Source organism: Terribacillus sp. JSM ZJ617, from assembly GCF_044383785.1.
Classification (GTDB): Bacteria; Bacillota; Bacilli; order Bacillales; family Amphibacillaceae; genus Terribacillus.
In genome coordinates this window covers 1-56,746 of sequence record NZ_JBISEQ010000005.1, presented here as the reverse complement: position 1 = coordinate 56,746, position 56,746 = coordinate 1, and the positions used below count along the sequence as shown (strand labels likewise).

63 protein-coding genes and 3 riboswitches (1 of these 66 cut by a window edge) are annotated in these 56,746 nt (G+C 42.3%); of the genes, 15 read left to right on the top strand and 48 right to left on the bottom strand.

All coding sequences use genetic code 11. The features are described from left to right. The 4 genes from ACH6C1_RS15725 to ACH6C1_RS15710 form a co-directional block, all read right to left on the bottom strand. A protein-coding gene (locus ACH6C1_RS15725) for a methyl-accepting chemotaxis protein (RefSeq protein ID WP_374078730.1) crosses the window boundary here: on the bottom strand, window positions 1–135 show its beginning. The gene continues 990 nt to the left of window position 1, outside the view; the window shows 135 of its 1,125 coding nt (coding positions 1–135); it begins with the start codon at window positions 133–135; its stop codon lies off the left edge, out of view. Window positions 136–179: 44 nt separating this feature from the next. Further along, on the bottom strand, window positions 180–890 hold the full coding sequence (locus tag ACH6C1_RS15720) for a hypothetical protein (protein WP_374078728.1): 711 nt from the start codon (window positions 888–890) through the stop codon (window positions 180–182). Window positions 891–932: 42 nt separating this feature from the next. Then, window positions 933–1,301 (bottom strand): hypothetical protein, encoded by a 369-nt coding sequence (locus ACH6C1_RS15715; protein ID WP_374078726.1) that lies wholly within the window; start codon window positions 1,299–1,301, stop codon window positions 933–935. A gap of 107 nt (window positions 1,302–1,408) precedes the next feature. Beyond that, window positions 1,409–1,495: riboswitch (cyclic di-GMP riboswitch) on the bottom strand. Window positions 1,496–2,083: 588 nt separating this feature from the next. Further along, window positions 2,084–2,260 (bottom strand): hypothetical protein, encoded by a 177-nt coding sequence (locus ACH6C1_RS15710; RefSeq protein WP_374078724.1) that lies wholly within the window; start codon window positions 2,258–2,260, stop codon window positions 2,084–2,086. Window positions 2,261–2,624: 364 nt separating this feature from the next. Here ACH6C1_RS15710 and ACH6C1_RS15705 point away from each other — a divergent pair, with 364 nt between their 5' ends. Further along, window positions 2,625–4,310: a methyl-accepting chemotaxis protein gene (locus tag ACH6C1_RS15705; RefSeq protein WP_374078722.1), complete on the top strand. Its 1,686-nt coding sequence runs from the start codon at window positions 2,625–2,627 to the stop codon at window positions 4,308–4,310. 198 nt (window positions 4,311–4,508) lie between these two features. On the opposite strand, the gene ACH6C1_RS15700 is transcribed toward ACH6C1_RS15705, so the two are convergent. From ACH6C1_RS15700 to groES, 9 genes are all read right to left on the bottom strand, one after another. Then, window positions 4,509–5,045 carry a DUF4352 domain-containing protein gene (locus tag ACH6C1_RS15700; RefSeq protein WP_374078720.1) on the bottom strand — a complete coding sequence of 179 codons (537 nt, stop codon included), beginning with the start codon at window positions 5,043–5,045 and terminating at the stop codon, window positions 4,509–4,511. A gap of 412 nt (window positions 5,046–5,457) precedes the next feature. Beyond that, window positions 5,458–6,237, bottom strand: a complete 780-nt coding sequence (locus ACH6C1_RS15695; RefSeq protein WP_374078718.1) for a putative hydro-lyase — start codon at window positions 6,235–6,237, stop codon at window positions 5,458–5,460. Window positions 6,238–6,526: 289 nt separating this feature from the next. Continuing rightward, window positions 6,527–9,049, bottom strand: coding sequence for a phosphatase PAP2 family protein (locus ACH6C1_RS15690; protein ID WP_374078716.1), 2,523 nt, complete (start codon window positions 9,047–9,049; stop codon window positions 6,527–6,529). 256 nt (window positions 9,050–9,305) lie between these two features. Next, a complete protein-coding gene (locus tag ACH6C1_RS15685; protein ID WP_374078714.1) occupies window positions 9,306–9,494 on the bottom strand; it encodes a hypothetical protein in 189 nt (62 codons plus the stop codon). Between the two features lie 12 nt (window positions 9,495–9,506). Next, window positions 9,507–10,703, bottom strand: a complete 1,197-nt coding sequence (locus ACH6C1_RS15680; protein ID WP_374078712.1) for a class I SAM-dependent rRNA methyltransferase — start codon at window positions 10,701–10,703, stop codon at window positions 9,507–9,509. Window positions 10,704–10,818: 115 nt separating this feature from the next. After that, the gene (locus tag ACH6C1_RS15675) at window positions 10,819–11,715 is read right to left on the bottom strand and encodes an Ltp family lipoprotein (protein WP_374078710.1); all 897 of its coding nucleotides are present in this window, start codon (window positions 11,713–11,715) and stop codon (window positions 10,819–10,821) included. Window positions 11,716–11,927: 212 nt separating this feature from the next. Then, entirely contained in the window at window positions 11,928–12,905 is a 978-nt protein-coding gene (locus tag ACH6C1_RS15670; protein WP_374078708.1) for a Gfo/Idh/MocA family protein, read from the bottom strand. Window positions 12,906–13,116: 211 nt separating this feature from the next. Beyond that, window positions 13,117–14,748 carry a chaperonin GroEL gene (gene groL / locus ACH6C1_RS15665; protein ID WP_095223300.1) on the bottom strand — a complete coding sequence of 544 codons (1,632 nt, stop codon included), beginning with the start codon at window positions 14,746–14,748 and terminating at the stop codon, window positions 13,117–13,119. 52 nt (window positions 14,749–14,800) lie between these two features. Further along, window positions 14,801–15,085 (bottom strand): co-chaperone GroES, encoded by a 285-nt coding sequence (gene groES / locus ACH6C1_RS15660; protein WP_095223299.1) that lies wholly within the window; start codon window positions 15,083–15,085, stop codon window positions 14,801–14,803. A gap of 267 nt (window positions 15,086–15,352) precedes the next feature. Here groES and ACH6C1_RS15655 point away from each other — a divergent pair, with 267 nt between their 5' ends. Continuing rightward, a complete protein-coding gene (locus ACH6C1_RS15655) occupies window positions 15,353–16,081 on the top strand; it encodes a CPBP family intramembrane glutamic endopeptidase (RefSeq protein WP_374078705.1) in 729 nt (242 codons plus the stop codon). Window positions 16,082–16,087: 6 nt separating this feature from the next. Next, the gene (locus tag ACH6C1_RS15650) at window positions 16,088–16,294 is read left to right on the top strand and encodes a DUF4305 domain-containing protein (RefSeq protein WP_038558255.1); all 207 of its coding nucleotides are present in this window, start codon (window positions 16,088–16,090) and stop codon (window positions 16,292–16,294) included. Window positions 16,295–16,380: 86 nt separating this feature from the next. On the opposite strand, the gene ACH6C1_RS15645 is transcribed toward ACH6C1_RS15650, so the two are convergent. Continuing rightward, window positions 16,381–16,890 (bottom strand): GNAT family N-acetyltransferase, encoded by a 510-nt coding sequence (locus tag ACH6C1_RS15645; RefSeq protein ID WP_374078702.1) that lies wholly within the window; start codon window positions 16,888–16,890, stop codon window positions 16,381–16,383. A gap of 121 nt (window positions 16,891–17,011) precedes the next feature. After that, on the bottom strand, window positions 17,012–17,428 hold the full coding sequence (locus tag ACH6C1_RS15640) for a carboxymuconolactone decarboxylase family protein (RefSeq protein WP_374078699.1): 417 nt from the start codon (window positions 17,426–17,428) through the stop codon (window positions 17,012–17,014). Window positions 17,429–17,551: 123 nt separating this feature from the next. Between ACH6C1_RS15640 and ACH6C1_RS15635 the strand changes: the two genes are divergently transcribed. Then, complete coding sequence (locus ACH6C1_RS15635) at window positions 17,552–17,992, top strand: Lrp/AsnC family transcriptional regulator (protein ID WP_374078697.1); 441 nt, start codon at window positions 17,552–17,554, stop codon at window positions 17,990–17,992. Window positions 17,993–18,007: 15 nt separating this feature from the next. Here ACH6C1_RS15635 and ACH6C1_RS15630 read toward each other — a convergent pair whose 3' ends face one another. Continuing rightward, a complete protein-coding gene (locus tag ACH6C1_RS15630; protein ID WP_374078695.1) occupies window positions 18,008–18,664 on the bottom strand; it encodes a FusB/FusC family EF-G-binding protein in 657 nt (218 codons plus the stop codon). A 348-nt stretch (window positions 18,665–19,012) separates the two neighbouring features. Between ACH6C1_RS15630 and ACH6C1_RS15625 the strand changes: the two genes are divergently transcribed. Continuing rightward, on the top strand, window positions 19,013–19,285 hold the full coding sequence (locus ACH6C1_RS15625; protein ID WP_374078692.1) for a hypothetical protein: 273 nt from the start codon (window positions 19,013–19,015) through the stop codon (window positions 19,283–19,285). Window positions 19,286–19,455: 170 nt separating this feature from the next. Here the strand turns inward: ACH6C1_RS15625 and ACH6C1_RS15620 are convergent, their stop codons facing one another. Then, the gene (locus tag ACH6C1_RS15620; RefSeq protein WP_374078690.1) at window positions 19,456–19,971 is read right to left on the bottom strand and encodes a DoxX family protein; all 516 of its coding nucleotides are present in this window, start codon (window positions 19,969–19,971) and stop codon (window positions 19,456–19,458) included. A 342-nt stretch (window positions 19,972–20,313) separates the two neighbouring features. Continuing rightward, window positions 20,314–20,871: a cysteine hydrolase family protein gene (locus ACH6C1_RS15615; RefSeq protein ID WP_374078687.1), complete on the bottom strand. Its 558-nt coding sequence runs from the start codon at window positions 20,869–20,871 to the stop codon at window positions 20,314–20,316. A 216-nt stretch (window positions 20,872–21,087) separates the two neighbouring features. On the opposite strand from ACH6C1_RS15615, the gene ACH6C1_RS15610 reads away from it, so the two are divergent. Both ACH6C1_RS15610 and ACH6C1_RS15605 read left to right on the top strand, forming a co-directional pair. Further along, on the top strand, window positions 21,088–21,279 hold the full coding sequence (locus ACH6C1_RS15610) for a spore coat protein (RefSeq protein WP_095223290.1): 192 nt from the start codon (window positions 21,088–21,090) through the stop codon (window positions 21,277–21,279). 18 nt (window positions 21,280–21,297) lie between these two features. Next, window positions 21,298–21,591, top strand: coding sequence for a spore coat protein (locus ACH6C1_RS15605; RefSeq protein WP_095223289.1), 294 nt, complete (start codon window positions 21,298–21,300; stop codon window positions 21,589–21,591). 44 nt (window positions 21,592–21,635) lie between these two features. Here the strand turns inward: ACH6C1_RS15605 and ACH6C1_RS15600 are convergent, their stop codons facing one another. Further along, the gene (locus ACH6C1_RS15600) at window positions 21,636–22,601 is read right to left on the bottom strand and encodes a hypothetical protein (protein WP_374078684.1); all 966 of its coding nucleotides are present in this window, start codon (window positions 22,599–22,601) and stop codon (window positions 21,636–21,638) included. Between the two features lie 80 nt (window positions 22,602–22,681). Beyond that, a riboswitch (SAM riboswitch) is annotated at window positions 22,682–22,786 on the bottom strand. A 203-nt stretch (window positions 22,787–22,989) separates the two neighbouring features. Here ACH6C1_RS15600 and ACH6C1_RS15595 point away from each other — a divergent pair. Beyond that, a complete protein-coding gene (locus tag ACH6C1_RS15595; RefSeq protein WP_374078681.1) occupies window positions 22,990–23,598 on the top strand; it encodes a transglutaminase-like domain-containing protein in 609 nt (202 codons plus the stop codon). Window positions 23,599–23,616: 18 nt separating this feature from the next. Beyond that, window positions 23,617–23,853, top strand: a complete 237-nt coding sequence (locus ACH6C1_RS15590) for a hypothetical protein (RefSeq protein WP_374078679.1) — start codon at window positions 23,617–23,619, stop codon at window positions 23,851–23,853. Window positions 23,854–23,947: 94 nt separating this feature from the next. Here ACH6C1_RS15590 and ACH6C1_RS15585 read toward each other — a convergent pair whose 3' ends face one another. The 13 genes from ACH6C1_RS15585 to hpaB form a co-directional block, all read right to left on the bottom strand. After that, entirely contained in the window at window positions 23,948–24,811 is an 864-nt protein-coding gene (locus ACH6C1_RS15585; protein WP_374078677.1) for a DegV family protein, read from the bottom strand. A 281-nt stretch (window positions 24,812–25,092) separates the two neighbouring features. After that, window positions 25,093–26,658 carry an amino acid permease gene (locus tag ACH6C1_RS15580; RefSeq protein WP_374078983.1) on the bottom strand — a complete coding sequence of 522 codons (1,566 nt, stop codon included), beginning with the start codon at window positions 26,656–26,658 and terminating at the stop codon, window positions 25,093–25,095. Window positions 26,659–26,664: 6 nt separating this feature from the next. Beyond that, a riboswitch (Lysine riboswitch) is annotated at window positions 26,665–26,851 on the bottom strand. 119 nt (window positions 26,852–26,970) lie between these two features. After that, on the bottom strand, window positions 26,971–27,474 hold the full coding sequence (locus tag ACH6C1_RS15575; RefSeq protein ID WP_374078675.1) for a DoxX family membrane protein: 504 nt from the start codon (window positions 27,472–27,474) through the stop codon (window positions 26,971–26,973). Window positions 27,475–27,708: 234 nt separating this feature from the next. Then, the gene (locus tag ACH6C1_RS15570; RefSeq protein ID WP_374078673.1) at window positions 27,709–28,761 is read right to left on the bottom strand and encodes a tetratricopeptide repeat protein; all 1,053 of its coding nucleotides are present in this window, start codon (window positions 28,759–28,761) and stop codon (window positions 27,709–27,711) included. Window positions 28,762–28,911: 150 nt separating this feature from the next. Beyond that, the gene (locus ACH6C1_RS15565; RefSeq protein WP_374078670.1) at window positions 28,912–29,481 is read right to left on the bottom strand and encodes a 5' nucleotidase, NT5C type; all 570 of its coding nucleotides are present in this window, start codon (window positions 29,479–29,481) and stop codon (window positions 28,912–28,914) included. Beyond that, entirely contained in the window at window positions 29,481–30,587 is a 1,107-nt protein-coding gene (ribD, locus tag ACH6C1_RS15560) for a bifunctional diaminohydroxyphosphoribosylaminopyrimidine deaminase/5-amino-6-(5-phosphoribosylamino)uracil reductase RibD (protein ID WP_374078668.1), read from the bottom strand. The genes ACH6C1_RS15565 and ribD overlap by 1 nt, the downstream gene beginning before the upstream one ends. Next, window positions 30,580–31,335: a GTP cyclohydrolase II gene (locus ACH6C1_RS15555; RefSeq protein ID WP_374078666.1), complete on the bottom strand. Its 756-nt coding sequence runs from the start codon at window positions 31,333–31,335 to the stop codon at window positions 30,580–30,582. The genes ribD and ACH6C1_RS15555 overlap by 8 nt, the downstream gene beginning before the upstream one ends. A gap of 235 nt (window positions 31,336–31,570) precedes the next feature. Beyond that, a complete protein-coding gene (gene ybaK / locus ACH6C1_RS15550) occupies window positions 31,571–32,041 on the bottom strand; it encodes a Cys-tRNA(Pro) deacylase (RefSeq protein WP_374078663.1) in 471 nt (156 codons plus the stop codon). Between the two features lie 29 nt (window positions 32,042–32,070). After that, window positions 32,071–32,478, bottom strand: coding sequence for a hypothetical protein (locus tag ACH6C1_RS15545; protein WP_374078661.1), 408 nt, complete (start codon window positions 32,476–32,478; stop codon window positions 32,071–32,073). 4 nt (window positions 32,479–32,482) lie between these two features. Next, a complete protein-coding gene (locus ACH6C1_RS15540; protein WP_374078659.1) occupies window positions 32,483–32,686 on the bottom strand; it encodes a helix-turn-helix transcriptional regulator in 204 nt (67 codons plus the stop codon). A gap of 75 nt (window positions 32,687–32,761) precedes the next feature. Then, entirely contained in the window at window positions 32,762–33,283 is a 522-nt protein-coding gene (locus ACH6C1_RS15535; RefSeq protein ID WP_374078981.1) for a DNA topology modulation protein, read from the bottom strand. 14 nt (window positions 33,284–33,297) lie between these two features. Next, entirely contained in the window at window positions 33,298–33,762 is a 465-nt protein-coding gene (locus tag ACH6C1_RS15530; RefSeq protein ID WP_374078657.1) for a 2-thiouracil desulfurase family protein, read from the bottom strand. 164 nt (window positions 33,763–33,926) lie between these two features. Then, the gene (gene hpaB / locus ACH6C1_RS15525) at window positions 33,927–35,357 is read right to left on the bottom strand and encodes a 4-hydroxyphenylacetate 3-monooxygenase, oxygenase component (RefSeq protein WP_374078655.1); all 1,431 of its coding nucleotides are present in this window, start codon (window positions 35,355–35,357) and stop codon (window positions 33,927–33,929) included. Between the two features lie 315 nt (window positions 35,358–35,672). On the opposite strand from hpaB, the gene ACH6C1_RS15520 reads away from it, so the two are divergent. Then, window positions 35,673–36,626, top strand: coding sequence for an L-lactate dehydrogenase (locus ACH6C1_RS15520; RefSeq protein ID WP_374078653.1), 954 nt, complete (start codon window positions 35,673–35,675; stop codon window positions 36,624–36,626). Between the two features lie 33 nt (window positions 36,627–36,659). Continuing rightward, window positions 36,660–38,282: an L-lactate permease gene (locus ACH6C1_RS15515; protein ID WP_374078651.1), complete on the top strand. Its 1,623-nt coding sequence runs from the start codon at window positions 36,660–36,662 to the stop codon at window positions 38,280–38,282. Between the two features lie 74 nt (window positions 38,283–38,356). Here the strand turns inward: ACH6C1_RS15515 and ACH6C1_RS15510 are convergent, their stop codons facing one another. From ACH6C1_RS15510 to ACH6C1_RS15495, 4 genes are all read right to left on the bottom strand, one after another. Beyond that, on the bottom strand, window positions 38,357–38,902 hold the full coding sequence (locus ACH6C1_RS15510; protein ID WP_374078649.1) for a hypothetical protein: 546 nt from the start codon (window positions 38,900–38,902) through the stop codon (window positions 38,357–38,359). Window positions 38,903–38,923: 21 nt separating this feature from the next. After that, a complete protein-coding gene (locus ACH6C1_RS15505; protein ID WP_374078647.1) occupies window positions 38,924–39,601 on the bottom strand; it encodes a DUF554 domain-containing protein in 678 nt (225 codons plus the stop codon). A gap of 27 nt (window positions 39,602–39,628) precedes the next feature. After that, window positions 39,629–40,585: a LacI family DNA-binding transcriptional regulator gene (locus ACH6C1_RS15500; protein WP_374078644.1), complete on the bottom strand. Its 957-nt coding sequence runs from the start codon at window positions 40,583–40,585 to the stop codon at window positions 39,629–39,631. Between the two features lie 213 nt (window positions 40,586–40,798). Continuing rightward, window positions 40,799–41,569, bottom strand: coding sequence for a TSUP family transporter (locus ACH6C1_RS15495; RefSeq protein ID WP_374078641.1), 771 nt, complete (start codon window positions 41,567–41,569; stop codon window positions 40,799–40,801). Between the two features lie 247 nt (window positions 41,570–41,816). Here ACH6C1_RS15495 and ACH6C1_RS15490 point away from each other — a divergent pair, with 247 nt between their 5' ends. Then, the gene (locus ACH6C1_RS15490; protein ID WP_374078639.1) at window positions 41,817–42,731 is read left to right on the top strand and encodes an iron-hydroxamate ABC transporter substrate-binding protein; all 915 of its coding nucleotides are present in this window, start codon (window positions 41,817–41,819) and stop codon (window positions 42,729–42,731) included. Between the two features lie 189 nt (window positions 42,732–42,920). Here the strand turns inward: ACH6C1_RS15490 and ACH6C1_RS15485 are convergent, their stop codons facing one another. The 5 genes from ACH6C1_RS15485 to ACH6C1_RS15465 all read right to left on the bottom strand — a co-directional run bounded on the left by ACH6C1_RS15485 (window position 42,921) and on the right by ACH6C1_RS15465 (window position 47,651). Beyond that, entirely contained in the window at window positions 42,921–43,667 is a 747-nt protein-coding gene (locus ACH6C1_RS15485; protein ID WP_374078637.1) for an SDR family NAD(P)-dependent oxidoreductase, read from the bottom strand. 66 nt (window positions 43,668–43,733) lie between these two features. Next, window positions 43,734–44,063 carry a putative quinol monooxygenase gene (locus tag ACH6C1_RS15480; RefSeq protein WP_374078635.1) on the bottom strand — a complete coding sequence of 110 codons (330 nt, stop codon included), beginning with the start codon at window positions 44,061–44,063 and terminating at the stop codon, window positions 43,734–43,736. A gap of 123 nt (window positions 44,064–44,186) precedes the next feature. After that, on the bottom strand, window positions 44,187–44,894 hold the full coding sequence (locus tag ACH6C1_RS15475; RefSeq protein ID WP_095223267.1) for a Crp/Fnr family transcriptional regulator: 708 nt from the start codon (window positions 44,892–44,894) through the stop codon (window positions 44,187–44,189). A gap of 857 nt (window positions 44,895–45,751) precedes the next feature. Further along, window positions 45,752–47,185: an MDR family MFS transporter gene (locus ACH6C1_RS15470; protein WP_374078632.1), complete on the bottom strand. Its 1,434-nt coding sequence runs from the start codon at window positions 47,183–47,185 to the stop codon at window positions 45,752–45,754. Between the two features lie 43 nt (window positions 47,186–47,228). Continuing rightward, on the bottom strand, window positions 47,229–47,651 hold the full coding sequence (locus tag ACH6C1_RS15465) for a universal stress protein (protein ID WP_374078631.1): 423 nt from the start codon (window positions 47,649–47,651) through the stop codon (window positions 47,229–47,231). Between the two features lie 174 nt (window positions 47,652–47,825). On the opposite strand from ACH6C1_RS15465, the gene ACH6C1_RS15460 reads away from it, so the two are divergent. Then, entirely contained in the window at window positions 47,826–48,017 is a 192-nt protein-coding gene (locus ACH6C1_RS15460) for a hypothetical protein (protein ID WP_374078630.1), read from the top strand. Between the two features lie 259 nt (window positions 48,018–48,276). Here the strand turns inward: ACH6C1_RS15460 and ACH6C1_RS15455 are convergent, their stop codons facing one another. The 3 genes from ACH6C1_RS15455 to ACH6C1_RS15445 form a co-directional block, all read right to left on the bottom strand. Next, window positions 48,277–49,023: an ABC transporter permease gene (locus ACH6C1_RS15455; protein ID WP_095223263.1), complete on the bottom strand. Its 747-nt coding sequence runs from the start codon at window positions 49,021–49,023 to the stop codon at window positions 48,277–48,279. Continuing rightward, the gene (locus tag ACH6C1_RS15450; RefSeq protein WP_374078628.1) at window positions 49,020–49,745 is read right to left on the bottom strand and encodes an ABC transporter ATP-binding protein; all 726 of its coding nucleotides are present in this window, start codon (window positions 49,743–49,745) and stop codon (window positions 49,020–49,022) included. The genes ACH6C1_RS15455 and ACH6C1_RS15450 overlap by 4 nt, the downstream gene beginning before the upstream one ends. Before the next feature lie 138 nt (window positions 49,746–49,883). Next, window positions 49,884–50,510 (bottom strand): redox-sensing transcriptional repressor Rex, encoded by a 627-nt coding sequence (locus ACH6C1_RS15445; protein WP_095223261.1) that lies wholly within the window; start codon window positions 50,508–50,510, stop codon window positions 49,884–49,886. A 439-nt stretch (window positions 50,511–50,949) separates the two neighbouring features. Here ACH6C1_RS15445 and ACH6C1_RS15440 point away from each other — a divergent pair, with 439 nt between their 5' ends. Beyond that, window positions 50,950–52,905, top strand: coding sequence for an ABC-F family ATP-binding cassette domain-containing protein (locus ACH6C1_RS15440; RefSeq protein WP_374078626.1), 1,956 nt, complete (start codon window positions 50,950–50,952; stop codon window positions 52,903–52,905). Between the two features lie 196 nt (window positions 52,906–53,101). Here ACH6C1_RS15440 and tsaD read toward each other — a convergent pair whose 3' ends face one another. The 4 genes from tsaD to tsaE are packed head-to-tail and all read right to left on the bottom strand — an operon-like array spanning window position 53,102 to window position 55,699. Next, window positions 53,102–54,109 carry a tRNA (adenosine(37)-N6)-threonylcarbamoyltransferase complex transferase subunit TsaD gene (gene tsaD, locus ACH6C1_RS15435; protein WP_374078624.1) on the bottom strand — a complete coding sequence of 336 codons (1,008 nt, stop codon included), beginning with the start codon at window positions 54,107–54,109 and terminating at the stop codon, window positions 53,102–53,104. Then, window positions 54,106–54,555, bottom strand: a complete 450-nt coding sequence (gene rimI / locus ACH6C1_RS15430) for a ribosomal protein S18-alanine N-acetyltransferase (protein WP_374078979.1) — start codon at window positions 54,553–54,555, stop codon at window positions 54,106–54,108. The genes tsaD and rimI overlap by 4 nt, the downstream gene beginning before the upstream one ends. Then, window positions 54,552–55,250 (bottom strand): tRNA (adenosine(37)-N6)-threonylcarbamoyltransferase complex dimerization subunit type 1 TsaB, encoded by a 699-nt coding sequence (gene tsaB / locus ACH6C1_RS15425; RefSeq protein WP_374078622.1) that lies wholly within the window; start codon window positions 55,248–55,250, stop codon window positions 54,552–54,554. Before tsaB ends, rimI begins: the two co-directional genes overlap by 4 nt. Then, window positions 55,247–55,699 carry a tRNA (adenosine(37)-N6)-threonylcarbamoyltransferase complex ATPase subunit type 1 TsaE gene (tsaE, locus tag ACH6C1_RS15420; RefSeq protein WP_366248771.1) on the bottom strand — a complete coding sequence of 151 codons (453 nt, stop codon included), beginning with the start codon at window positions 55,697–55,699 and terminating at the stop codon, window positions 55,247–55,249. Before tsaE ends, tsaB begins: the two co-directional genes overlap by 4 nt. Before the next feature lie 143 nt (window positions 55,700–55,842). Between tsaE and ACH6C1_RS15415 the strand changes: the two genes are divergently transcribed. Further along, entirely contained in the window at window positions 55,843–56,625 is a 783-nt protein-coding gene (locus ACH6C1_RS15415; protein WP_374078619.1) for a hypothetical protein, read from the top strand. Window positions 56,626–56,746: the final 121 nt, after the last annotated feature.

Sequence of the window (56,746 nt, the reverse complement as noted above, 5' to 3'; positions counted from 1 at the left end):
GCGATTCAAAATAATTTCATCGCCACTGCCTAAAGTGTTTAATTGTGCACGACGTTTCAGTGCAACATATTGGTAAGCAAAATAACCTAAAGCTATCAATAGAATGACTATTATTCCTATCAAGTAAAATTCCATGATAAATTAAACTCCTACTTTCTGTTTCAATCAGAATTATATTTTTATAGTTCTCTTATAATAATGTATGTTCCATCAGCTACATTCGAAGGAATGGCTTGCAGTTTGCTATTGTCTTTATACATATGAACAATATGATTACCTTCGATATCTTGGTATTTTTTCATGTCGTGATATTTTTCCATCACACGAATCGATTTAGGGTTTGTCGCTTCGCCCACTACTGCCTTCAGCCCCTGCTTCGCTGCTTTTGTAATCAACCTATTTCCTAATTGCTTAATTACTTCATGACGCTCTTGTTCGGCTATCACGCCCAACATAAATAGGTGCAACATATCCCCATTGGAAATATCTTTTCCGCTACGTCTTTTATAATCTTCGATAAAGCGTTTATCTACGTCTTCCAGTACGTGAAGAATAACATTCATATCATAGAAAGAACCTTCGAATACATCCTCTCCAATAATTTCGGGTGCATTGGTATCTCCGGCAAGGACACCTACAACATGATTATCACTGTCTAGAGCGACTGCACAATATCCTTGGTCTACAGTTGAATCCAAATAATCCTTGGTAAAAGCATAGAAATCTTCATACGCTATACTTAATTGTCCAACCATCGGTTCCTGAACCCATTTCCCTGCAACATCTACACCAATAAATGTACGGGCGAGACATTCGGCAGCTTTTTGAATCATTTCTGTTTGATTCTTTGTTAAAATTTCATATGTATACAATTCCTGTGTTGCTTGCATGTTTTAATCTCCCTTTTAACTGCAAATTTGGCGAACCGGATGTTACATAGAATGATTTACTTTATCCATAAACCTTCCCGTGAATTCAATTCTTTCAAGGGCATTCCTAATTTGCACTTGAGCAATTTTAGAAGAAGGTTTTATTACAATTGTATCTTTAAAACCTAAAGTAGAATAGAATTGCATTGTTTGTTCCAACTGCGGTACAACCTTCGAAGGTACAGGCGTTTGATGAGTTCCATCGACAACAAAAGTATAATCTTTTCTAGATACTTTATTGATTGTATCCTGCAAATCGACCATATATCCTTCTGCATCTTCCTCCCTCATTAATCCATGTACCTGGACATGTACTTCTTTGGCATTTTCATCAATCGCCATCTTATACTTCTTTTTATCTACTACTATCATTTCGTTCGCTCCTTTTTCTATATGCCTGATAAAACTATAATTACCGCTTAAGTGTGAAAAAAAGCTATCCTAATATAGACAAGGATAGCCAATGATATAATTTCATACTTGGCAACCCGACTATCATCATCCATACGGATATTAGACTCGTAGCTTTGCGTCCCTATCTTTCGATAAGTTTGCCTAATAATTTTGATTTATAGTTCTAAATACACCCCGCCATAACTTCACGTTCCCTTTCGCATTATAAATTACTCATATTTTCTTGTCTAATTATAACTGCTTCTTCTATTTATAGGTGTATTAATTCATCAACCACCATTTCACGGATGCTGTCACAGGTCTAATTTACTATACATTAAAACCACCTGCCTCCCTTATATCGGTCAACTACAGACAATTTAAATAGAAATTGTTAAATGTTTAAAGATGTTCACGATATAGCATCGTTCCAGCTAGTTCAAAAGAATAAGAGAGTCCTCATACAAACATTTAATCAACATTCCAAATATAATTGTTAACCAAAAAATCTCACCTCTGTTTCTCAATCTCAATTGGCTGGGTACTACTCGATTAGCTTTTATCAAAACAGAAAAAATTGAGCTTTGCCTCTTGTAAAGCTGTACACTTAGTAACTGCCTATATGTCTTATTCCTACCACTCATACTTTCACTAATAAAAGAATGTTTTTATAGTGCACCACTTTAATTCTAAATGGGTGTCATGTAGTACTGAATTTAAAAAAGGCGAACCACAAAGGAACGCCTTTCAGCCACTATATATTATTCAGATTGATCTGTATCTTCTTCTCTATCATCAGTATCTTGCTCTTGATCTTGGTCCTGCTCTTGTTCCTCCATTTGCTCATCATCAGCTGGATCTTCATCGTCACCATCATTACATGCCGCCAACATAAGAACTGAAACCATTCCCAATGCTACCATCCATTTTTTAAGCATTGAAACCTCTCCCTTTAAAAAATTAAGGTACATAAGTAAGATACCAGAGGACTGTTAAGAAGAGGTCAATTCATTGTAAACAGGCTGTTAATGAGAACGATCATTATTGACGCTAATCGACATGAAAGAGGCAGTTATTTAACAACTTTAGTGAGCTACAGATTAATCTGTAGCTTTTTAATTGAACTGAAACACCTAGCTCTCTTGTTATATCTCGTAAAAGCCTTTAAGATTCCCTAGGCTGGTCGATATATATACCGTGCATATTAATTAATCAGAAAGGAATATCTTGGTTTGGGAGCCTTAATAGTTTTGAGCAGCTAATTAATATGTAGAGCTTTTTTTATTAGAAAGGAATTTAATCGTGAAAATCAAAACAAAACTTCTTGGTATAATTTCAATTTTAATATTTTCCTTATTACTAATTGGAGTTTCATCCATTTTCATCAATTCTTCCATTACAAAGAAGAATGATATCCTAAAGGATAAAATGGAGTTTCAAAACAAAATCAAGCATGTCCAATATAGGTTAGCTGGCCTATCGAATGATGAAAGAGGTTTTCTCATCACTGGCGAACAGGATTTCGCTGATGGAATGGAAGAGAAATCCGAGGATATCTTCTCAACTTTAGATCAATTGGAATCACTCATCCACAATAAGGATTATTTGACGAACGTAAATGATATTCGGGATAACTTCTCAGAGTTTTGGAGTATGAATCAGGAAGTAGTAATACAATTTGCCTCCAATCCCGAACAAGCAGAATCACTTCACTTAGGAGAGGAAAGAACCTTACGGAAGGAATTACTAGATCCATCCGTAAATGAGTTAGTCGATCAATTGAATAAGGATGTGAATGATTTAGAAGCAGATATTCATAGATATGGAACTGTAAGTGGATGGTTCATTAGTACAGTGTCAATAATCTCAATTATTATAGGGATCCTTTTAAGTATGCTTCTTTTAAGATCCATCTTGGTACCTCTAAGAAGTCTCAATAGACAGCTTGAGGATATTGCGCAGGGAGATGCGGACCTGACTCAAAAAGTAGAAGTCAAGAGTAAGGATGAATTTGGTCAGCTTGCTGCATCCTTTAATGCTTTTGTTCACTCACTGGCAGGTATCGTAAAGCAGATCAGCAGTTCATCCCAACAGGTCGCGGCCGCTTCAGAAGAATTATCGGCAAGCTCTGAACAGTCTAGAGCTACTTCGGACCAAATCTCACAATCCATGAAGGAAATTGCTTTAACTAGTACAAATCAAAGTAACATGACAGAACAGAGCTCTGGATCCATAACAGAGATTTTAGAGAGCCTCTCCAATGTAGCTGACAACACAAACCGCATTGCTGAAAACTCCTCCTTTATGAAGGATAAAGCAGAGTTAGGCGTCTCTTCTGTAAATATGATGTCAGAACAAATGACCGCCATCAATCATTCTGTTCAAGAAGCTGGGAGCGGATTAAAGTCATTAGTGAGAAGTACAACAGAAATAAGTCATATGTCCTCACTCATCACAGACATCTCGGAACAAACCAATCTCCTTGCATTAAATGCAGCCATTGAAGCTGCACGAGCCGGAGAACAAGGAAAAGGTTTTGCAGTTGTAGCCGAAGAAGTCCGAAAGCTGGCTGATGAAACAAACCAATCTGCCAGCCATATTAAGCACTTAGTTTCCACAATAGATACGGACTCAAAAGATACCGTAGTCAATATCCATAATGTGCAGAAAAATGTGGATTCAGGCATGAATTACGCCAGTGAGAGCCAGCAACAGTTTAGCGAGATATTAAATCTCGTTGGACAGGTAACAGCTCAAATTCAAGAAGTAGCAGCTGCCACCCAGCAATTAACTGCAGGTGTAGAGGTAGTGCAGCATAACCTCTCAACTCTTGAAACCGGATCAAAAGAAACAGCATCCAGTTCCAAGGCAGTTGCCTCAGCAACAGAGGAACAATTAAGTTCTATGGAAGACATCTCGAATGCGGCTGTTTCTCTGTCCGATTTAGCGGAAGAGTTGCAGGAAGTTGTTAATCGGTTTAAGTATTAAAAAAAGATCCCTCATGTTATCTCTGAGGGATCTTTTTTAATGCGAACCAACGGCTTTTTTTTATAATGCCCATGAACATTATAATCCATTCTCCATTAACCATTTCATAAAACAACCATCTTATAAATATATGATGATATCTCTTTTTAAGGCATAAAAAAAGCTAGTTCAAACCATAGGTAAGAACTAGCTTTTTTATTATTCAGGTTTAATATCCCATGTAATCTGTTCATCTGTCCAAGAGAAGGTAGGTTCAAAGATCATTTCATAAGAGTCTGATTCTGGTACATCAAAAGTAAGTGTACCACTTAATTTTTTACCTGCGTTTACGTCACCAGAAAGATCTAGTGAATCACCGCCGTAATAATAATCAAGGCTATTACCATCGGTATCGTAAAGATTGAAGTCAGTACTGTCGATGAAGGCTGTATCTTCTTTGTTGTTTGTAACATTAACGTTCATTTGAAGTACTTTACCCTTCTCTGCTGGGCTGTACTCACTTGCATCAATATATTTAGCATCAGCAATTGTGATTTCAAGTCCATTTAGGTCAATAGTATCACCAACAGCGAAAGTTTTCGTTTCTTCTTGCTTCGTTTCTTCAGCTTTGCTTTCTCCTACTTTTTTACCAGATTCAGAGGATTCATCTCCGCCACCAGAAGCAACCGCAATAATGATGATGATAACGATAATCGCAATAATTCCTAGACATCCAAATTTAAAAAACTTACCCATTACTCTTCCCCCTAAGTTGCTATATAATACTTAAAACCTATTAACGAATATTATATCAAACTATTATACTAGTGATTTCAACCATAACATTACATATTTACTAGTTTTTATCTAATAAGTTAATATTATGGACCGAGAATTTTTTGATACTCATTCATTTATAAGACTAAGAATTGTGAAGCTATTCTAAGCTCAAACCATTATAGTTTGATAAAAAGGATTATATAGTATCTTTTTATCGTGCTCATTAACATAATAGTTAACGATCTCGATAAAACTATTTCTTTCTACAGTTAATAAAAAAAGACTACATCCTTATATATCGGATGTAGTCTTCATTTTATTAATTGTTGTTAGAAAGATATATCCTAGATTATTAGTTAATGCTGCCGGTATGGTTAGCGTCTGTGAGCTAAGCTTTAAAATCACGCAAAAACTCATCATTAGTGACATCAGTAATAAACATATGGCCCGGTGCATGTGTAATAACAAGTGGAATTTGAGAATGAATCGCTGCAGATTGAGGCGTAACGCCACATTCCCAAAAAACAGGTGTTTCTCCTTCTCCGAACTCTGTAAATTCACCGAAATCCGGCTTGCTAATATCGTCTATACCAATTTCTTTTGGATCTCCTACATGAATTGGAGATCCATGCATTTTCGGAAACTGTGCAGTGACATCAATTGCTTTTTGAACTAGCTCATTTTTAATCGGTCTCATGGAGACTACGACAGGCCCACTAAATTCACCTGCTTGCTTTGTTTGACGATTTGTTATGTACATCGCCACATTTTTATTCTGCTCAATATGTTTTAAAGGAACGCCTCCCTTTAGCAATGCACTTTCAAAGGTAAAGCTGCAGCCAATTAAGAACGATACAAAGTCATCCCGCCAGATTTCTTTAAGATCCTGACGCTTCTCCGTTAGTTTGCCGTTCTCATAAACAAAGTAAAGCGGAATATCACTTCGAATATCCGAGCCAGCAGCAAGAGCAGACTCAACCACACCTGGTTCTAATACATCAATAATCGGACAAGACTTCGGGTTTCGATTAGCAAACAATAGAAAATCAAAAGCATATTCCTTTGGTACAATTGCTAAATTGGCTTGAACAAAATCACTACCTAAGCCAGAAGTATGGGTATTGTGTTCACCGCTTCTGATTTTTTCTCTTATGGTGCTTGGATTCATTTGTAATTCCCCCTATTCTTGTATATAGCTCCTGGTCTAGTTTTTCGTTTCTATCAACACCTTTGAGATTAGAGCGCTGAATAAAGAAACACTCATCTCCAACTTTATACGAATATCCTGATTATTAAAAGAGCTCATAATCTTTAATCGCTTATTAAATCGCAGGGAGCTATCCAAAAAACGCCCCTGGATTATTTAATAAAATAAGTCCCACTCTAACTATCCAGAAAGGAAAAAGGCTTCTCAAAAGTCTAATTGACTGATGAGTAGCCTTTTGATTACTTAACAATTATGCTTTTCTTCTTATAAAGAAGAATAAAGATCCACTTACCAGAAGTATAAATCCAGCTAACAAGTACTTAAAGTTATCAGTGGCAGTGTCTGGTAGTTTCTTCCCCTCTTCCGCTACAGGCTGTTGCTGGTTCTCTCCATCTTCTGATACAAGCTGCGGCTGGTTCTCTCCGTCTTCCACTACAGGCTGCGGCTGATTCTCTTCGTCTTCTGCTACAGGTTGTTCCTGGTTCTCTTCATCTTCTGCTACAGGTTGTTCCTGATTCTCTTCGTCTTCTGTTACAGGTTGTTCCTGGTTCTCTTCGTCTTCTGTTACAGGTTGCTGGTTTTCGCCTTGTCCAGGATTGTCATTTGCTCCAATATGGGCAACGATACTGTTCTCGTTATATGTGACTGTTACCTCATGACCATCCGCAGTTATGTTATCGAATTCACCATTCACTTTGTCAGCAGTCATCAAGGTAATGTCCTCGGCCTTATTCAATTCATAATCAGACAGATCTAGATTCAGATCTCCACCATCTAGGTATAACTGTCCGTCTGCATGCAGTTGCGTGTCGCTATTATCCATCGCAAGATTCAGGCTTCCATCTTCCATTGTGACGTTTCCTTTTACATGCAGAGGCTCTTCACTAGTAACGGATACTGTACCATCTTCTACGTAAAGATCTCCTTCACCAAAAGCAGTGGCCGCGGCGGCTTCTAACGTTCCTTCCTCCAGCAATGTACCTCCTGTGTAGCTGTTACTTCCTGTCAGCGTAAGTGTACCTGTCCCTTGCTTGGTCAGCATACCACTGCCAGTTATATCATTTCTCCACCAATCATGGGCGTTGAATCTTCCTTTAGAAGCATCCATATTGACTGTTACATTGTCTAAAAACGCACCATATCCATCAGAAGCTGTTACCAAATCCAGTCTGCCCCACCCTTTTGATTCATCCAATACAGGGTAGCCTGATTCAATTTCTGTGGTATACAATACTTCTCGACGTTGTTCATCCGACAAATAAGGCTGACGGGTTTCCAATAAAACTTCCGCCCCTTTAGGTACGACAGGGTCCAAGCCTTTTTCGCCATTTTGAGGCAATCCGTAAGTGAGTTTCTCACGATAGAATGCTTTATTCGCATCATGGTCTTCCCATTTTTGTTCATCGTATGCACTTTCAAACGTATAATCCTCTGTTACCGTATGAGCATATTCGTACAAGCTCATTCCTTTTGCATCAGCTAGTTCTCCGAATACTTCCCCAGCATTTTTATACGCTTTATCCATAACATCTTGGTTTTGATCAAGGTTGTATGCGTAAGCAGTCATTGCCGTAGATTGAATTCTTCCGCCGATAACATCAAGCGGTGAGTGCATGCCAGTCACTATTCTATTCTCACCCAACTGAGCTGCTCTTGTTAAAAACTCAGCATATCTTTCAGGCGTCGCGTATGCAAAACCGAATGATGATAAATAAGCTGCACTTGTGTGTCCGCTTGGAAAAGCACCGTCTTTCCCTCTTCCATCTTCCGCTTTTCTTTTTACATATTCTAATGCAGGAATTACTTTCACATTAGATTCATATTGCTGGTAATGTCTTTCTCCCGTTGCTTTCTTGCCGCCAGAAGCCAGTGCTTCTTCTGCTGCTTCACCACTGCCGATCGTGGTCCATACAGGTAACCCATTCTCATCCACCACTTCTTTCACTTCTCCATTTGAATTCATTCTCCAAGGTCTTGGCGATGAGAAAAAGTACTTAGAAGGATTGGAGGAAGAAGGACTTCTAAATCTAACCAGATGTACTAAATCCATCGCATCTGTTAGTTTCGTACCTTCCCATTGTCCCATTCCTTGCGACTGGTCCTCGACAGTTTCTTCTTCCAATACTACATTCATATCGGCTTTTGATCGGATAACGCTTGTAGTCGGATTAACAATATCTGCATATGTATTGGCCAAAGGTCCATAAGCATCCATTACACTGTATATCTTATCTCGTTGATCATCATAGTAAGCCGCCAACGCTTCTTCGTCTGTCCGGTTATTCGTAACGTCTTCCACATATTTAATATTAGCTTCCCAAGTAGCAGGATCCCTGATTTCTTCATTAGCGTATGTTTGCTTGTCTGCTACTACCTTTGTCGGATCATTTTTATAGCCATCAAAATAAACGGTAGGCCCGTCGCCATAATTAGCAACCTCACCGTTTGCACCCGGTATAGTCAACACTGTTCCGTCTCTCCAATCAGGCTGATTCATCGACCAAACCTGATCAAATCCGTCCAGGATACCGATAAAAGGATTAGTCCCAGCTATATTCTTTAGTGTAGGATCATTTGCATTCCCGCCATTATCCACTGCTGGGAAAGGCTGCTCAACATCAGGAGGATTTGTATTTAATTCTTCAGAAGTTCCTTGAGGTTTTGAAGGCTTTGTAAATTCCTGCTGACTAGCTGCCAAAACAGGAAGCTCAACAGAATTCACAGTCAGCACAGCAAGTAATAGTAGTACAGTTAGTTTTTTAAAGGATTTCATATTCTTTATCTCCTCTTCTGCTGCGTAAAATAATCACAAGTTCAACTTTAGGGGAATCTTGTTAAATGAATGTAGGGAGATTGTTGAAATTTGGTGTTTTTTTTGTGAAGATGTAGAACAGTGTAGTTAAATACTGAAAAAGTGTGGGGGCTATTACTGAAAGTACATGACTAGGAAATCTAAAAATAAAAAAAAGCCTCTCAAAAGTGCATCCACTATTGAGAAGCTTCTATTTAGATGTTGTGACAACTCACTATTATCTCGGACGTTCTATTTTTTTATATTCATCCATATATTTACCGCTATTAGCTACAAATGAATGGTAAAGTGCTTTAATTGCTAAATTTTTCTCTAAGCCCATTTCAGCTTTCAGCCTTTTTAACTCCTCATGTAACTCACTCTGTTGATTAATTAATTTTGTCATAGTCGTTTTACTGTATTTCATTTGAACACATCCTTAATTCAGTACCTTTATAATTACAACTTTTAAATAGTTAAATTCGGGATAATTGTGCGGTACCGTAAAATCTTCTGGCAATTGGTGTTCTTCTAGGATTTTGTATCGTGTGTTAGTTTCCGTAAATGCTTTATCGATAAATGATTTGAACTTTTTCATATTGAAGCTTGCGTTATTTGTGGACGCAATAATTATTCCACCCTGGTTTGTAATTTTCAATGTATCTTTCAGCAGCTTAGGATAATCCTTTGCACTACTGAATGTTATTTTCTTTGTCCGCGCAAAGCTTGGCGGATCTAAAACGACAACATCAAATTTCAAATCATGCCGGTCCGCATATCGGAAGTAATCAAAGACATCCATCACCTTGATATCCTGTGCTTCATAATCAATTTCGTTGACCGCAAATTGCTCAATCGTCTTTGGCAGGCTCCGTTTTGCTACATCCACACTAGTTGTCTTAGTAGCACCGCCAAGAACTGCTGCTACAGAGAATGCCCCTGTATAAGAGAATGTGTTTAGGACCGTTTTTCCATTTGAATAATGATCACGTAATACTTTTCGGACGTTACGTTGATCTAGAAATATCCCTGTCATTGCGCCATCATTTAAATCAACCGCATATTTCATCCCGTTTTCCAAAACGATTAAAGGAAACTCTCCCTTTTCACCTGACACATAATCATCTTGTTCCACGTATTGGCCATTGGTGTTAAAGCGTAATTTTTCATATAGACCACGAACTTCTGCCACTTCACTCAATGCTTGATATATATCTTCCCGGAAAGAATAAATTCCTTCACTGTACCAACTCACCATATAAAAGCCATCATAGAAATCAATGATCAATCCGCCGATACCATCTCCTTCCCCGTTAAATACACGGAAAGCAGTTGTATCTTCGGTTTCATATAAATTCTTCCGCATTGCAATAGCTTCAATTATTTTCTTAACAAAGAACTTTGTATCGATTTTCTCTTGTTCCTTACTAGTTAAAACCCAACCTATCCCTTTATTTTGCAGACCATAGTAGGCTGTAGCAATGTATTTGCGGTTGGAGTCAACTAAGCGCAAAATGCTACCCTCATCTACTGTCACTCCCGAAGTTTCAATCGCTTCTTTTGTGAGCAGCGGATAGCCATTTGTTATATCTTTAACCGATTTCGGTTTTACTTTTACTTCTACTAACTGTCTCATCTAGTCATCCTTAATTTTTTTTATGATTTCTTTTATTATGCCATTTTTTCATAGGATAAGCGAAGTAGTAAAAATTAAAGGGAGTAGCAATTAGCTACCCCCAATAATACATCTACTACAAACCAACCTGATTGGCGCCGTATGTCGCATGCTCTGTGCTGAATCCTTCAAAAATCAATTGATCAATTAAACCCTGTCTGGAAAAAGAAGTATAATCAAGGTAGTTTTGAGCAGCCTTAGCTGCTTGTTCTTGCCAATCAACTGTGATGTTTTCTGCACCGTATGTTGCATCTTCTGTGCTGAATCCCTCAAACTCTAATTGTTCAATCAATCCTGTTTTAGAGAATGCAGTATAACTAATATAGTCTTGAGCTGACTTAACCGCTTGCTCTTGCCAATCAACCGTGATATTTTCTGCACCGTATGTTGCATCTTCTGTGCTGAAACCCTCAAACTCTAATTGTTCAATCAATCCCGACTTAGAGAATGCAGTATAATTCACATAGCTTTCAGCGCTATTTACCGCCTGCTCTTGAGAAACAGTCACGCTGGCTTCTTTAGCTTCCTGTTCTTCTTTCTCTTTCTGTGCTTGTTCCTCAGCTTCCTTTGCTTCTTGTTCTTCTTTCTCTCTCTGCGCTTGTTCCTCTGCTTCCTTGGCTTCTTGTTCTTTCTGCGCTTGTTCTTCTGCTTTCTTAGCTTCTTGTTCTTTCTGTGCTTGTTCTTCTGCTTCCTTAGCTTCTTGTTCTTTCTGTGCTTCTTCCTCTGCTTCTTCTTTCTTTACAGCCGTGTCTTCAGCCGCTGAGGAAGCTTTTGCTTTAACATCTTCAGAAGCAGGCGCCTCTTCAATTATTGATCCCCCAATAATCGATACCACTATAAGTGCAATCAGACAGCCACCTGATTTCGCAAAGTTCTTACGCCTGTTCCCTTTTCCTTTTACTAAGGCTAAGACAAAAAAGAATACCATACCGGCTAAAGCTAGTAACGTTAAAATGACTAAGAATGATTCCAATGTTAGTTCTCCCCTTATCCCCTATAAAAAACAGCTTTCAAGTACATGTTTATCAACCTTCGTTCCCCTACTATCATACCATGACTAAAGGCGTGTTTTTACCAAATAATGTGTGTTATTTAAATATGTAGTGAGAATTCTTGGTTAACGGATGCCGAGCATACTTAAGAAAGGAGCGCTGATTCAAATCAGCGCTCCTTCTTTTATTACCTTTATTTTTTAAGCTTAACAGGTTCACCACTTCTCGCAGACTTCAAAGCAGCATACGTCACCTCATGCGTTAGATATGCATCACGATAATCAGAGCGGATTTGCGAAGTGTCACCAGTACGAACGGCATGAATAAATGCCTCATTTTCCCGAATATATGGATTGTCCGTATCCTTATACATTGTCTTTATGCCTTCTTGATCTATTTCTAGTTTATCTCCCTGCCAATCTAGCATACCTTTATCTGTATAAAGCTTGAGCCCAACATCTCCCATGCCACCGGGAAGGATACACGTATTCGACAGGTTAGCTACCACGCCATTTTGCAGCCGTAAACATACGGTACCAATGTCCGGCACCGTAACATTATCGTGCTTGTTATGCTGTACTTGATTGCCATACATCGCGTAAACTTCTTCAACCTCACCGCAGACGTATCTTAGCAAATCTACAATATGCGTTGTTTGTTCGATAAATTGACCGCCAGACTTCTCTTGATCTCTCCACCAGCCCACCATGGGCATCTCGCCCATCCATTTACCTAATACCATACCAAGCGCTTGGCCATTTACGTTTTCTTTTAGATACTGAACCGAATCACTGTATCGAAAATGATACCCAACAGACGTTATCAAAGAACTTTCATTCATACGCTCTAACACCTTGGCTGGGATCTTGTCCTCTGTCCCCAGCGGCTTTTCGATGAGGAAAGGAATACCACGCTCAAGAAGCTCTAATTCGATCTCTCCCCGAACCATTGGTGGCGCAACAATATAAACCGCATCAAGCTCCTCTGCGTCCAGCATATCCACATACTGATTATACCCATTTGCACCCTCATAATCGGACGCCATATCTGCTGCTTTCTCTTTGCTTGTTCCGCAAATAGCCTGGATCTGAACTCCATCCATCTTAGATAGAATGTCCGCATGCTTGCGGCTAAACCAACCTGTTCCAACCATTCCAATTTTGAGTGTCATGTTTTTCTCTCCCTTGTTTGTTGGAAGTGAGCTTTAAAAAGAATGATAATGCTTATGTTTCAGCAGCAATGGAGATAAAAAAGAAAAAGCCTCCCAAAAGTCAATTGACAATTGAGAGGCTTCTTAGATTTAAATGGGATTATTTAAATAATCCATTTAAAATTTATTTTAGGCTTCAAATCCTTGTGTAGCAAAGGGGGTAAGGACGGCCTTACATCATACCGCCCATTCCACCCATGCCGCCCATGTCAGGCATGCCGCCGCCAGCGTTTTCTTCTGGCTTGTCAGCTACTACTGCTTCAGTAGTTAGGAACATAGCTGCTACGGATGCTGCGTTTTGAAGTGCGGAGCGTGTTACTTTCGTTGGGTCAACGATGCCTGTTTCAAGCATGTTTACCCATTCGCCTGTTGCTGCGTTGAAGCCGATGCCGACGTCTTCTTTTTTAAGACGTTCGATGATGACGGATCCTTCAAGGCCTGCGTTGTGCGCGATTTGGCGAACTGGTTCTTCGATTGCACGAAGAACGATTTTCGCACCAGTTGCTTCGTCGCCAGTTAGTTCAAGACCTGCAACGTTGTTGTAGATGTTGACTAGAGCTGTACCACCACCGGCTACGATACCTTCTTCTACTGCTGCGCGAGTAGAGTTAAGGGCGTCTTCGATGCGTAGTTTGCGTTCTTTCAATTCTGTTTCAGTAGCAGCACCGACTTTGATTACTGCAACACCGCCAGAAAGCTTCGCTAGGCGCTCTTGTAGTTTTTCTTTGTCGAATTCAGAAGTAGTTTCTTCTACTTGTGCACGGATTTGTGCTACGCGGGAAGAAATGTTTTCTGGGTTGCCGTTACCTTCAACGATAGTTGTGTTTTCTTTTGTGACAACAACTTTTGAAGCGCGGCCAAGCTGCGTGATTTGCGTGTTTTTCAGATCAAGACCTAGGTCTTCTGTGATCACTTCACCACCAGTTAGTGTCGCGATATCTTCCAGCATTGCTTTACGACGGTCACCGAAGCCAGGAGCTTTAACAGCTACAGCGTTGAATGTTCCGCGTAGTTTGTTTACAACAAGTGTTGCAAGTGCTTCGCCTTCTACGTCTTCAGCGATCATCAATAGAGGCTTGCCTTGCTGTACAACTTGCTCAAGCACAGGAAGTACTTCCTGGATGCTGGAGATTTTCTTATCTGTGATCAAGATGTATGGATCTTCAAGAACTGCTTCCATTTTATCTTGGTCAGAAACCATGTACGGGGAAGCATAGCCGCGATCGAATTGCATACCTTCTACAACTTCAAGCTCTGTGTTGAAGCCGCGGGATTCTTCGATTGTGATAACGCCGTCGTTACCAACGCGCTCCATTGCTTCTGCGATTAGTTTACCAACTTCTTCGTCAGCTGCAGAGATTGCCGCTACTTGTGCGATGGACTCTTTGCCTTCGATTGGTTTGGAGATTTCTTTAAGCTGCTTGATAGCTACATCAACAGCTTTTTCGATACCGCGGCGTACGCCTACTGGGTTCGCACCAGAAGCAACGTTTTTAAGTCCTTCGCGGATCATTGCTTGTGCAAGGACAGTCGCTGTAGTTGTACCGTCACCAGCGATTTCGTTTGTTTTGGAAGCAACTTCAGATACAAGCTGTGCACCCATGTTTTCAAATGCATCTTCCAGCTCGATTTCTTTCGCGATTGTCACACCATCATTCGTGATTAGCGGAGAACCGAATTTCTTATCCAATACGACGTTGCGGCCTTTTGGTCCGAGTGTTACTTTAACTGCATCTGCAAGTGTGTCCACACCGCGAAGCATGGAACGACGAGCGTCTTCAGAGAACTTAATGTCTTTAGCCATTAATAAAAACCTCCTAATATATCTTCTATGTTATATAAATCTGTTCTTCGGATTATCCTAGTACTGCAAGGATGTCGCTTTCGCGAAGAATTAAGTAGTCTTTGCCTTCGTATTTCAATTCTGTACCAGAGTATTTAGAGAAGATAATCAAATCGCCTTCTGCAACTTCCAGCGCAACTCTTTCTCCATTATCGGTTACACGACCGCTACCGACGGCAACAACTTTACCTTCTTGCGGTTTTTCCTTTGCAGATTCAGGAAGCACGATACCAAATGCTGTTTTCTCCTCCTGCTCTACAAGTTCAATTACGACACGATCGCCTAGTGGCTTCAACATGTGAGAAACCCTCCTTATATAATCGATAATTTGATTTTTAGCACTCGGGTTAGTGGAGTGCTAACACAGTTATTATAATAATCAAAACGAAAACGGATTGCAAGCATGACACTCTGATAGTTGTTCGACTAATTCCTCGTTTCTCCTGCCAGGGTTTGGACGAATTAACAGGGCGATTACAATGCGCACCGCTACATACTTCCCTGCTTCTTATGTTAAAATACGTAAGATGCCAACTACATAAGTAAGGCGGAAGGAGTCGTTATATTGCCAGCACGTTATTGGTTCGTCATATTGACATATATTGTGATGCAGCTCTCCTCCATACTGCTTTTGCCTTTCGTTCCTTGGATGGATGATCGAGGACTGGATCTGGCAACTGTTTCGTATTGGTGGAGTGTGATCAGCTTCCTTCTCGCTGTCGTTATCGTCTGCATTTTGCTGCGTAAAGACATGCGCACACCAGCAGTAAGGAGCGCTACTGGTCCTGGAATGACGATTGTCTGGATCATTATCGGTTTCTTTGGCGCTTATGCCGGACAGGTGATTGCAGGCTTGATCGAGACGTATGCTTTTGGAATCACGCAAGGATCTGAAAACACGTCCAACATCTTGGATGCTGTCAGAGAGGTTCCAGCGTTCGTACTGATTGTCGTTGTCTTCGCACCTGTATTGGAGGAAATCATTTTCCGTAAGATACTATTCGGCGAAATTTATAAGCGAACAAACTTCTTCGTAGCAGTACTTATCTCCGCACTCGTATTCGGTGCCGTACACGGAGATTTCTTGCACCTATTGCAATACTTTGTCATGGGTGTCGTTTTTGCAGCTCTATATGTACAGACAAAAAGAATCATCGTACCCATCATCACACACAGCTTAATGAATCTGATGGTTGTCATCATCCAGCTCTATCTCACCCCTGAAAGAATGGAAGAAATGGAAAGAATGCAAAAGCAGCTAGAAAATACGCAAATGATCATCTTTGGAGGATAAGAATTTATGATACGCTCGCCATTGCCCGCCGCGATACTCTACCTTGTAATAGGTGTCTTCTTCGTCTATTGGGCCATTCATGACGTACAGGCAGCGAAAGACTGGACGATTTTCAGCATCTTACTTGCAGTGTTCGCTGCATTTGATTTTTACACGTCGTTCCGTTATTTCAGCCTTTACTTCAAAATCAAGAAAATGAATAACAAGAAATGAGGAAAACCAGCCAATAGAGGCTGGTTTTTTCGTTCCCTCATTCCTGTATCGTATGTAAGCTTGCCACTCCACAGATTCAGGATATGCTATATCTTTCGATAATATCTCAAGGCAGGATATCTTTCTCCATCTATATCATGATAACCAGGTCGCTCATGCTGGACGACAAACCCTCTTGCTTCATAAAAAGGTATGCCCTTCTGATTGCCCTTTGCAACAGATACCCACTGCTCCGTGGCGTTAAACTGCTCCTTTTGCTGTTTAGTGAGGGCTTCCAGCAATTTCGTTCCTATTCCCTCATTGCGTCGATCAGGATCAAGGTAAAGCACGAACACCTCTCCAACACCTTCCCCGATCATTCCACCGCCGATAGCTCCCAGCACTTCGCCGTTTTCGATCGCAACGATGTATCCGCCCCAATCCCTGTTCGATTCTGATACTTCTTTTAAGATTCTGTCGTGATTATAAAACTCATCGATAATGCCTTGGATGTATTTCTCTGAGCGCGTTTCACTGTGTGTGGCCCAGTAGCCATCACTGCACACTTTGGATATACCCGCTACGTGGTCTGGATTTGCTAGTGTTATATGTATCATAATTGCCTCCTTAGAAGATCGTGAGCAATTGATGACTACTAAATTCGATACTTCCAGAATATACAAAAGGATTCCAGTTGGCAATAAAAGGATATGACAGACCTTCGATATAGTCGTCGTTTTACTCCTCTGCTTCGAGCTTCATCATCGCCCCAAAATACTGCTGCGCAGTGGTAAAGCAGATAAAAGCACAAAGTTCACTGATCTCAGCTTCTGTGAAATATTCCTTCAATATTGCAAACGATGAATCCGGTACTTCCCCTTTATGATGGTTTTGAAAGACTGTCGCAAATCCTACGGCCACAGACGTTTTCTCGTCCTGCAAGACCAAATCTGGTTTTCCTTTTGCTTTGCAATAAGCACATCCGTTGTTTTGAGCTAATGTACGCCTTACTTGTTCTTTCAAATTTTTGGATAGCTTACTATCATTCTCTAAAATATCGGCTAGCTCCGACCAGGCGGTCATGATTTCTAGGTTATGTCCTAATAATTTTGTGAAGCTCGTTCTACCGAATTTCGACTTTGTAATTCTTGCCATGACTTCTCCTCCTTCGATATATTTAATATAAGTATTCAATAACCCCAATTACATATAGATTTTAAGGTGTTATTCGACTACAACTTATTCTTATTAACGAATTTTGTGAGGATGTTTTAAAAAATGAAAATAGATAATACAGATAGAAGAATTCTAGCAGAATTGATGGCAAATAGCCGCCTTTCCATGAGCGAACTTGGTCGCCGGGTTAATTTATCCTCACCTTCTGTAAAGGAACGTGTGCAACAGATGGAGTCCTTCGGGGTAATAAAGAAGTACACACTGGAAGTTGATTATGAAAAGCTGGGCCAACCTGTCCAGTGCATCATTGAAGCAACGATGAAGAATGGTAATTATAAAGGTTTCAAAGCCCTTATCGAGACAATGGATAATGTGGATTTCTGTTACCGGATTGCCGGCAATGCCTGCTTTATCCTGAAGATGCGTTTTGAGAATTTTGCTCAGGTGGAGGAATTCATTGATTCAATCGCTTCCTATGCTATGACTGTTACACACTTCATCTTTTCACAGATAGATGTCAACGCAAAAAGAGCAGACCGATAAGTCTGCTCTTTTCTATTACTGAAACAGATTGTCTAGAAAAGCATCTACTTTCCTTAAATCTGTCAGCTTTTCATTACATGCTTGACTGTCCTTGCATATATAGTTTCCTCTATTCACATAGGTCTCTTTCCCGCTCTTGACCCTTGTGACGAACAAGGCAACATCATCGAGGCTGTTACATAATGCACAGATGCCCTGTGTGCTGCTATCATTAAAGACACCGGAAATGCCTTTGAGCTTGCCTTGATATTCTACGATCAAGTGCTGCTTATGTGCTCGCGTGTCGAACCATCCGATATACGACACTCTTTGATAATCCAGCGCATCCAGATCAGGCATCTGGAGCTTTTTCGCTTTCGGAAACAGCTTCTCCACCGTTTTCTTCGATACCTTCCGAAATGGAATGACATATTGCTTCAGCTCGGATAGAAATGCTTCTGCTGCTTGATCATCTTCCAATTCGAGGAGACGGTTAAGAAGTACTTGCTGCGCTTTTGTCATATCCGGCAGCATCTCTTCTACTTTTGAGAAGGCGTGGAGTTTCACCCCGTCCAGTGTATCCCTATGGTTTACCGTAGCATATGCATTGATAATATGAGACACCTGCCGCGCGATGAAGTTATATTGGTCATTCCGGATGAATGCTTGTTCTGTAGTTTTTCGTTTATCCATTTTCTGTTCGCTCCCTTATCTTTTTCATTGCTTAGATAAGTGCAAAGCCCGGACAGAAAAGGATACAATGGCGATTAGTAAACAGACTCCTCACACAAAGTATCGCCTTTCCTATTAGGCTTTGCATGAGCTGTTACAAATTCTGACGCATGAGCATTCCTCTCAGTTGCCATCAGGTATCACCTCCACTTCCAGAATATACAAGAATGGGAGTCTTGGCAATACATCACAACGGCAAGATAAGTCGTTTATGACTCTGACAGATAATGATCAGGATTTCTTTATCTTCGGATAACCCTTGCATTTATGCGCAGAATAACCTCGATTAATCATAAAGGAGTGTCCAGAATGAAAGAAATACTGCAGCAAGTAAAAGACAACTTAGAAAGAACGTTTGACCATCCTGATTCAAATGATTTAACTAGCAGTATTGCATTGCTGGAAACAGCTATAGAACAATATGGTGATAAAGGGACTATGCTGCAAGATGCGATTCGTTCTTTAACACACGCACAAAATGCCAAAAACCAGCTTGAGTACGCGGGTGACATCTCTTCATCGGCATCTTTCGGACAAGCGTACACAGCTGTTAATCAAGCTCTATCTTCGTATGACAAATAACAGTTATATCTCAAGCAGTTTCAAGATTGTTTATTTAGATCCTGAACAGCTTAACAGCCATCCCTTTAATGCAAGACTGTCATGTCTTAATGAATGGTGTACTGGATTCTCTGACAGCTTAGATGCCATAGAAAAAACCTACTGCCTATCGCAGTAGGTTCTATATTTATTTATGAAGCAATTGGCTTCGTCGGCGTTTTCGGTGCTTGTTTTGGGTAGTGATTTCTTAGGTATGGCATTACCCAGCGATCTAGCCCGTACCGTCCAGCATTAGCTCCTGCGACTAGCAGGAAGACAGTAAGCAAGACCATTTGTGCGTTTGTGCTGACGGTGCCGCTGAACAGGAAGGCGAAGTTCATTGTTATTCCCATTAGAGCTGCGAAGTTGGTAAAGACTCCGAGAATAAGTGCGATTCCGACAAGTATTTCTCCCCACATGACGAGGAAGCTGAACAACCCTGCGTTTGGCAATGCGACCTGTTCCAGGAAGACCGCCCACCAGCCTTGCACCGCTGGATGATCTCCGCCGGCTTGCGCGACAGCGCCTTGCAGGAAGCCACTTGCATCAAAACCACCGCCGGTCAGTTTGCCAAGTCCGCCTGTTAACCAGCTATAGCCTAGATAAATCCTAATTACTGCCCAAAGTGCCGCTGCTGCTTTACTATTTCGAATCCATTGTATGATCATTTTCTTCCACACTCCATCCATGAAAATAGTTTGTTAAACATTTCACATATAAGATTGAGATGGATTAGCGCTTTTCCTTCTACACTTGTAGTATAAGCGAAAGGATCAGATTGCGCTCAGATTTGTGAACGTTTTCACAAATTTGCAATATTCCTTTTACAGTTTTGTGAACGTAGACAAAATGCTGTTTCAAATGGTTTTCTTTTTCCGTCCACTTGCCATATCATTCTCTGACTTGGAGTTAATCTAATTTAGCAATGGGCAGAACTCATTCTTCCGACAAACCTATAGCTATAATAAAAGAAACGAGGCATAGCCTCGTTCTTTTATTCGTAGATGGCCTTACCGATACGTATCATGTGTCGGCACGAACAGATCTTCCTCAGCCTGCCGGACGACTGAGAAATGGTCGACATTATAGTGACCGTGCAGAATCTGATTGTGATGCTGGATGATTTGCTCCGCTGTCAGAACATCAGAACCGGCTGTTGAGTGACCATCTGCTACGAGTGTTACATCCATGCCTTGTACAGTTGCAGTACGAACTGCCGTGTCAATACAATGCTGGGTTTCACAGCCCATGATAACAAGATGGGTAAATCCTTCATCTTTTACAAACTCCAATAATCCTGTTCCGTAGAATGCATTTGTTGCCTGCTTGTCAAAGATGGGCGCTTCCGGCGGTGCTTGAATATCCGGATGAATCTGGAATCCAGCTCCTTTTCCTTCGGCAACATCTGTATCGCGGACGAAAAGGATAGCGGCATCTGCCGTTTGTGCTTTAGTGATGACCAAATTAATTTGCTCTATTAGATTTTCTTTTCGGTAAACAGGTCTCTCTCCTGCTCCTCCTTCAATTAGTGCTTGCTGTGCATCGATAATCAATAATGCTTGCTTCAATAAAAGCTCCCCTTTAGCTGATTGCTAGGACTCTCCTGCTTTGCGACTTGTATGCTGTCTTAGTCTGTTTCATACTGAACCGCCTCCTACTTGAAAATTAACTGTAGTATACACTACTTCCTAGTAAAATGGTGTCTTTTTCCAATCGAAAGATGTTTATTGTCTGCTCAATCCGGTTATCTATACCGTGTAATAGAACACGTGAGGAGGATTAACATGGCAAAGAATAAATTAGCACTTCATGAAACGTTGGAAGTACACGAAGTACTTACTCTGAAGCAAAGCTGCCTCGTGAAATCCTATGCATTACAATCCCTGGCCGAAGATGACACTTTGAGAATGATTCTGGATAATGATGTAACTAGTTCAGAGAAAGCAATCAAGGAATTGCAGGAAGTCCTATCTTAATAAAGGAAGGTGATTGGAATGAGTATCACGGAAAAATTGAAGACAGCAGGAAAAATGCGTGATGAGTTAATTGCGACGGAATTACTGGTTTCAGCTAAAGCCACTGTCAGAACCTATGCGGTTGCACTGACAGAAACTGCATCTCCTGATGTACGAAAGGTTTTGAAGAAACAATTGGATCAAGCAATTGATAATCACGCCAAAATCGCAGATTACATGATCAAAAATGACATGTACTATGCGCATGATGTGGACAAACAATTGAAACATGATAAAGAAAAAATCGAGAAGTCACTCGAATTAGTGAAATAAAATAAACCTCGTACAGCCAGGGCGCTGTACGAGGTTTTTCTTTATTAAAATTGCAGTTCTTTACTTCTCCATAGATAGGTTTGAATCAGCTGATTCGTATCCTCAAGATCCTTTACCGATACGACCTGTGTTGTCTGGTCAAGATTCTCGATCGGGATATTCAAGACGCCTACCGGAATTTTAGTGGATATCTTTTTGTAACGATGTCTGAATAGGAATTCCAACTGAAATGGAATGTCATGAGCAATGGCTAAATCGACGAGCTGATTTTTCAAAGTCTGATTGATTGGAATTGTTTTGTCTGCCACTTTGATCGCAACGCCGCTTCCTAATTCGATGGCTCCTCGGCTTTTATGCGCAATTCTTTGGCGAGGGACGGATCCGATAAAAAAGGCTGCTTCTCCTTCGAGCTGATAGGTAAGCTGCTTTTTGTTATGAATCGGAAAGAAGATGATAGTGATTTCTCCTTCAGATGTATTCCATTGCTGCAGAAGATTGATTGCAATTGCCGGCGCCACTTTATTATCCAGCCCTTTCCCGACGACTCTTCCGCTCACTTCGTCACCAAGATACAGAAAATCATCAAAAAGCGTTACATGATCACCAGGCTCAACGCCCATCTCTCGCGCATCATTTTCTGAGTTCGCCCCGATGTCAATCAGAGCTGCATGCTGCTCTGCTTCACCTGTCTTGATCACGCCCTGCACTAATCCATCCTTAGTCTCCACTTGTACAGTCTGCCCCTGAGCATAGGTGAGCGAGAAATAGTTTGCATCCGCTACAAGCGCGCCCGATTCCGTTATCGACGTCACCACGTAAATCTCTTCCTTTACCTCAGCGAGCAAGGTTATCTTCGGCGAATACTTTTCTCCATATTTACGGACAATAAGATTCCCCCGACTGTCAAAGTGCATCTCATCTGCGAATGGTGTAATCTTATCGACGATCTGTGAAACAAATGACTGATTGTACCCTTTGTACTTGGATAGTTCCCGAATCAATTCAAACATGTTGCCTTCCCCTTTCTGTAGGCAGCGGGACAAATACAAAAGCCTCTCGTGCAAGATGCGTCGAGAGGCTTCCTCTATTCATCTTATCTGCCGGCTATGAACCGATGGAATTAGCACAGTATCTGTTGTCAGACCTGCTGCTGAGGTTTCAATGGGCCATATCCCTCCACCTCTCTGGATAAGAAACATATACAGTTTTCAGAAAGTTTACCAGACAACGATTAGATTGTCAATATATCTTATCGGGTTACTCGGATTAACAAATGTAAATTGCTTTAGAGAACCATAATATGCGGGCATAAGAATGATTTAGCACAATTAAAATTAATGAACCACCTAATTGATTTTATTGGTATATTTATACATATGTATTGCGGGAGGGAGATACTTGAATCCAATACCAGAGAAACATTCTTACAATGATTACTTGAATGAATCAGATGTAAGCGACTTCTCACATCCTCTGATCAAAGAGAGGATCAGTGAGCTGATTTCATCTCAAATGTCCGAAATAGAAAAAGTCAGCGCAGTATTCCATTATGTTCGAGATAGTATAGCGCACTCATGGGATATTCAAAGCAAGCGAGTGACTTGCAGAGCATCAGAAGTCCTTACATACAAAGAAGGTATCTGTTATGCAAAATCTAATTTGTTCGCTGCCATGTTAAGATCAGTAGGAGTTCCCACTGGATTTTGCTACCAAAGATTGACGCTATTTGATACACCTGATAAAGGATATTGCATACATGCCCTAAATGGAGTTTATATCAAAGACTTAAATAAGTGGATCCGTTTGGATGCACGCGGAAACAAACCTGGCATACAATCCGAGTTCTCACTGGACGAAGAGCAATTAGCATTCCGGATTAATGAAGAATATGGAGAAATAGATTATCCTATTATCTATGCTGCACCCAATACAAAGACAATCCACACTTTAGAAACAAGCAAAAATGCTCTGAATATGTATAAGAATCGATTACCTGATTTTTTATGATATTGAAAAGGATCATATATGGAAGGAATGATTATAATGAGTTGGGAAGCCAGACGTGTCATTGCTGTTTTATTTATTGCTATTCCTCTTTTAATCGCAATTTATCTTTGTTTTAATAGTCATTTATTATTTCAAAATAGCTTTGACATGACCGATGGTGATGTTATAGGCAGGACTCTAATTATCATATTTACACTTTATCTTTTCACGAAGATAGGCTTCGTTATTTTTAAAAGTGCGCAAAAGCAGCCTTAATACTAAAAACTTCATACAGCATAACTAAACCCTCGAACAATTAAATTGTTCGAGGGTTCTATATATACTACTGATTATTATCACAAGCTGTTTGCTAAACAGAATAATTCGCCGGCATCCAGCTTGCCCCAACTCCGCCACGACCAAAATGGATTGCCATAACAGAACTGATTTCATTGCTGATAAATACTTCTGCTTTATCACCGCATATCTCCAATGCATGCTTTAACTCATTGGCAAGGTCAATGGAATTTACATGTGTAATACGAACAACTTGTTTACCTGATTGTTCAATATCATGTCTTAATCTTTCCAGCATCCACTTTAACAGACGTTTCTTGGTACGAACCTTACCCATAACCTCTAATTTTGCATCCTTAAAACCGATAATTGGTTTAATATGCAATAAGTTTCCGATCCTTGAAGCAGTTTTCGAAATGCGACCAGTACGTACTAGCGTTGTCAGGTCATTAATCGTAAGGTACAGCTGTCCATGTGTACGATAATATTCAATTGCCTCTAATAGTTCGTCAAACGATTTACCTTGTTCCATGAGCTCACACACTTTAACGACGATATTTTCTACTCCAATAGAAGCCGAATTCGTATCGATGACGGTAATTTTTTCTTTTGCACCTTCGATGGAATCCCTTGCTATACGGGCGGAATTGACGGTACCGCTTACATTTTCTGTACAATGTAGGCTGATAATAGCATCGTATTTTGCCAATAATTCTTCATAAAGGTTTACAAATACCTCTGGTGAAGGCAGGGAAGAAGAATAAGAAGCTCCCTCATCTATAAAACGAAATAACTGATCATTCGTAATCTCTTTTAAATCAATATAGGACTTATCATCTACGACAACATTTAAATGCGCGTAATATATAAAAGGATATTTCTGTAAATCCTCTTCTCTCAAGTTCGTAAGACTATCTGTGACAATTGCAATTTTCATATATTCACCTCTAATTCAGTATAACTTGTAAATCAAATAAAGAAACAAGAAAATTAGGAAATTAGTAATAAAATCAGTCAAGAAAATACATACAAATATCACAAATTTCCGTTTACTGTTACTTTGGATAAATTCGGAAGGTATTTGGAGCGCGGAATGATTTATTGTCTTGATATTAATCCTATTCATCTACATATAAAATACCCAAATTCCTATGGTTTTCAATCATCTTTAACTAAATATAGCTAATAAAAAAGCTGCCGGTCTCCCGGCAGCTTTTCTTATTCTGGTGCTGTTTCATGTGCCGGAGTAGTCAAATCGACTTCCTCCAGTTTATGCACCTTCGTTTTCTTTTTCACTTTAAATATGATCCAGCAAAGCAGGAATACTGGAATACCAATATAAGACGCAATCAAGGTGCCCCATTCAATTCCATCTGCTGTGAAAGCAGAGAAGCTCTGACCGACAATAACGATGATACATAGCACGAAGGCAAGAATCGGCGCTGCCGGATAGAATTTCGCTGTGTATGGTAAATCCTTGATGTCATTTCCTTGGGCAATATATGCTTTACGGAATCGATAATGACTGACAGCAATACCTACCCAGACGATGAAGCCGGCCATACCTGACACGTTCAATAGCCATGTGTACACGACACCATTTCCGAAGAAGGATGTCAGGAAAGCGACACAGCCAACTGCTGCTGTTGCAATCAATGCGTTCACAGGAACGCCGTTCTTGTTTAGCTTACCAAGGAAAGCTGGCGCTTTTCCTTCTTTCGCCAAGTTCCAAAGCATCCGTGTACTTGCATACATACCGGAGTTACCGGCAGACAGGACAGCGGTAAGGATTACCGCGTTCATGACAGATGCAGCAAACGCAATACCCGCTTTTTCGAACACAAGCGTGAATGGGCTCAAACGCACATCATCACTTGCAAGGCTTTCTGTTGTGTACGGAATGAGCATCCCGATAATGAAAATCGCCAAAATGTAGAACAGCAGGATACGCCAGAAAACAGACCGAATCGCTTTTGGAATCGATTTTCTAGGATTGTCTGCTTCTCCAGCAGCCGCTCCGAGCAGCTCTGTTCCCTGGAAAGAGAAGCCTGCTGCCATGAAGACACCGATCAATGCCAGAAAGCCGCCATTGAATGGTGCGTCTTCCACAGTGAAGTTGGAGAATCCAGGTGAGTCGCCGCCAAGGATTCCAATGATCATCAATAAACCAACAATGATGAAAATGATGACTGTTACGACTTTGATCAAGGCGAACCAATATTCGGATTCACCGAACCCTTTAACAGAAATATAATTCAATAAGAACATGATGATTAGACTGATAGCACTCCAGATCCAAGATGGTGCATCCGGGAACCAGAATCCCATGATCAATGTTACGGCAACGAGCTCAGCCGCAATTGTGATGGCCCAGTTGAACCAATAGTTCCAGCCTAAAGCGAATCCGAATGATTCATCGACAAAACGTGATCCATATGTGCTGAAGCTTCCGGATACAGGCATGAATGCTGCCATTTCTGCCAAGCTTGTCATCAAGAAGAAGACCATACAGCCAATCAGCGCATATGCAAGCAATGCTCCTCCTGGTCCTGCACTGCTAATAGCTCCTCCGCTGGCAAGGAATAATCCTGTACCGATTGTACCTCCAAGGGAGATCATTCCTAAGTGACGGGCTTTCAGTTCTCTGCGTAAACCCGGTCTTTTCGTGTTGTTACTCACTTTCTTTCCCCTCTCTGTTTCTTTCGTCCGTTGCGCTATAGATACGAAAAAAGGCCATCCCGGATAGTTTGCTCTATCGGAACGGCCTTTACTTATAAACAGCATCATTCTCACAAAGATAGCGCAACACGCCAGCTTTGCGACTGACGTGACAGTCCTGCCCCTATTCGAGTGCAGGCCCAGCCAGTAGGAATGGAGAATCCATCCGGCTTCGGCAGCTGTTCCTTTCCATCCTGATCAACGATATCTCCTGATCTCCCAGTCTGTACTCATAACAGCCGCAACCTCTACCTCATCAAATGATGAGGATTTGTATGCAATTAAAAAACCTTTTTAACTGTACTACACACATCGACTTATTTCAACAAGAAATTTTTTCTACATGAAGAAACACGCGGCAAGCGCGTGTCCCCGTTTTTATATAAGCTGTCTCTTGCTGTTTCTGGCTGGCCTGTTATCCCCTTTATTTCGCAAGGATGGCATGATCCAGCGATCGACACCGTACCGGCCAGCATTCGCGCCACCAATGAGCAGCACTAAGCCTAGGATGATCAATACCAAGTTCTGCTGAATCGCACCGCTTAATAGGAATGAGATATTCATCAATATTCCCATAAAAGCTGCAAATCCAGTAAAGGCACCAAGCAGCAGCGTCAAACCGACCAGAGTCTCTCCCCACATGACGAGGAAGCTGAAAACCTCTGCATTCGGAAGGACTATTCCTTCCAGGAAACTTCCCCACCAGCTCTGGATGACACCGGCGTCAGAGCGCGCTAATGCACCTTGGACAAATCCACTGGCATCAAAGTTTCCGCTCATCAGCTTACCTAAGCCGGCTGACAGGAACGTGTACCCAAGATATAACCTGATCACTAGAAAAACGCTTGCTGCTCCCTTACTCTGCCGTAAGTCGTTTGTCATATGTTTCCCTCTCCTATCGCTGCCAGAGTTGTAAACCGATGTGGTTCGGCACTTCCACAGCTCTAGTATAAAAGGAAATAAATAAGATGGAATATTTATACATGAAACGTAATAAAATAGTAATAATTTTAGTATAATTTAAATATATCTCCTAGATAGGCACTATATAGACAGATGCTGGTTTTTCGTGATTCTTAGGTGACAGGCAGAAGGTCCTGACATATTAATTGTTTTTTACAGCACCGCAAGGCGGTAATAGTAATTTGCCTTCTCTTCTTCTCCTTTTAGCGTATAGTAATCAGCCATACGCAAGCTATAATAATGGACACTGGCTCTATCATCAATTGCTTTATAATAGGCAATGCCTTCTGCCCATACTGCTTCAAAATTATCACAGTCGACGAATTGCTTATGGAGCATGGCGAACGCCCATTGGTGGTTCTTATCCTTCTCTTTCTTACTCCTGGTAAATCCAATCTGGTAGTATTTCATTGCTTCTTGGTGGTGATTAGCACGGAAGAGGGATTCTGTCAGATAGTAGAGGCTCTTCAAGTAATGAGAGCAAGGAGTGGCATGTACAGCTTGATCAAAGCAGTCGGCTGCTTTATCGAATTTTTGCTGCACAAAATAAAGCAATCCAAGATTGTGATGGACCATTGATGCCAAATCAAGAGATGTTTCATCTGCATTATGATAACAGTCGAGTGCATCGTATAAATAGGTCTCGGCTTGTTTGAAGTTTCGTATCTCCAGGTGATTCAGTCCGAGCAGCAGCTTGCATTTCGTAAGGTGATACTGCTGCTTGTAAGATGTTGCATAACGCATTGCTTTATTCGCATTCAGTACTGATAGTGCCGGTATACCAGTACGATAATAAGCATGAGCCAGTTTATAATAGAAATCCGCTTTTTCTTCATCCTCTGTTAGATAAAGCTCTGCATGCTCATAATACCTTATTGCGTCTTTCCATCTTTTATTTTTAAACTGAACCTGCCCTTTAAAATAATGATAGAAGTATTCATTTTGTTGAGAAAGGGAGTGATTGCCTGCTTCGAATTGATCCAATAGATACCCAGCAGTCAGCAATTGTCCAAGCATCACCTGGTAGCGAATAGTAAGCAGATCAGCAGTAATTAACACTTCCTCTAATCCAATGTCTTTCCTCATCGTATCAATAATATCTGCCAGCATTGCTGCTTCCTCTTGTTTTTCCCGTTTCATCACATCATAGAAGTCTTGCAGCAGCTCGCTAAAATCTTTATCTGTGACTGATAAAACCAGGCCCATAGTTACTCCTCCCCCTTATTTATATGATTCTGTTTATTACTATCCTATTATTAGAAATTTGCTATTTATTTTACTTCTCTATCCGATATTTATTTCCTGCCTATTTCCTAAAAACAAAAAAGGATTGGCGGTAGATCACCGCCAATCCTCCTATTTATTTTGTACCATGCTTCTGATTTCTGATAAATCGACTATTCTCGGCAGCTTTACAAGCTGATTATATGATTGATCTTTAACAAACACTTTTGTTGATGAATCTTCCAGCAGGGTGTTCAACACATGCGGCTTGTCATCAAAATAATAATCCAGCTGCAGTTCTTTAATGATGTGTACTTTTTCCTCGTCCTGCATGCCATAGCAGAATTGCTCATCCTTGATCGGAAAACCAAGAGCACGCATCCATTCCATTGTCCTTTCGCCATGCTCCTTCGGTCTTGAGGTAATATAATAAATCTCATGTCCCTCCCGATCCAGTTCCTGCAATAGCTCGACCGCACCTGGGAAAGGCGGACAAGTAGTATAGTAGATTTCCTCCAAAGTGGAATTCCACATCTCCAAACCCTGTTCATCCGTCAACCCGAATGGTTCATGGATTTCGACACGTTCAAGCTGATGGAACACAGCAAGCGGAATGTTCTGATTCAGTTTTTTATTATAAATCTGGAAGGCATGCTCCCGCAGATTGATGAGCGTATCATCGATATCAAAGCCAAATCTCATTATTCCATATCCCCTTTATCGTAGCGCGGATAGCCAATGAATTTGAAATCTTGTCCGATTTTAATGATGTCTGTATCAGTCAATTCCACTGCATCAGCCATTTTAGCGAAACCTGTTCCTTCCAGGAAAGTTGGCGCATCTTTCCCGCCAACCAATTTTGGAGCAAAGTACAGCACAGCTTTATCAATGAGATGGTTCTCCAAGAAGGACGCATGAATACTGCCTCCTCCTTCGATCAAAACGGATGAAATAAGCTGCTCTCCAAGTGTCTTGACTACTTCCTTCACGTCTGCACGGCTCGATCCGCTTGTCCGAAATATTTTTATCCCCTGTGACAATAAAGCTTTTTCTTTCTCCTCATCTGCCTGCTGGCTTGTGAAAATCCAAGTGTCTGCTAATTTATCAGTGAGCACTTTGCTATCCATCGGTATGCGCAGAGTGGAGTCCAATATAATTCGAATTGGATTCCGTCCATTCGGTATTCTGGCAGTCAGTTCAGGATCATCTTCTATGACTGTATTCACACCAACGAGAATTGCCATGTTCTCATTGCGCAGCTGATGGACGTCCTGCCTGGAAGCTGCAGAAGTAATCCACTTACTATCAAGTGAGCGGGTGGCAATTTTGCCGTCTAAGGTGGTACCTGCTTTTAACGTAATAAACGGTTTTTTCTCTACGATGAACTTATTGAATACCTCATTCATCTTGCTGGCCTCTTCTTCCCGGACACCTATGATTACTTCAATACCAGCTTCTTCGAGGATTTTCACTCCGTTTCCTGATACAACTGGATTCGGATCAAGCGTGGCAATGACTACTTTTTTCAAGCCGGCCTCTTTAATGGCTACAGCACATGGTCCTGTGCGTCCATGATGGGAACAAGGCTCGAGCGTGACATAAATCGTCCCGCCCTTTGCTTTTTCTCCCGCCATCCGGATAGCATGAATCTCGGCATGCGGTTCACCGGCTTTCAGATGGGTACCGATACCGACAATATGATTGTCGTTCACAATCACCGAACCTACCAATGGATTCGGATCGGTTTGCCCTTTTATTGCCTTGGCGTTCTGCAAGGCCAAATCCATATAAAATGTATGATCAGTCATTGCTGCAGATCTCCTCATCGCCTAGGTGGCCGGAACGGACGATCTTCGTCTTCAGGTAATTCTCGTTGAACTCAGACACATCTCCCCATAACGCTGAGCGTCCGGAAAGCTGCATACCTGCCTGTTCCATTGCTGCGAGCTTACGCGGGTTATTCGTCATCAGCGTAACAGGTTTCGTGCGCAATGCTTTCAGTACTTGGATCGCATCCGTATAGTCACGGGAATCATCCACGAAGCCAAGGCTTTCATTCGCTTCTACTGTGTCATAACCATTTTCCTGCAGGATGTAGGCCATCGCTTTACTGAACAAACCGATTCCTCGTCCTTCATGATTAGCCAAGTAGAACAACGCTCCTGTGCCATGCTCGACAATTCGCTGCATGGACTGCTTCAGCTGAAAGCCGCAATCACAGCGTTTACTGCCAAAAATATCGCCTGTATGGCAGATGGAATGCATGCGGATCAGCGCATCTTCTGCTTCGGCAAAGTCACCATAAACCAATACACTGGACTGCTGCATTTCCGCCAGGTTCATATCAGATAATTTTTCGATGATTTCTTCATAATCCTTGGCTACTTCATCGCAATTCAGCCAGCAGTACCATTGGAAGGTAACTGTTTCTCCGTAAAGGTTAACAGGCAGCTTGATAGGGCCGACAAGATAAATGGCTCCCTCTGCTGTTGGAATAAGTTGAATTTTATCTTTCAAGATCGAAATGGCTTTCGATTCTAGTTTCATTTCTGTCATCATTTTTCTCCTTTTTTATCAGTGTACGTTAAATAACTGGATTTATGTAGGCACCAGTCCGCCAATACCTTCTTCTCAAATTGAGGTGTTTCTCCTTCTTCCATCATAGTATGACAGTCAAGATCTTAGAAGTAGGCACATCAAGGTTATTTAGTATCCAAAAGGTAACTATACACCGAATGACAAGCAGGGAAAATAAAAAGGCTCCACTCCTAGAGGAGGCTGGAACCTTATTCTACACGGTTAACGATGCTACTTTATAAGGCAAAATTTTGTTCAAATCGGCCAAGGTAAGTTCTACCTGGTAACCGATTTTGCCTGCACTGAAAATAATGCTTTCGAAATGTGAAGCAGCGACGTCCACGACAGTCCGGTAAACCTTTTTCATCCCAATTGGTGAACAGCCACCGTGAACATATCCAGTAAGCGGAAGCAATTCCTTCGCCGGCAGCATACGGATCGACTTCTCCCCAGCACTCGCGGCAGCCAGCTTTAGGTCCAACTCTTTTTTCACTGGTATGACAAAGACAAAATACTGATTGGATTTGCTGACAGTGACCAGTGTTTTAAACACCTGAGCTGGATTTTGTCCTAATGCCTCTGCCACCTCAGCTCCGCTTATCGCATCTGTATCAGCGTAGCTATAGGATTTGTATGGGATTTTCTTTTGATCCAGCATACGCATGACATTCGTTTTATAGTCCATCGTAAACACTCCTTCTCTTGCCGCTTTACTTACAATCGTTTTACGAGAAATAATCCAGCTGTCATCAAAAATACAATTCCCACGCCATATAATGCAACAATACCGAGCTCAATCGTTTCGTAGCCTATTCCAAAAAGTATGAGCAGGAGTATACCTGAAAGCAGCCATACTCCTATAGAAGCTGCTGCTACATAATCTTTCAGCATTCTGACTGTGCGCTCATCCATTTCCGGCTGTCGTCTTCTGTCCTTCAACCAGCTGATCAGCATAGGCAAGCAGATGCCGCCGGCCATGCCGACCAGGATGAACAGGAGCAATCCTTTGCCCGACGGGAAGTCTTCGCCAATAAGATTCAATCCGAGCCAGCAGCCTAGGAAACAGCAGCACGTAATACTTACATATACCAGTAATTCATAACGCTTCTTCATCTTTCGCATATGCTTACTCCTCCTCCACATTAAAAAGCTGTTCAAACGGAACGTCAAAATACGCAAGCAGCCGAAAAACCAATTCTAAACTTGGATTGTATTTTCCTTTCTCGATAGCATTGATTGTCTGTCGTGTGATACCTAGTTCCTCTGCCATCTTTACTTGGGTAATATGACGAGCTTGCCGCATTTCCCTTACTTTGTTTTTAACTTTCATCTGCAACCTATCCTATCCACATGTAAAGGTACCTTTACAAATCATCATATACCAAAAAAAGACCAAATGTAAAGGTCACTTTACACCCGGTCTTTGCATATCAGCTAAAAACATCTTTACTTCTAAAGGACTTTTCAATGTAATGATTTGCTTGTCCATTTTCAGGTCCATAAGCAATTGATGCATCTGGGGACGTTTTTTACTGGGGAACTCCCAAATCCATTTAGGGAACTGCAAATCAATTTTCTCCTTACAATCTGCCTGCATATCAGGACGTGATCGATTATGATACATGAGGCGCCTTTTCAGGACACGGTACAGACAAAGAGTCCGCGGCATATCCAGAAAAATGATGGTATCGGCTGCTTCCAGCCGGATGTCTAGCGTGCTCTGGTAGTTGCCATCGATAATCCAGCTTTCCTGGTTTACTAATTGTGATTGAATCTGCTTTTGTTCTTCTCGCGGTGTAAGTGTCCAATTCGGTTTCCAAAGAATAGCGTCCAAATGCCACACTTCTATATCCAGTATCCTTCCAATATCCATAGCCAAAGTGGACTTGCCAGATCCACTGGAACCGACTAATGCAATTCTCTTCATCGTATGCACGCAGCTTACACTCCTGCTAATTCCTTATCCAGCTCCAATTCTGAAATTACACGAATTCCAGCTCGTCTGAACATAGCTGTCGTGACACCGGCTCCAGACTGCTTCAAGCCTTGGAAAGTACCGTCATAAATCATATTGCTTCCGCAAGATGGGCTGTTTTCCTTTAATACAACCAAATCCACATCCTGCTCATTAGCGATGGCTAGGGCATGTGCTGCACCTTCTATGTACATACTGGTAACATCTGTTCCGGAGTACTCGATGACCCTTGCTTTGCCATCTAACACGTCATACCCATTCCCCCCGACGATCTCAGCTGGTTCCCTTGGGGTTACGAATCCCCCTAATAATTCCGGGCACACGCTGATCGCTTTTTTCTGGGCAATCAGCTGCTCCACAATCGTATCGGTGGCTGGGGTTCCATTGTAACGTACTGGTTTTCCTGCCAAACAAGCACTTACCATAATCATAAGATTCCCCCTTACATTTCTGGTTTAGGATCATACTATGAGTATAAAACATTACTGTGCTGCCATTGTTACAGTCATTCCAAGCTCAGCTGTGTGCTCCTGATTACATTATACCGAAGTATACTGTAAATCAAAAAGGCCTCATCCATAGGATAAGGCCCTCTTCATGACAGCAAATCGTCTATCTTCTTCGTATATGGCTTAAAATCAACTGAGCCGTAGAATTGACCTATCAGCCGAACCGGATCTCCAAAAAAGAAATATTCATATAAAGTCTCCCTTGTTCCGAAAGAAGACATAACAAAGTCCCAAGCAAGCCGGAACAGCTTCACACGATCCTTGCCTAGCTTCGTTTTACTCTGAAGATAATGATTCAATTCTGTTCCTTTTTCTGATTTAAACGCGTGCAACGGCGGGATACTCATCATGCCGCTTGCTCCAAGCTGGTGAATAGTAGGTGCAATTTCAGGATATTTACGTGCAAATAGATTGGATGCCACTTGCAGCGGCTTTAAATCAGGACAAAACGTCCCCCATTGATCAGGTGCTGCACCTGCTTCTGCTTGCTGCAGAAGTGATTGAAGTACCTCCGCTAAAATGACAAGGTTAGCTGCTTTTTCCTGAACATGCTGGTACTCTGCAATATTGATTTCCTCTATTAAGGATTGGACGAGGCCAATCGCAAATTCCAGCTTAACAATCCGGCGGATCAACACTTGATGCAAGGTGAAGGCTGCGAAATTGCTTTGGTTCTTAAAGCTGCTTGCTACTGTGACATTATCATAATAGAAAATGCGCTCCCATGGAATGAGTACTTTATCAAACAATACAATTGTATCTATCTCTTCGTACCTGGCACTCAGCGGATAATCGGCTGTACTCTTCCCTCCGGCAAATGACTCTCTTGCCACAAACGTCAAGCCGTCTGCATTACTCGGAATGGCGAATCCAAACCCTCTATCCTGCTCAAAGCCGCCTGATGACAACACTACTAGTTCATCCGTAATGCCGCCTTGCGTTGCCAAAAGCTTTGCTCCTTGAATAATTATCCCCTCAGCATTACGGTCCACGATTTTAGCAGCAATCGGCTCATCACTCTGCTCAAAATAGAAATCGGCTCTGTTCACCTGAGGATCAATGAAAGTATGCGTCATCGTCAAATCATGCTGTCTGACATATTCATAATAACTTCGCAAGTGATCAGGGAAGCAGTTATCCTTTCCTTCCAATAACGAAGCGGAAGATGCGAGTGCCATCAGTACGGTATTCATATAATCCGGGCTGCGGCCAACCATTCCATTTGTCTGTTCCGCCCAGCATCTGATCATACCGCTCCGTCTTTTCAAGTCGTCCTTCGTTTCAGGTTTGAGAAAGGAAAGACCATAACGCTCTCCTGTATCACTATCTGTATATGTCAAAACATCTGCGTAAGCAGGATCATGCTGCAAATCGTACAATCCTGCTTGCGTACGCATTACTCCGCGAAATGCACCATGCTTGGAAAGAGGCTTCTTCACAATTGATTTACCATTCAATACTTTGTTGCCTAACGCATCAATACTGGTTAGATAGGCATCTCCAGTTCTGATAGCCAAACCACACCCACCCCTGTCATTTTGTTATCCAAAACGGATAAGCCGTTCTTCTCATGCAGATACTAGAGCTGTTATTCTCCCTTTCGTCTTTCTATGACCGTACGTACTGCTGCAAGGAAGACGATCAAGATGAAGATACCGAAAGCAAACAGCATCGTAAACATGCAAAAACCCCCTCAACGAAGAGTATTCCAATCGTTCACAATTTATTCAAAACAAAGGACTTGATTAAGTTTGTGAAGTATTGCACAATATAGATATAAAGAATGTGAAGTTATTCACATAATATAAATCTTAAAAAAGGTGATGATCTACATGGAAAGAATCAATAAAGTAGCTTTAGTTGGTGCGGGATTCGTTGGGAGCAGTTATGCATTCGCATTGCTGAATCAGAATATCGTAGATGAACTAGTGATTATTGATTTAAATGAGAATAAAGCGATGGGCGATGCAATGGATCTGAATCACGGTCAAGCATTCGCCCCTCGCCCGACGAAAATCGGCTATGGCACTTATGCCGACTGCCAGGATGCAGATATTGTCTGCATTACTGCCGGCGCTAATCAAAAACCCGGAGAAACAAGACTCGATCTTGTGAGCAAAAACGTTAAAATCTTCAAAGGTATTGTGGATGAAGTCATGGCAAGCGGCTTTGATGGCATCTTCCTGATTGCCACAAATCCAGTCGACGTACTGACACATGCAGTTTGGAAATTCAGCGGTCTGCCTAAAGAACGTGTTATCGGCAGCGGTACAACATTGGATTCCAGCCGTCTGCGCTATATGCTTGGCGATTACTTCGGCGTTGCGCCGCATGATGTGCAAGCGCATATGATCGGGGAGCATGGCGATACCGAGCTTCCAGTCTGGAGCCAAGCGACAATTGGCGGTGTTCCGCTTGCAACAATAATGCAGACTGACAGCAAATATAAAGTGGAAGATTTAGATGAGATTTATGTGAATGTACGAGACGCTGCTTATCACGTTATCGAAAAAAAAGGTGCAACTTACTATGGTATTGCGATGAGTCTAGTACGCGTAACACAAGCTATCCTTGGTGATGAAAAAGCAATTCTGCCAGTTACAGCATATCTCGATGGTGAATATGGGGAGAAAGATGTGTATATCGGTGTTCCGACCATTGTCGGCCGTAAAGGTGCACAGCAGGTTCTGGAGCTGCCATTGAACGAGAAGGAAAAAGATCAGTTCAAACATAGCGCCGATGTCCTTCGAAATATCGTGGAAACTGCCTTCCAGACTGTGAACTAACCCAAACCCCATCAGAAAAGAGATGAGCATAACATGTGGATGCAAGCGTATGATCCGTTTGGCAATGAGTATGTTAGTGCATTGATCGCCTTTTTACCGATTCTGTTTTTCTTGTTTGGTTTGACCGCATTCAAAATGAAAGGAATACTTGCCGCGGGACTGACTCTGGTTATCAGCTTCGCCGTAGCGGTATTTGTCTTCCAGATGCCAGCTCTCAAAGCATTATCTGCTATCGTTCTTGGTATCGGAAACGGTTTATGGCCAATTGGCTATATCGTCATCATGGCAGTGTGGCTGTATAAGCTGGCTGTCAAATCCGGAAAATTCGATGTGATCCGCGGCAGCATCGCAAGTATTTCGCAAGACCATCGCTTACAGCTCTTATTAATTGGTTTTAGTTTCAATGCATTTCTAGAAGGAGCAGCCGGCTTCGGCGTACCGATTGCCATTAGCGCCGCCCTTCTTACACAGCTCGGTTTTAAACCGCTTAAAGCTGCTGGTCTTTGCTTGATTGCCAATGCAGCATCCGGAGCATTCGGTGCCATCGGGATTCCTGTCATTACTGGTGCCCAGCTTGGCGGCATCAGCAGTCTGGAGCTTTCCCGGACACTCGCCTTGATCCTGCCTCCGGTCAGTTTTCTGATTCCGTTCCTGCTCGTTTTTATCCTGAACGGATTCAAAGGAATTAAAGAGACGCTTCCCGCTTTGCTTGTACTGAGCGGAACATATACAATCATCCAAACAGCAACAATGATTTTCATCGGTCCGGAGCTTGCCAATATCGGAGCTGCTCTGATCAGTATGGGAGTACTTGCCCTCTTCCTTCGTAAATGGCAGCCAAAGACTATTTACCGGGAAAAAGATGCGGAGGTGCAAGAGGAGTCTACGAAGTATTCACTTGGACAGGTGGCCAAGGCATGGTCACCATTCTATATTCTGACTATCGTCATCGCCTTTTGGAGTGCACCATTCTTCAAGAATTTATTTGCACCAGAAGGTCCGTTAGCAGGCTGGATTGCTTACTTAAAAATGCCATTTCTGCATCAGGAAGTAGTCAAAATTGCACCAATTGCTGTCACGGATACACCGATGGATGCTATCTTGAAGCTCGATTTCGTTTCTGCTACAGGTACTGCTATCCTGGTCGCTGTCATTCTGACTAGTCTGTTCAGCAGAAATATCAACTGGAAATGTGCCGTCAACGGACTGCAGGAAGCAGCAAAAGAGCTTTGGATACCAATTCTCACAATCTGCTTTATCATGGCGTTTGCAAATCTATCAAACTATGCCGGACTGAGCGCTTCCATAGGATTGGCTTTGGCCAAAACAGGTAGCCTGTTTCCATTATTCAGCCCGATACTCGGGTGGATCGGCGTTTTTATCACCGGCTCAGTTGTCAGCAATAATGCACTGTTCGGTACACTGCAAGTCGTCACCGGCAGCCAGATTGGTACAAGCTCAGCACTGCTCCTATCTGCCAATACAGCTGGCGGTGTCATGGCCAAGCTCATCTCACCGCAGTCCATCGCGATTGCGACAGCTGCTGTAAAAGAGACAGGTAATGAATCAGCTTTGTTTAATCAAACAATTAAGTACAGCTTGCTACTGGCCGGATTCGTATGTGTGCTGACCTTTGTTTTATCTCTATTCTTGTAAAGAAAGGGTGCGCGAATTAGCGCACCCTTTTTATTATGTACCGGAGATTACGTTTGCAGTGGTTAAATTAGAAGCTATCTCCACACACTTTTATATTTTTTCTTATACTTTTCTTCCTCAACTGTCTCAACCAAATCCATTGCTGTCCGCTTGATATCTTCATCATTCAACAGGTCATACAGATGTCTCATATTCTGCAGGATATCAAAACGAATCAGCGTAAAATTCTTTTCATCTGTCCCATTTTTAAATCGTTTTACCATAAACTCCATAACCAAGTCTTTTTGTTCTGCACCCCCAAGACCGACTTTCCAAAATGATTGCAAACTATGTCTGGCAGTAACGAACTTCTCATCCTTGGTCACTTCCCAGAGCCGAGGCAAATCTGTAAGCATTCTATTTTCCGGATCACTCTTTGCTAAATTAGCTAAATATTGAGCTGATCGGGAACGTTGATGATTATCTTTATCCGTCAAAGCATTTAGCAAGTCATCCCAGACCTCATATGCCCAATCCACTTGCTTTTCTGTCGCTTGCAGTATGTATAGATATGCTTCATAGCTTTCTTGCTTGTCCTTGGATTTTGATTTTATAAATGCCTCTTTTACCTCTCTATCCATGCTGCTCCTCCTTAATCCTAGTTAAAAAATCTTTAATATCAAAAAGAAGACAGGCGGTACAAGCAGCGCTGGCAGGAAGTTCATTGTCTTGAATTTCTTTATCCCTAATATGCTTAAGCCTGATGCCATGATCAAGACGCCGCCTACTATGCTTACTTCATTCAGCAAATCTACATTCACCGTGCTTTCCAATGCTTTTGCCACTATATAAATAGAACCCTGCCATACAAATAAAACCCCTGCTGATAATGCAATTCCAAATCCAAAGGTTGACGCCAGGACCAAGGACGTTACAAAATCCAGCATACCGTTTGCAAGCAAGTAGGAATAATTACCATGCAGTGCGGCTTCTACTGGGCCTAGTATAGAAAGAGATCCAATGCAGAACAGAAGAATTGCTGTAGACAGACCTTCCGCCAAATTCGACTTGGAAAATCTCTTTACAACGTTCGTGAATCTTGCATCCAGATCCAGTTTTTCACCGACTATCGCTCCGATCGCCAAACTGATAATGAAAAGGACAGAATATTTACTGTCCGGCAGATGACCAACTATAGCATTGACACCTAATGCCAGTGCAGCTAAGCCCATTGCCTGCATGAGGATAGTTTGATATCTATCTTTCATACCTTTCTTAAAGACAGTCCCAAGTGTACTGCCGATGATGATCATTGCTACATTGAATATTGTTCCAAACATAATTTCTCCTCCAAAAACGTAAGAACTTCACACCGTTTTCCGCTTGATTAGTTTAGTATGGAATAGCTTCTGGTTCGCATCCTTCTCCATAACTTGCTGGAACAGATGCTCTCCCATTTCCTCCAGCGGCAGATGCATACTTGTAATACCCATCATTCGGGCCATTGGAAGGTCATCGAAACCGATAATGGCCAGCTCTTCCGGAATACGTAATCCAACCTTATTTGCATACGTTATCGCGCCAGCAGCAACTTGATCGCTTGTTATAATCATCGCTGATGGCGGATCTTCCATCCGCTGCAGCTTTTTTACTATCGTCTCGCCATCCTCAAAATATAGCATCCTATCAAACACATAATCTGAACGATATGGCAGTTTTCTTGCTGCAAAGAAATCCCGGTAAGCAGCATTGCGGTTCTTACTGCTCGTCCCATCCAGCCTGCTCACGGAATAGCCGATCTTAGTATGTCCTTCCTCATATAGATAGGAGAGTGCGTCCTGGAAAGCCTGATAATGATCGACATACGAAGATGACAATTCCTCCGGTACCTTCTCGCATACAACAATCGGTCCATACTGTTTGTAAGACTTTATGAAGGACAGCTCACAGCTTCGCGAACAGATGATGAGTCCATCGATCTGCTTTTGCCGGAGCATCTGCAATGCATCTTTTTCCCTCTCTGTTTGATAATCTGTCTGTATCAATACGAGCTTGAAGTTATGCTTGAATGCCTGTCTCGCTATTCCTTTCAATAGACGTGCAAAGTAAGGATGATCCGAAAAAGGCAGCACTACACCGATTAACTCTGTTTTTCCAGTTTTCAGATGTACCGCATTTACATTCTTTTCATATCCAGTCTGTCCGATCGCCTCCAGCACAGCTTTCCGCTTCTCCTCACTCACATAAGGATGATCATTGAGCACCCGGGATACAGTCGTCACCGAGACACCGGCCATCCTGGCTAAATCCTTGATTGTCGCCATATGTACTCCCTCTCGCTATGTACTTGATTACAGTATAACGCTCCGTGTTTGAAAAAAAACTTGACCTGGTATCGTTTTCAGCAAGTAACCTGTCGTTAAAGGTGCTGGAAACCAGAGCGTAATCCTTTTGACAGAGCGTGATCTGGTACGGCACTTTTATCTGCTGACATGGCGAATGCTGCATACAAAACAAAAAGGCCTAACCAGCCTTTTTTACATGAGTTCCTTTATGTAGTCATATACGTTCTTCACAATCAGTACAGTCGTTACAACAATAAACAGAATCCGTACATACCCGCTCCCGCGTTTAATCGCAAAACGTGAACCAGCAATTGATCCAAAAATACCTGATATCCCCATAATAAGACCAATAGTGTAGTGTACTTGACCCAAAATCATAAATAAAATCAGCGCGGATACATTACTGCCGAAGTTCAACAGCTTTGCGCTTCCTGCTGCACGAAGGAAATCAAAGCCGATGAACAGGAAGGCGAACATAAGGAATGAACCTGTTCCTGGTCCGAGAAAACCGTCATAGAAACCGATAAGCGTCAGGACTGCTGCAAAAATAAGCAGTCTTTTTGGCGTTAATCTTTTGTAGGTAGAAACGCTGCCCCAGTCTTTTTTTATGATCGTATAAATAGCAACAGCAATCAGCATTATTAGCATGAGCGGCTTGAATAATGCTGGATCGATAACGTGTACGGTCCATGCTCCGAGCATTGAGCCGATGAAGGATAACGGAAAGAACTTCATAACCGATTTTAAATCCAGATTGCCAGATCGATAGAACATAAGCGTGCTTGTAAATGATCCCAGCGTTCCGGCGAGTTTATTCGTTGCTACAGCGGCTGCAGGGTTCAGTCCCGCAAACAGCAATGCTGGAATCGTAATCAGTCCGCCTCCTCCGACAACAGAATCAATGAATGCAGCAAGAAATCCGAAAAGAATAGTGAGCAAAATTGTGTCTAATTCCAAATGCATAAAGTCCTTCCTGCCCTTTCTCTAAAAGAATTTATTACTACCATAATCTTACCATAAGAGAAAAAGGCTTGTAGGTGACTTTAACGTTCAAAATTTATATCAACCAGTCAGCGCACAAATCTAGTATGAAATCAAAATCAGCAATTGAATATCTTATTGACATTCGGCTGGAATCATTCTATTATTTACCTAATTGATATTGATTATCATTATCATAAATAAAACAGCAGAAAGCAGGAATATAAAAATGAAAAAAGCACTAATTGCTATAATCGGTCTCTTCCTTCTCATTCTCAGCGCATGCGGTTCTTCAGAGGAATCTACGGCCTCTGGCAGCGAAAAAGAGACAAAAGAAACCTTTACATATGAATCTGAAACAGGTCCCGTTGAAGTCCCTACTGATCCAAAAAGAGTTGTAGTCCTAGCATCATATGCTGGTGATGTACTTTCCCTTGGCGTTAATATTGTCGGTGTAGATCAATGGGCAAAAAGCAGCCCTGTTCTTGCAGACGGGTTAAAAGATGCGGAAACAGTAAGCGAGGAAGATGTTGAAAAAATCCTTGAACTGAAGCCTGATCTGATCATCGCTGCCGACACAACAAAGAATCTGGATAAGTTCAAAGAAATTGCCCCTACTGTCACGTATACGTATAACAAAGTCGATTACCTAACGCAGCATGTCGAAATCGGAAAGCTGCTGAATAAAGGTGATGAAGCACAGCAATGGGTCGATGACTTCAAGGAACGCGCGAAAACGACAGGTGACGAAATCAAAGCCAAAATTGGCGAGGATGCAACTGTCACTGTGATGGAAAGCTATGAAAAAGGCATGGGCGTGCTTGGAGACAGCTGGGGGCGCGGTACAGAAGTCCTTTATCAAGCAATGGGACTTTCAATGCCGGATAAGGTAAAGGAAATGACTGAAAAAGACGGCTATACGATGATTTCTTCAGAAGTTCTTCCTGAATATGTTGGCGATTATCTTGTTATCAGTGAGTATAGCGATCAAGATAATTCATACCAGGAAACAGAAATGTTCAAAGAAATACCTGCTGTAAAAGAAGGACATGTTTTGACTGCAGATGCGAATGCATTCCTGTTCAATGATGCATTGACTTTGGATTATCAGCTGGACTTCTTCGAAGAACAGTTCTTGAAGTAATGAAAAAAGAGGGCAAACTCGCCCTCTTTTTTCATGCAGTCATACTTCTATTTTCTTTTGGAAAGCCCAAGCACTACTTCCAAGAACTTATCACACTCCCTGTATGACCTACCAGCTTCAGAGTTCCATTTTGATACATGGCTTATTAGGAACTGCTTAAATATGACTACTCATCGTTCTTATTCACGGTCAGACTTGAGCCATCCCGCCATCTACGAACAATTCGATGCCGTTCACATAGCTGCTTTCCTCCGAGGCCAGAAACATAACCGCGTCGGCAATCTCCTCCGTCTTGCCCATGCGGCTTAGCGGAACGGTATTCTTCGCTGATTCAAGGACTTGATCTACCGCCTCGCCAAACATATCATCATAAGCAGGAGTATGAACGCCGCCAGGGCTCAGTACATTAAGTCGAATCCCTGTACCTTTCAAATCCATTATCCAGCTCCTCGCCATCTGACGGAGAGCCGCCTTACTACCTCCGTAGACACTAAATCCTGGATCGCCGATCGTACCAGCCGTCGATCCCGTTAAGATGATGGTTCCTGTCATATCTGGAAACAGTGGCAAAGCCTTTTGTATGGTGAATAAAGTACCCTTTACGTTCACTCCGAAAGTCGTGTTGTACTGCTCTTCCGTAATTTTACTTAAGGGTAGAATGCTGCCAATTCCAGCGTTTGCGAAGAGAATATCCAGATGTCCTTTCTCCTGCTTAACCTTATCAAACAGTTTGTCCAAATCCTTCAAATTGGAAATGTCACCTTGAACGCCGGTAACGCGTTCACCAAGCAATTTTACAGCTGCTTCCAGCTCCATTTGTCTACGGCCGGTAATGAATACGTAGGCCCCTTCAGAAACAAATCGTTGTGCCGTCGTAAGTCCGATACCGCTTGTTCCTCCGGTGACAACTACTACCTTTCCTTCAAATCTCCCCATATCTATATGCCTCCCATAATATTTTTGTATCGGCCCAGACCTTAAAACGTTAACATTTCAACGTCGTCACGCATTCTTTATATGACTTCCCCATTCGCCCGTCGGTTGCAGCCAGCTGACGCTTCTATCCACAATCAGATCACCCAGTCTTCCTTCGTAATTCTTGCGGTATGGTTTAACAAATTCTTCTGCAAGCCAGCTATCTTTCGTGCCTTGCCATGTTTCATAAATGATCAAGTCATCCGGTTGATCCAGATCGTCTGATACAATGGCACTAATAAATGCCTTTTCGGTTGACATCTCCTCAATAAGGGAAGATAGCTCCTTGCGGAATTCTTCTTTTTTCCCTGGTTTAGCTTTGAATCGAATATTGAGCTGAACTTGTTGATTGGTCATGTTGACTCCCCTCCTATAAGTTTCCGTTACGCCATTTATCATAAGGCTAGATGAAGAATTCATCAGTAATGTAGATTACGCCGAAAGCATACATTCGAATGGAAATTCATACGAGTCATGAAATCAAGCTAGTTCTTTCATCGCTTTTCCGATATGAACCATGACCATTCTACGGCTGGTCACGATAATACCTTCATTCGATAGTTCTTGTAAGATAATCGATACAGCTTCTCTTGTGGCACCGATCATATTGGCCAATTCTTGATGAGTCAACGGAATATCTATTTTTAGGTATCCACTTTCTTCTATTCCGAACTTCTTAGATAGTCGGTGGAGAAAGTAAAGCACTTTACCACGTAGATCCCTAAAAACCAATTTTTCCACCAATTCCTCCTGATCTCGCAGGCGTTTGCTTATTTCTGATAAAAATCGTAAAGATAATTCAGGATACTTTCTTAAGAGAGGTTCGAATTGTTCAGTCGGAATCGAAAAAACAATCGAGTCTTCCATCGTCTCCACATAAGCCCCTGTTGTGCCCAATGAAAACGTTTCAACTTCACCGAACATGCCGCCTTCACTTAGGATGCAGACCGTATGTTGTTTGCCGTCCGAATTGGTTTTGTACAAGCGAAGTTTACCGGCTATTACGAAAAATAATCCTTTCCTTTCATTTCCGGGCGTCTGAAGAATAGAATTTTTTGAAAGCTTATACGTATTTGATTTTGTTACCAATTGTTCGATTTCACGGATAATTTCTACCGGTAGCGATTCAAATATCTTTATTTGTGGCAAAAACGATTCTATATTTTCCATCGCCTTATAATGTAACATTCTGCCTCTCCTTTCAATATTGTGAATGACATCCGTTCCTCGTATAACATAATCTATAGCGGAGTGTTACATTCATCATAAACCACCTTAATTTAATTTTCTGTAATCCAGATTACAAAGCTTTTTTCATAGAATTTAAAGAGGAGTAAGAACCTCACCAAGTTCCTCACTTTTTAAATGCGCTTCATTAAACAGAGCCTCCCACATAAGGACACTATCCTCATAAAATGCTTCCCAGTCCCTTCAGAGATCCCTCTGCTTGATTCCCTAAATCTAAGAACCTAAGTGCTTGTTTATATTTATTTTAAAACTAGTCAGTTCTGCCATCATAGTTAAATCGTCATACTTTACTCCTCCTCTTAAACTTTCTTTTTTTCACAAATCAATTCATTGGACTACTTTGTTTTTAGCTATCGCATTGCATATTACACAATCCGTCAAATGAGAAAAACATCCTGTCACCGGCAGGATGGGTATCTTATTATATTTAACTATAAAAGCATCTAAAGAATTCGGCGGACTGGGTTATTGGAATCGGCGGCGGTGCTCCCAAAGCGATGTGGGTGTTCTACGACCACGTAAAGACATGGCCGCTAATGCAGTTACAGATCCTTGTACTGGCACAAATCCGCGGGAGACATCTGTTGAGCAAATGAAACAGCTATATATTGCTGCCCTTGAAGGCAAAGGCAAAGACGAAGACTTAAAAATAACCTCTGGAGCATTTGATTGCTTCAGAGGTTATTTTTTTAAGTCAATTTTAAGGATTCTCCTTTTGACCAGGCCAGTTTCCCGGGAAATGCTTTCCCCTCTAAGCCTCAATCTACGTTCCGTACTATCGGTTGCTTGATTTTACTTCAACCATTGGAAACTTCTTTGGCTTTGTGTTCCTGCTCCTTCCCTGTTTTATAACGCATAATGAAAGATATCGGCACCATAATGAGAATTAATATTCCGGAAAATACAAAAGCCTCATTGATTGTCTGTAAGCTCGCCTGTTGGACTGCTTCTCCTGCAGCTGTGAGATGCGCTCGGCGCACTTCAAAGTAGATGCTGAAGAACACAATACCGAAGGCGGAAGATATTTGCCGTAACACATTGTTCATCGCAGAGCCTTGGGATACAAGATGTTCTGGTATGTCGTTCATCCCTGCAGTCGTTGCAGGCATATTGCTGAGACCGAGTCCTGCACCCCGAAGCATATTGATTACCAGGATGAGCCAGAATGGCGTAGACAGACTAAGGTTTCCAATCAGAAAAGTAGCTATCGCCAAAATCAGCAGCCCCGGAGGCACTACCCAGCGCGGCCCTTTTTTATCTAAAAGCTTCCCGCCCAATGACATCATGGCCCCGCTGAATAATGCTGCCGGTAAGAATAGGAGCCCTGTCTGGATCTCACTAAGTCCGTACACATTCTGAATCAATAATGGCAGCAGGAATATCCCAGAAAATAGTCCAATGGACGCTGTCGCTGTTACAAGTATCGAAACTGTATAGCTTGGATTACGGAACAGTGAGAGCTCCAATAACGGCTGCTCTTTCCGCCGCTCATAAAAAACAAAAATCGCAATAGCTAGTATCCCCGCTGCTATCAACGCAAGGTTAGATGGCGATACAAGCACATCCAGTGTCTGTCCGCGGCCCAGTGCGTACAAAACTAAACCGATACCAAGCGTAACGAATACAAAACCACCCTTGTCGAAGCGGCGTTTTGGATCAGCGGCTGTGGATTTCAAGTAGCGACTAGCCATCAGTAAACCGAGAAGACCGAACGGCAAATTAAAAGCGAATAGGAACGGCCATGGTAAGTAAGCAATCAGCACACCGCCAATCGTCGGGCCGATTGCTGGAGCTACCATTGCCGCTACACCATATACACCGACTGCAAGTCCGCGCTCCTGCTTCGGGAAGGCCTGGAATATGAGTGCCATTGATATCGGCATCATCAATCCACCGCCGATTCCTTGAATAAAACGCGCCGTAATGACAAATGGCAGACTGCCGGAAAAAATACCGAAGATGGACCCTGCAAGGAATACAACAAGGCCCAATAAGTAAATACTTTTTTTCCCGAACCGATCCCCAAGGTAGCCGGTAACAGGCATCGTCATCCCCATTGCAACCATGAATATCGTCAGTATCCAGCCGACACTGACAGCATTGGCATCGAATGTAGAAATCAATGATGGCAGCGCCGGATTCAGCATACTATTGTTCAAAATAACAGTAAAAGTCCCAAAAAGGACAGCTACAACGACCAACCACTTGGATTCTAGTTTGCTCACATGCATACTCCCAACTGTTTTTGCGTTTCACTCCAGTTGGTAACGCTTCCTATTTTACGACCAACACTGGGCAATTCGCTCTTTTGATCACTTCTGTACTTACACTTCCAACCACAAGCTTCTGAAAGCCATTTAAACCTCTTGTTCCAAGTACAACCAAGTCAAACCCACCATTGTTTGCCATATTGGCAATTGTTCTACCGGCATCTCCACGTTCGATGGTACGAGTATAGGGAATATTCGCATTCTGCAGTTCCGCTTCATTTGACTGGATACGAAGTTCTCCGTCCCGGTTCCTATCATCCGGCTTTACCTGCTGCAGCACAATCTCGCTATTTTTTATATCTTGTATGACGTGGGTAACTTCCAGCTGTACAGGCTCTGTGCTGGCCTGACAGATTTTAATTACTTCTTCTGTCGCTCTCATTGAGTGCTCTGAACCGTCGACAGCCAATAGGATTTTCTCATACATACTAGCGCCTCCTACAACTATTATAGTAGGCTTTTCCCTTAAAACAGCGCTAACAAACGAGGAGTCGCTAATACTTCGATACCCGAAATTTATTTGTATGAAATTAACAATAACACTAAATTCCATTTTGGAAAAGTGTGAGATGATGAAGAAAAGACTTTAGGGGGATTTTGCTTGCTTACCAAGACCATCCGTTTCCTTATCATCTTTCTCTTGCTTACCGGAGTCACTGTCTGGATATTTGCTGCTTTCAAACCTTTTAAGCAGGATGCACTTATTGAAGATACTATAGGACAGATCGAGGTGTATGCTCCAGAAGCCATTAAATCATCTGTGACAGTTACAGATAAGGAGCGGATCGATTAAATACTGAAATGCATCAACACATGCAAACGAGAGGAAATGAGTCCTGAAGCTTCCTATCAAGCCCTTGATGCCACGCTGATTCTGTATGGAGCAGTAGACAATTATGATCGGCGTATGGCAGGATGGCAGTACGGTCAGTTTTGTGTATGATGGCACTATAATTGGCAGTGAGTTTGAACCTTTTCCATTGTAGAACAAGAAAAGCCGTCCTTTTTATATAGGCGGCTTTTCTTGCGGTATTGACAACTTCATGTATTTTCTAATCAATAACCTGCATCCGTTCATTAAACTTCGTTGGATACGACAAGAAGCCTAGCAAGATACTTGTCACAATGGCTGTTGTAAGCAGCAGGAAGAGAATCAGGAGCTGGAACATAACTGCCTGGAGCGGATCTGCTCCGGCAATGATTTGACCGCTCATCATACCTGGCAGCTGAACTAGCCCGATCGTTTTTTGGCTTTCTATCGTGGGAATAGTGCTTGCCTTAATGGATGCCAGCAGGGAGCGTTGAATCGCTTGCTTCGGTGTGCCGCCTAAGGAAAGGATAAGCTCTGTTTCCTCTCTTCTGGATGCCACTTCAGAAGTGAAGCGATTCAAAAACAAAATACCTAGCACCATCGAATTCCCTATAACCATTCCGCTTAATGGGATGATATATTGTGCAGTTGGAGGAGTAATCTGGAGTCCTAAAAGAATCCCTTGTGTCAGTACTTCGATTACCACGAATGTAAGCACCAGTTTCCATGTAATGCCCCTGATAGATGCACCTTTTTTTCTTGCATTCTGTACTGCTGCACCGATCATGAGCGCCACCATCAGGAAAATATAAAGAATATTACCGGAATCGAAGATAAACTGCAGTACATAGCCAACTGCAAACAGCTGGATAATGGAACGTACTGTTGCAATGACCGTATCTTTTTCGAGTCCCAGTTGTAATGTCTTAGATAAGAAAAGTGGGATAAGGACAAATATCAGAGTGAGTAACAAAGCAAGTGCATTCATTTTTCCTCCTCCATGACAAAGTGCTTAACGGCATCATTCTCTGGATGGTCAAGTATGGCAATCGGTCCTGCTTCGGCAATAGTGCCATTCATCATGACCCAGACTTCATCTGCAACCGTCTTTGCTTGTTCCAAGTTATGCGTGATCCAGATGATCGTCGTTCCATTCTCTCTATTGACCCGCTTCATCAGATTCTCAATATCCTGCCTAGAAACTCGATCCAAGGAAGAGGTGATTTCATCCAGCAGTAAAATCCCCGGCTCATTCAGCAGTGTTCTAGCAATAGAGACCTTCTGCTTCTGTCCGCCTGATAAATCCCTGCTATTTTGATTCAAGATATCAGGTTCCAAGCCTACCAACTGTATCATCCGCTCTGCCTCATCATCAGACAGCTCCTTTTCAGAGAGCTGTAATGGCAATGCCAGATTATCACGAACGCTTCCTTCAAGCATGATTGCTTGTTGGAGAACAACACCAACATGGCGGCGTAAGCTCACAGGATCAAACGTTATGATTTCCTTCCCATCGATCAGGATATTTCCGCCTGAGGGTGACAGTAATCCATTGCATAATCGAAAAAGTGTCGTTTTCCCTGCGCCTGATGGGCCGATTATTGCTGTAATCTTCCCCTTTGTGAACGCACCTGTAATATCGTGGATGATATGGTTTTTCTCCGTTTCATACGTCACATTCTCTAATGTGATGGCTTCTTGATGCTCCATGCTTACACTTCCCTTCAGCTTACATTTCTAGTTTCTCTGCCTGATCTTGATTTAGCCGTGAATGATATGATAAAAACATAAATTGATTCCAGTTTGTCTTTCTAAAGAAAAAGCACCTCTGCTTGAGAGGTGCTAGAATTAATAATGCTTCAAGAAATAAACTAATGACTGCAATTCAATAGCCAAGTCGATATGGTGAACACGAATATTGCTCGGTACCGCAATACGCGCTGGCGTAAAGTTCAGGATTCCAGCAATACCGCACTCGACAAGACGATCGGTGATTGCTTGTGCAGCATGCGCTGGCACCGTCAGGATCGCTGCACTAACATTGCTGATATATTGTTCCAGATCGTCGATATGGTATACAGGGACACCACCGATATTATGATCAACTTTTCCTGGATCCGTATCGAAAGCCATTTCTATTTTTGTATTGTTATTCTTCGTAAAGTTATAATTCAGAAAAGCTGTTCCAAGATTACCGACCCCGATCAGCGCCACTCTTGTGATCTCATCTTGATCTAGTGTTTTCCGAAAGAAGTTCAGCAAGTACTCTACATTATAACCATAGCCTTTTTTGCCAAGTGCTCCGAAATAGGAAAAGTCCCGGCGGATTGTAGCTGAGTCTACTTTAACCGATTCACTGAGTTCTTTTGAAGAGACTCTTGTCTTCCCCTGCAGATGCAGACTGTTGAGAAATCGATAATAAAGCGGCAGCCGCTTTGCCGTAGCTTTTGGTATTTTATTTTGGTCCATATACATGCTCATTTATCCTCCTAAAGCCTGCAGCTTCCAGAAGGGAACTTCGTGCAGCCATGCAGCTGATCAAAAAGGCCTATCGGACTAGAACGCTTTCGTTCTGTTACCTTCTTTCGTATATGATCAGCACTTGTTCCTAAATAATGGAATAATGGATGCAGACAGGTTCCTTTCTCGCATCTGTAAGGAGTTGCAGATGCTGCCTGCGGCTTCGTCCTTGAATTGTTACATATGATACTTTCACAAAGTACGATTATAGTTAACAACTTATTCTAACAGATTTGAGAAGGAAAGTCTTGTACAGATTCACAAAGACATACCTTGTCTCCATTTTAACAAATTCATTTCTGATGTCCATCCGCATGAAAGCGAAAAGCGCAGGAATTCGGTGCTTGCTACTGTTTTGTCACATAGGATACACTGATAGTATGAGGTGAACAGAATGATTTTATTGCAAGCGAACAATATAACGAAACTATTTGGCGCAGACGTCATTTTATCCAATATAAAACTGGAAGTACAAACACAGGACCGATTAGCCATTGTCGGACGAAACGGTGCAGGAAAATCTACCTTGCTGAAGATCCTTGCAGGGGAATTAAGCTATGACGAAGGAAATGTATTTTTAGCAAAGGATGCCACTCTTGGGTATTTGGAGCAGCATACCGGCTTGGAGTCTGAAAAAAGCATCCTGGAAGAAATGAAAACTGTCTTTGCAGATCTTATACAGCAGGAGGAGGAGCTGCGCCGTCTGGAAGCAAGGATGGGAGATCCTGAACTTATTTCAGACGAGACTGCCTACCAGCAGCTTCTAACCAATTATGATACTAAACAGCAGGCCTTCCGCTTGAACGGAGGCTATCAGTATGAAGCAGATATCCGTTCTGTACTGAACGGTTTGAGATTCGGAGATAAGGACTTGTCCACACCGATAGGTTCATTAAGCGGCGGTCAAAAGACGCGACTTGCTTTAGGTAAGCTTCTTCTCCAGAAACCGGACGTGTTAATACTGGATGAGCCGACTAACCACTTGGACATTTCTACCTTGGACTGGCTGGAAGGATATTTGAGCAGCTATCAGGGTGCTGTCGTAGTTGTATCGCACGACCGTTACTTTCTCGACAAAACCGTCAATACCGTCATTGAGATAGCTCATAATCACTCTGTTCGTTATAAAGGAAATTACAGTAACTATCTTGAACAGAAAGCTGCCAATTTCGAGCGGGAGCTGAAGCAATACGAGAAGCAGCAGTCCGAAATTAAAAAGATGGAAGAATTCGTCCAAAAGAACATCGCACGTGCCACAACGACAAAGCGCGCGCAAAGCAGACGCAAACAGCTGGAAAAGATGGAGAAAATCGACCGGCCGCTTCATGATGCATCTTCTGCGAAACTCACATTTGATATTGATCGGCGGAGCGGTAATGATGTATTGAAGGTAAAGGACTTGTCCTATCAGTATCCGGAAAGTACCTCCCCTGTCTTCGAACACGTTACCTTCCATATGAATCGTCAAGACCGCATTGCTCTTACTGGACCAAATGGAACTGGTAAGACGACTTTGCTCAAGACTATCATTGGAAAGCTGCCTGCTAAGTCCGGTCATGTGGAACTTGGGACAGGCGTCAGCATCGGCTATTACGACCAGGAGCAGACAGAATTGCATTCCTCGAAGAGTGTCCTTGCCGAGCTATGGGATGAGTATCCACTTATGGATGAAAAGGATATCCGCACAATTCTCGGCAATTTCCTGTTCACTGGCGATGATGTCCTCAAAGTCGTCAACACGCTAAGCGGGGGTGAAAAAGCACGTCTTGCCCTTGCGAAGCTGATGATGCAGAAATCCAATCTCTTGATCATGGATGAACCGACCAACCACCTTGATTTAGACAGCAAGGAAGTATTGGAAAGTGCATTAGCCGACTATCCGGGTACTATACTCTTTGTCTCACATGACCGATACTTCATGAATAAAGTTTCCACACAAGTACTGGAAATGGCGGACAAGCAGATTATATCCTACTTGGGCAACTATGATTATTTTATCGAAAAGAAACAGGAGAAGCAGGAAATTGCTGCTCTGGAGGCTTCTGCTGCAGAAACGAAGCAAACAACTGCTACACAGGAGAGCAAATCCTCTTATCATCAAGATAAGGCAGTAAAGCGGGAAATACGGAAACGGGAACGACGCATTTCGGAGCTGGAAGAGAAGATAGCCGAACTGGAGACTGAGATTGAAAGCAATGAGACTTTGCTCACAGATCCGGACATTTTCCAGGATTATCAGAAGGCCCAGGAAATCACTGAAAAGAATGAAGAACTTCAGGCAACACTTCTGGAAGTGATGGAGGAATGGGAAACACTTAGCGAAGAACAAGAAAGTTATACACAAGACTAAATGCGTTTTCATTGTTGATTTAATGGGATATACACAAGGTTATACACAATATCCACAGAATCCACAGAGTTTCCCCACTGATTTATCCACTTCTTTACCTGGTACTAATAGTGGGTTTCAATAAGTTATACACAATTCAGAATATATAATGTGAATAAAAAAAGCATCGTTTTCTTCATGAAAACGATGCTTTTTATTATAACGGCATGGATGCCTTTGCATTCATTGATAGATCAGCGAATTTCTCTTGCTGATAAAGAATGGATGCAGCTGCACCAATCATGGCTGCGTTATCCGTGCATAAAGCAAGCGGCGGGATAAGCAGATCAGCTTGCTTGTCCGCAAACACTTCTTCCAAAGAAGCGCGCAGACCTCTATTAGCAGCAACACCACCTGCAACAATAACTTGCTTAGCGCCAAATGCTTCGGCCGCTCGGATCGTCTTCCCTACAAGCACATCCACTACGCTGGCTTGGAAGCTTGCGGCGACATCTGCTGGCTCCAACGTTTGTCCTTTTTGCTTAGCATTATGCAATGTGTTGATGACCGCAGACTTCAAACCTGAAAAGCTGAAATCATAGCTCTCCGGCTCGAGCCAGGCACGAGGGAAATCGATCGATTGCTCGCCTTCTGCTGCCAGCTTATCAATGCGTGGGCCTCCTGGATAAGGCAGCTTCAATGTCCTGGCTACCTTGTCATAAGCCTCACCAGCTGCATCGTCACGGGTCTCCCCGATTACTTCAAAGCTGCCATGTTCTTTCATAAGAACAAGCTCTGTATGACCGCCAGAAACCACCAATGCCAGCAGCGGGAACTCGAACTCCTGCTCCAAACGGTTGGCATAGATATGTCCTGCTATGTGGTGGACGCCAATCAGCGGTTTGCCGATGGAGAATGCCAGCGCTTTGGCGGCATTCACCCCGACAAGCAATGCGCCGATAAGACCAGGTCCCTGAGTCACAGCAATAGCATCCAATTCTTCTTTCTGGATTCCAGCTTGCTCGATAGCCTCTTCAATGACGAGCGTAATCTGTTCCACATGGTGCCTTGACGCAATTTCCGGAACAACACCGCCAAAACGCTTATGACTTTCGATTTGGGAAGCAACAATATTGGATCTGATGATCCTGCCTCCTTCGATGACTGCTGCGGCTGTTTCATCACAGCTTGTTTCTATAGCTAAGATAAGTTCTGATGTTTTCATAAATTCACCCACATTACAATCGCGTCTTCCTGATTGTCTGTATAATAGTTTTTTCGGATACCGCCTGGTACTAAACCAAATTTCCTATATAAATACTGTGCCGGTATATTAGATACACGTACCTCAAGAGATAAACGATAAGCCCCTGCAAGTATTGCCTGTTCCATCACATGAGCAAATAGCTTCTCACCCAGTTTCTGTCCTCGAAAATTCGGCAGGATAGCAATATTCGTGATCTGTGCTTCATCGATGACGAGCCACATCCCGCAATAACCAGCAATCACACCGTCACTTTCAATGACAAAATAATTAGCAAACGTATTCTCCGTTATCTCACGTTCAAAGATATCGATGGTCCATGGAGTTGCAAAAGATGCTGTCTCGATTGTATGAACAGCTGGCACATCGGCTAATCGCATCGGGCGTACGGAAACCTGTGCGCTCACTTCTGCTGCTCCTGCTGCTTTAGCCAATTTGATTCCGCCTCTGTCATACGAACATAATTCGGTACGATTTGGTGTACATCATCTGTTTTCCTTGCCGCTCCTATTTGAGCAAGTACAGAGGGACGAGCATAATGTACAGCAGCTTCCGGGATTACGGCTTGATCACCCAGTACTTCCATGATCATACTGCGATACATGTCGATATCAGGGCTTAGAAACAATATCCTTTCCCCTTTTTCCCGCAGCTGTTCCAGCCAATTTGAGAATAGCGGATTGACGGTTTCTTCTACTTGTTCAAATGAATCACTATTACTGGTGTACAGGGCCGTATATACTTGACCCCTGCGTGCATCGAAGAAAGGACAGATATACCCCGAGAATAGCTCTCCTTGATGTGCAAGACCTTCCAGACTTGAAACACCGATAACATCGATGCCAAGTGCCCATGCCATTGTTTTCGCAGTTGACATACTGATTCGAACTCCCGTGTATGATCCAGGTCCCTGGCCAACGACAATTCGATCCAGATCAGCAGGAGTCATTTTTGTTTCCTTCATCAATTGCTCGATTGCCGGAAGCAATCGAACTGAGTGATCACGGTGTCCATGCATGACATGTTCGCCTAGTGTCACTCCATCTTTCACAATCGCTACTCCAAGCAGCTGATTGGAAGTATCCATCGCTAATATATTCATTCCGTTAACTCCTTACAAAGCTTTTCATAACGTTCACCAATCGGCTGCAGCAAGACTGTTCTTGCTTCTCCATCATGCTTGAGCGTAAGCTCCAGTCGTTCTTTCGGCAAGTAATCTTCAATGAATTGTGCCCATTCCACAATGGAAACACCCTCCCCTGAAAAATATTCTTCGAAACCGATATCTTCATCGCTGTCCTCTAACCGGTAAACATCCATATGATATAGAGGCAGACGTCCTTCATATTCCTTGATGATAGTGAAAGTAGGACTGTTTATCGTCCGTTTCACCCCTAGACCTGCACCAATTGCTTTAGTCAGTGTCGTCTTTCCTGCACCAAGGTCTCCTTCCATCGTGATCATATCTCCAGGCTGAAGCAGTTCGGCAAGCTTTCGGCCAAACGAATTGGTATCTTCTATTGTATGCATCTTCTTTATAATTTGGGTCATAACCGTCACCTGACTCACTTTCATTCTTTGTTCATCTATTCATCATAGCAAAATATAGCCTAAAAGCAAAAGCACAGAAACAAAAAGGCTTTCTTCGATTTGTGGAGAATACTTATATTATCAGCCAATAAAGGAGTATGCATATGGAAGCATTAGAGCAAATGTACAACTACAGCTGGAATGGTGAGATGAAATCCTATCTGGACCAAGTCGATCTGAGCGGATACCAGCATGTCTGGATCGGACGCTTCGGCGGAAGCATCGCCCATGGTGCTTATAAAAACGAGAATGCTTGTCTTATCCTTACAGGATCCGATTGGGAGCTTGCAGTTGTCATGGCGGCACAGCATACAGTAGAAAGCGCAGCCTTCATTGCGGACTCCCTCATACTCAGACAAAGGAAGATCACAGAGACGCTTGATGAAGATGTTTCAAGCGCTATAAAAAAGATAGACAGCTTTCTGATGAGTATGTTCAACAGCGTACGATTCCGTTCTACAGCAGCTAAGGTGAACGGTAATGCTTCTTGCTTAATAGCCGTACGTAAAGCAGGTTATCTATATTGGTTATCCATTGGGGAAAATTCGCTTTATCATCTATTACCATCTCCAAATCACTACAATTCTGTCCAGCTGAATCAGCAAAACAGTGCAGGTAAAATTGGTGCTGATAATACGTTTGATCAAGTAGTACCCGTCTTTAATATGGGAAGTGTTCCTCTTTCAAGCGGAAGCAACCATATCCTGCTCTCCACAATCGGATTACAGTGCTTTCCTGTATCTCCATATAAAAGTGCCTCCCGGCTTCAGAGCGCTTTTAATAAGAGCGAGAGCATGCCGCATTTTATGCGGACAATGCTTGCAAATGCCCAGGCTGCAGGTGCAGCAGAAAGCATTACATTGATCGGATGGGAAATAAACATATAAAAAAAGCTTTAGGAGTAATCCTAAAGCTTTTGAACGTTTTATGTATGGCGGTCCGGACGGGACTCGAACCCGCGACCTCCTGCGTGACAGGCAGGCATTCTAACCAACTGAACTACCGGAC

Coding starts and splice junctions, on each gene's coding strand:
- ACH6C1_RS15545 (WP_374078661.1), bottom strand. CDS start 32,478: ATGCGAAAGATGAAGAAGCGTTATGAATTACTGGTATATGTAAGTATT.
- ACH6C1_RS15650 (WP_038558255.1), top strand. CDS start 16,088: ATGATACGCTCGCCATTGCCCGCCGCGATACTCTACCTTGTAATAGGT.
- ACH6C1_RS15520 (WP_374078653.1), top strand. CDS start 35,673: ATGGAAAGAATCAATAAAGTAGCTTTAGTTGGTGCGGGATTCGTTGGG.
- ACH6C1_RS15600 (WP_374078684.1), bottom strand. CDS start 22,601: ATGTTTGAATTGATTCGGGAACTATCCAAGTACAAAGGGTACAATCAG.
- ACH6C1_RS15690 (WP_374078716.1), bottom strand. CDS start 9,049: ATGAAATCCTTTAAAAAACTAACTGTACTACTATTACTTGCTGTGCTG.
- ACH6C1_RS15515 (WP_374078651.1), top strand. CDS start 36,660: ATGTGGATGCAAGCGTATGATCCGTTTGGCAATGAGTATGTTAGTGCA.
- tsaB (WP_374078622.1), bottom strand. CDS start 55,250: ATGAATATATTAGCGATGGATACTTCCAATCAGCTGCTTGGAGTAGCG.
- ACH6C1_RS15415 (WP_374078619.1), top strand. CDS start 55,843: ATGGAAGCATTAGAGCAAATGTACAACTACAGCTGGAATGGTGAGATG.
- ACH6C1_RS15465 (WP_374078631.1), bottom strand. CDS start 47,651: ATGTATGAGAAAATCCTATTGGCTGTCGACGGTTCAGAGCACTCAATG.
- groES (WP_095223299.1), bottom strand. CDS start 15,085: ATGTTGAAGCCACTAGGCGATCGTGTCGTAATTGAACTTGTAGAGCAG.
- ACH6C1_RS15565 (WP_374078670.1), bottom strand. CDS start 29,481: ATGAGATTTGGCTTTGATATCGATGATACGCTCATCAATCTGCGGGAG.
- ACH6C1_RS15530 (WP_374078657.1), bottom strand. CDS start 33,762: ATGATTATGGTAAGTGCTTGTTTGGCAGGAAAACCAGTACGTTACAAT.
- ACH6C1_RS15645 (WP_374078702.1), bottom strand. CDS start 16,890: ATGATACATATAACACTAGCAAATCCAGACCACGTAGCGGGTATATCC.
- ACH6C1_RS15585 (WP_374078677.1), bottom strand. CDS start 24,811: ATGAAAATTGCAATTGTCACAGATAGTCTTACGAACTTGAGAGAAGAG.
- ACH6C1_RS15510 (WP_374078649.1), bottom strand. CDS start 38,902: ATGGATAGAGAGGTAAAAGAGGCATTTATAAAATCAAAATCCAAGGAC.
- ACH6C1_RS15680 (WP_374078712.1), bottom strand. CDS start 10,703: ATGAGACAGTTAGTAGAAGTAAAAGTAAAACCGAAATCGGTTAAAGAT.
- ACH6C1_RS15635 (WP_374078697.1), top strand. CDS start 17,552: ATGAAAATAGATAATACAGATAGAAGAATTCTAGCAGAATTGATGGCA.
- ACH6C1_RS15490 (WP_374078639.1), top strand. CDS start 41,817: ATGAAAAAAGCACTAATTGCTATAATCGGTCTCTTCCTTCTCATTCTC.
- ACH6C1_RS15720 (WP_374078728.1), bottom strand. CDS start 890: ATGCAAGCAACACAGGAATTGTATACATATGAAATTTTAACAAAGAAT.
- ybaK (WP_374078663.1), bottom strand. CDS start 32,041: ATGGACTATAAAACGAATGTCATGCGTATGCTGGATCAAAAGAAAATC.
- ribD (WP_374078668.1), bottom strand. CDS start 30,587: ATGACTGATCATACATTTTATATGGATTTGGCCTTGCAGAACGCCAAG.
- ACH6C1_RS15640 (WP_374078699.1), bottom strand. CDS start 17,428: ATGGCAAGAATTACAAAGTCGAAATTCGGTAGAACGAGCTTCACAAAA.
- ACH6C1_RS15590 (WP_374078679.1), top strand. CDS start 23,617: ATGGAAGGAATGATTATAATGAGTTGGGAAGCCAGACGTGTCATTGCT.
- ACH6C1_RS15445 (WP_095223261.1), bottom strand. CDS start 50,510: ATGTATATGGACCAAAATAAAATACCAAAAGCTACGGCAAAGCGGCTG.
- ACH6C1_RS15450 (WP_374078628.1), bottom strand. CDS start 49,745: ATGGAGCATCAAGAAGCCATCACATTAGAGAATGTGACGTATGAAACG.
- ACH6C1_RS15470 (WP_374078632.1), bottom strand. CDS start 47,185: ATGCATGTGAGCAAACTAGAATCCAAGTGGTTGGTCGTTGTAGCTGTC.
- ACH6C1_RS15455 (WP_095223263.1), bottom strand. CDS start 49,023: ATGAATGCACTTGCTTTGTTACTCACTCTGATATTTGTCCTTATCCCA.
- ACH6C1_RS15540 (WP_374078659.1), bottom strand. CDS start 32,686: ATGAAAGTTAAAAACAAAGTAAGGGAAATGCGGCAAGCTCGTCATATT.
- ACH6C1_RS15570 (WP_374078673.1), bottom strand. CDS start 28,761: ATGGGCCTGGTTTTATCAGTCACAGATAAAGATTTTAGCGAGCTGCTG.
- ACH6C1_RS15480 (WP_374078635.1), bottom strand. CDS start 44,063: ATGACCAATCAACAAGTTCAGCTCAATATTCGATTCAAAGCTAAACCA.
- ACH6C1_RS15610 (WP_095223290.1), top strand. CDS start 21,088: ATGGCAAAGAATAAATTAGCACTTCATGAAACGTTGGAAGTACACGAA.
- ACH6C1_RS15440 (WP_374078626.1), top strand. CDS start 50,950: ATGATTTTATTGCAAGCGAACAATATAACGAAACTATTTGGCGCAGAC.
- ACH6C1_RS15700 (WP_374078720.1), bottom strand. CDS start 5,045: ATGGGTAAGTTTTTTAAATTTGGATGTCTAGGAATTATTGCGATTATC.
- ACH6C1_RS15620 (WP_374078690.1), bottom strand. CDS start 19,971: ATGATCATACAATGGATTCGAAATAGTAAAGCAGCAGCGGCACTTTGG.
- ACH6C1_RS15605 (WP_095223289.1), top strand. CDS start 21,298: ATGAGTATCACGGAAAAATTGAAGACAGCAGGAAAAATGCGTGATGAG.
- ACH6C1_RS15575 (WP_374078675.1), bottom strand. CDS start 27,474: ATGACAAACGACTTACGGCAGAGTAAGGGAGCAGCAAGCGTTTTTCTA.
- ACH6C1_RS15505 (WP_374078647.1), bottom strand. CDS start 39,601: ATGTTTGGAACAATATTCAATGTAGCAATGATCATCATCGGCAGTACA.
- ACH6C1_RS15625 (WP_374078692.1), top strand. CDS start 19,013: ATGAAAGAAATACTGCAGCAAGTAAAAGACAACTTAGAAAGAACGTTT.
- ACH6C1_RS15535 (WP_374078981.1), bottom strand. CDS start 33,283: ATGAAGAGAATTGCATTAGTCGGTTCCAGTGGATCTGGCAAGTCCACT.
- ACH6C1_RS15580 (WP_374078983.1), bottom strand. CDS start 26,658: ATGCTGTTTATAAGTAAAGGCCGTTCCGATAGAGCAAACTATCCGGGA.
- tsaE (WP_366248771.1), bottom strand. CDS start 55,699: ATGACCCAAATTATAAAGAAGATGCATACAATAGAAGATACCAATTCG.
- ACH6C1_RS15710 (WP_374078724.1), bottom strand. CDS start 2,260: ATGCTTAAAAAATGGATGGTAGCATTGGGAATGGTTTCAGTTCTTATG.
- ACH6C1_RS15670 (WP_374078708.1), bottom strand. CDS start 12,905: ATGACACTCAAAATTGGAATGGTTGGAACAGGTTGGTTTAGCCGCAAG.
- groL (WP_095223300.1), bottom strand. CDS start 14,748: ATGGCTAAAGACATTAAGTTCTCTGAAGACGCTCGTCGTTCCATGCTT.
- ACH6C1_RS15495 (WP_374078641.1), bottom strand. CDS start 41,569: ATGCATTTGGAATTAGACACAATTTTGCTCACTATTCTTTTCGGATTT.
- ACH6C1_RS15630 (WP_374078695.1), bottom strand. CDS start 18,664: ATGGATAAACGAAAAACTACAGAACAAGCATTCATCCGGAATGACCAA.
- ACH6C1_RS15485 (WP_374078637.1), bottom strand. CDS start 43,667: ATGGGGAGATTTGAAGGAAAGGTAGTAGTTGTCACCGGAGGAACAAGC.
- ACH6C1_RS15475 (WP_095223267.1), bottom strand. CDS start 44,894: ATGTTACATTATAAGGCGATGGAAAATATAGAATCGTTTTTGCCACAA.
- ACH6C1_RS15695 (WP_374078718.1), bottom strand. CDS start 6,237: ATGAATCCAAGCACCATAAGAGAAAAAATCAGAAGCGGTGAACACAAT.
- tsaD (WP_374078624.1), bottom strand. CDS start 54,109: ATGAAAACATCAGAACTTATCTTAGCTATAGAAACAAGCTGTGATGAA.
- ACH6C1_RS15685 (WP_374078714.1), bottom strand. CDS start 9,494: ATGAAATACAGTAAAACGACTATGACAAAATTAATTAATCAACAGAGT.
- ACH6C1_RS15500 (WP_374078644.1), bottom strand. CDS start 40,585: ATGGCGACAATCAAGGATTTAGCCAGGATGGCCGGTGTCTCGGTGACG.
- ACH6C1_RS15715 (WP_374078726.1), bottom strand. CDS start 1,301: ATGATAGTAGTAGATAAAAAGAAGTATAAGATGGCGATTGATGAAAAT.
- ACH6C1_RS15555 (WP_374078666.1), bottom strand. CDS start 31,335: ATGACAGAAATGAAACTAGAATCGAAAGCCATTTCGATCTTGAAAGAT.